Source organism: Pedobacter yulinensis, from assembly GCF_003029735.1.
Classification (GTDB): Bacteria; Bacteroidota; Bacteroidia; order Sphingobacteriales; family Sphingobacteriaceae; genus Pedobacter; species Pedobacter yulinensis.
Genome location: NZ_KZ686269.1, coordinates 1379442 through 1436605, shown reverse-complemented (window position 1 = coordinate 1436605; position 57164 = coordinate 1379442). Strand labels below are relative to the sequence as shown.

Sequence of the window (57164 nt, the reverse complement as noted above, 5' to 3'; positions counted from 1 at the left end):
TATTGTACAGAAGTTTGTTTTTGTAACTAAAAGTTTGTTTTTTTAACTTAAAGTTGGTAACTTTCATAAAGTTACCAACTTTGCAGGACTCGAAGTGTGTGCCTTGCATGGCCCGTTTTTCGTTGCGCCGGGTTTAGGCTATAACCCGTTAGTCAGTCTACAAGTCCAGCCTGTATTCGCGGACGGTTAGCCAATATCAGTTTCATTTATTGCACATGATGCAGATGGCATTCTAACCAAAACCGGCAATTATAAATGTTGATCTGGCTAGCTGTCCCCCCCGGAGAGGTGGGCGTCTATGAGTTTTCCGAATTGCGCCACCTCGTTTTCGCGGTTGTCCTGAAGACTGGACCAGGTGCTTTCGCCACCAGCAAATGCTGACCGCACAATAAGTAATGGCTGGCGTTTATCAGGAAAATGAATTTTGTAAATCAATTCATTGTTAATCAAGTAGGTATCAATAACGTGGACCTTGCCTTCGTAAACGACCGAAAACTTTTCCTGTTTTGCCATCAATCGATTTTTGTTTAACTTTTTGCAAAGATAGAATAAACAGATATATGTTGCGCGTTTTGCCTTATTTTTTGTGTCAAACGCTTATTCTTTTTCAGAATAAAATACGAAAAAAATATGAGTTCAGATTACCCCTCCGGTTCTTTCGCCGCTTTAGATTTTCCGCCATCGCCGGGAAGAGCCGGGCACCCGTCTGCCGGTGAAAAATCTCCGGGTTATTTACCGGAAAAAATCCACAGTTGACCGGATGAAAGCTGCAGCTCGGGATGACTTTATTTCCTGGCAGAGTTGATCAGCTACATTTGAATAAAAAAACGAATATGGACACGTCAATTAAATATACGAACACCGGTAAAGCAGTTGCCGGAGTCATCCTGGTCGGAATCGGCCTGGCCTTTCTGATGCGGGATATGAACTTTATGCCACACTGGGTGTACAGCTGGTCCAGCCTCGTCTTTGTGGTCGGGCTTTTTGCCGGGTACAAATCAGGTTTCCGTTACGGTGGCTGGATCGTCCCCGTTGGCATCGGACTCATCTTTACGGCCAGCAATGCATTGGATCACGATTACGACCTGTCTAAAAATCTGGTTCCCCTTATCCTGATCTTCCTGGGCCTTTACAGCATCTTTAAACCGGCAAATTATCGCCCCTATGGCAAAAAGGCGGCATCGCGCCGGTACAGAAAGGCATACGAAGAAGCGCCACAGCATGCAGCCGGATATGAGGGCCTGGTCGACGCCAGCTATATATTTACCAGCACCCACCAGCATGTTTACGATAAGCACCTTAAAGGTGGAAGCGTGGCGGCTATATTTGGCGGCGGCAAATTGGACCTGAGCAATGCCGACCTGGACTCAGTAGCCACCCTGAATCTGACAGCTATTTTCGGCGGAATCAAAATATACGTTCCGGCACACTGGCAAATAAAGACCGAGGTGAGTTGCCTGCTCGGCGGGGTAGACGACAAACGTAAAGCCGCACCCGAGCAGGCTGATCCTGCTAAGGTTCTGATCATTAGCGGCATTGCGTTCTGCGGGGGAATTGAGATCCTGTCGCCGAAAACGATGGTTTAGTGTTCCCTAAACTGCAGTACGCATCCTGAACAAACGAAAATGCCCGGATATTGCCGGGCATTCTAATTTAAGCGGGAGGTAAAATAAAAGCTGAATGGTCAAACCGCTAAACTACAGCCGCACCTGCAAACCTGCAGTGTAACCAATGTAAAGAGCCTGCAGGTTGCCAGGTTCACTGCCATTCCAGGTATGCTGCCTGTGCCTGAAGAGATCCCGGCCTTCGGCCGTATTGGTGTTGAGGTAGTTAAATGTCGGCCCGGCGAAAACAACCATGGGGCCGAAAGACCAGGATGGAAGGACCTTCAGCGAAGACTTCATGTAATCGCCGCTGCGGAAATCTTCTAGCGTTTGCGCCGTTGCCTCCAGGTCCAGCCTGAAGCTTTTTGCGTTCAGAACATGCGCACCAAAGCCGCCTTCAAAAGCATAGACCTCTTCTCGGTTTTTCAGGTTGTAGCCCAGCGCAACAATCCCGTAAAGAACCCTTCCGCCCGATTTAAAGTTGAGCATCAGGGAAGCTGTTTCGTCAATCGAAACGCCGAGTGATTTCTCACCGTTGCGCACCAGATTGATCAGGCCGACCGGGTAGTCGCTTTGTTCGGCAATGTTCATAAAGGCAGAGAACTGAATCCCTTTTACTTTTCGCGCCACATTGAGGAAACCGCTGATCTGCGTTCCCTCCACATCGCCGGCCGCTACGTTGGTGAGACCGGCAAGTTGCAGGCCCTTTACGCTGCCTGCAATGTTGCTGAGTCCGGCCAGCTGTGTACCCGTTGTTTCTCTTGCTTTGTTGAGTACGCCGGCAAACTGAAAGCCATCCAGCCGGCCGGAAAAATTTGCCAGACTGGCAACAGATAATCCCTTCAGATCTTTAGAGGTATTGAGTAAGCCGGCAAACTGGATGCCCGAGGCGTTGCCACCAGTGTGGTTGGATAAACCAGCCACACGAACGCCACTGGCCTCTTTCAATACAACCTGGCTCAGGCCGGCAAAGCTCGGGCCGCGTTCAACACCAGAAACACCCACGAGGGCATGAAGTGAAAAAATGTTGGTGTCGCGCGCCGAGCCACTTCCGCCCGTGCTGACCGGGTAAACAAAACCAACATTTACTTTACCCTTTGACTGTGGCCGGGCTACCAGAGCGCTGCAGAGCAACGCAACCAGACAGACAGTAAAAGCTCCTGATACCCGATTTAATTTTCTTTTCATTTCGTGCTGTTTGTAAATGATACACGATGAAAGAAAGGTACCCTTAGTGTTAATGAAAGTTTTTATTTATCTACATGATAATCAATTGGATAATCTAAGTATCCCGATGCTTTATCAAAAATACCTGTTGCAATGAACAGTCTGCAGGCCAAAAAAAAATCCCTGCAATAAATTTTTGCAGGGATTGTCTGAATAGAAGTTTTCTGATACTAGTCCGCATACAGCGTGTACTGCTTGCGCATTTTTTTGTAATTGCTAAGACCTGGTTCCCATGTTTTCCTGATTGCCTCTTCGCTCATTCCCTGTGCGAGCTGGTTAACGAAAACATCATTTCCGATTAGTTTTTCGATCTTTCCCATGGCTTTACTTTGCGAAGAATCGAAAAATTTACTTTTATCGGGATAAGCGTTATATAACTCAATCATCCATTGCAGGTTAATCTTTTTACTGGCGTGCAGCTTTTTAGGATCCACTTTCCGCAGGTCGAGACCATAACAGACCGCATCTTTGTGCAGCGGGCTTTCAGACATGCCGGTTATACTGACCGGCGTGAAGTTAAAATCATACTTACCCTTCAGGGCAGGTGCGCCAAGAACGGTAAAAGGCATATAGGTACCGCGGCCCTGGCTAATGATCGTTCCTTCGAACAGGCAGAGCGAAGGGTAAAGAATCACAGAAGCCTGCGTGTTCAGATTGGGTGAAGGTTTTACGGGCATTTCATAGTACATGCTGTGATCGTAGTTCTTTACTTTGATTACCCTGATCTTACATTTCAGTTTGTTCGGCAGCCAGCCTTCACCATTTACCATCTGCGCAAATTCTCCTATGGTCATTCCGTGTGTGGCAGGAATCGGGAACTTGCCAATGCCAGACTTAAAGCGCATGTCGAGGATCGGACCGTCTACGTAAGCATTCGGATTGGGGCGGTCAAGAATAATTAATTCCTTGTTGTTCTCTGCACAGGCCTCCATCACGTCTGCCAGCGTGTTGATGTTTGTATAGAAGCGGCAGCCCACATCGGCGATGTCGAAAACCATAACGTCCAGGCCGGCCATGTCTGCTTTTGATGGTTTCCGTTTTGCGCCATAAAGTGAAATGATCGGAATGCCTGTTTCCTTGTCGATCTCGTCTTTTACCACGGCCCCGTTGCTGGCATTAGCCCGAAAGCCGTGCTCGGGTCCGAAGATGGCTTTTATATCAACCCCGAGGCTCCGCAGGCTGTCTACGCTTAGTTTTTTACCAATAATGGATGTTTGATTTACCAGCATGCCCACACGTTTCCCTTTCAACAAGGGGAGGTAGGATGACACCTGGTCGGCGCCGGTAACAATTCCCGAAGCAGCGGCCGGCGCTTGCGCCTTCGTAATTTGCGTCTGATTTGCAGCAGGCTTTGAATCGGCACAGGCAAGTCTCGACAACAAAAATGCGCCCAGTACAACAGATGAACGGATAAAAATCGTCATGGTTTTTCTAAATTTTAATTTGAATAAGCAGGTTTTTCAATGCTTATGGCCTGTTAAAATAAGAAAAAACCATGACTTGCAAATAAAAAACTCATAATCACTCAAAAAAACGCACAAACCCGCATAGCATGGGTGCGCCAAGCTAGCAGACAGCAATGTTCGGCTATGCCAGGGCGATGATGTCAATTATTCGTTTCAGGACGCCAGCATGGTTCAATATTTTATGGTGCCCGCAACCGCTTACCATATGGGCCTCGATATGCGGACTAACCTGCAAAAGTTCCTGTTGGTAGCGCCCTGGTGCAATAGGGTCTTCCGGATCGTAAAACAGGTGGTGCTGAACGTTAGCCGGGAGCCGGTCGTTCTCCGGCAGGTCAAAAGCCGTAGCCGGGAGGCCGAAACGGGCTTCAAATTCCTTGAGAAACAATTGCTGCACAGGTGGGGGAATACCCGCACTCTCCAGCGTGGCAACAAAGTTAGCTTTGAGCCTGACCATCGGCGCCAGGCTGACCAGGGCCCGGGGTAGGGCCGGAAGCTCCGGCACAGCCAAAACAGCGGCCATAGCGCCGAGTGAATGGCCGATCACAGCATGCAGGGACCTCGGAGCGCCTTTTTGCTGCAGGGCTACTTCTCGGAACGACTGTTTGAAGAGCAGGAGGTTGGATAGTTCGCCCTCTGCCAATCCATTTCCCGGCGCATCAAATGCGAGGATACGCACCTCCGGCAGGGTTCGCAACAGGCCGATCAGTTCGCTGAAATCGCTGGCCTTTGAGCCCCAGCCATGCGACAGCAAAATGGTTTTCGGGCCCGAGCCCCATTGATATACCGGGAAACGAAGATCGCGCCTGGCAAAATGCGGATCGGGTACCGATAGCCAGGTTGTTAAGGCTTCTTCAAGCAGTTGCTGCTGCGCCGGCCTCACCGGCATTTTAGGCGGGTAACAAATCAGCTGCCAGACCAGCGGCAGCAACTCTTTGGGCCTGCGGGTGGTGCTCATCCCGATCTCTGTCATCAGCGCTTTGAGTCTTTTCATGTGGGCAAAATACAAAATTGCATGGCAATGGCCTTGTACGCCCTGGCCGGGCGCAGGTTATCGATGGGGCAAAACCGCATTGAGGCTCAACGAGCCAGTACACAGGGCTGCTGACGTTGAAGTCGCGGCCCGGTTACAACAGTTTTTCCAAGGCATTGGCCCTTGGTGTCCGTTCGGGCCGGTAGCCGATCAGCGCCAGGTTAATTTCATCCTGTTTGTTCGGATTGATCAGGTGCGATCGGTAGCCGCTCCCATCTGCCAGGCAAAAACCAATCACAACACGTTCATTTGGCAGGTGAATGTCTGGAAGTGCGCCGAGTATATGAAACAGGCTGCGGTGCAGTTCGTCTATATCTTCATTGCGGGGAACGATGAAAATAATCTCCTCACGGCCCTGTTCGAAATCAGAGGTGATGCGCCATGGTTTTTCGGCAAAATAGGTTCTCAGATTCAGAAGAAGCTGCTGTTTGTACGGATGCATCATGAATGGTTTGTTGGCACTGCGAAGATATTATACCGCCGAGACTTTTAAAACGCCATTTAAAAATATATCTGCCGGCTGCCGGCAAAAAAAAATCCTCGCTATTTTTCAATAACGAGGACAATCATCCCTATTGTTACTGAGGCCTCATCCAGGCCGTCAGTACCGAGCAGATTGCAATTAAGTTGCCAAACTTTGGGTGTTGCCAAACTGCACGTTATCTTGTTGTGTGTCAGTATAATAAGAATGCACAAAAAAAATAAACATCAGTTGGGGAAAAAATGGGGGAATGGATTTATTTCCCCATAGTTGGGGAAATACGCGGAAAATGATGCCCGTTCGATCGATTTTCAGAGGTCGCCTGAAAGACCAGGTACTTGGTAATTTTGCATCAAAGGGCTACTGTTGCCATTGCTTGCGTGTAATTTGATAGATGAAGTTCAGTTTCGGAGCCTCGCCATAATAAGCTACGTGTTTCTCGCCGATCTTTCGTGCGCCGACGCGGCCAATTGCGATCTGGGACCGCAGGTTCTCCGCACCGATGTGAAAATGCACTTCAGCAACCGTGTCGAAAATGTGGTCGAGTAAAAGCCGCTTTGCCGCGGGGTTATGCCCCTGGCCCCAGAATTTCCGGGCAATAAAAGTATACCCGATACAGATGCTGTTGTTTTCGGGGTCAAAATCGTAAAGCCTGGTACTCCCGGCAATTTCACCGCTCAGCTGATCCATGATCAGGTACGCGCCGCCCGATTCCAGTGCGCCCTGAAAAAAAATTTGAAACACTTCTTTTTTGTACCGGTCGCGGTTGGGATGTTGTTCCCAGATTAGCGGGTCGGCGGCCACCTGGTAAAGCGGTTCAAAATCTTCCTGACTTAGCGGTTGAAGGCGTACCAATTTGTCGTAAAGAGGTACCCGGAGTTTTGCAGGAAGTGGAGATGCAGGCATGGGGTTTTGCGAATCAGATCACAGTTGTCAAATTTAAGCATTCAAACCGGCCTGGCGTATGTGATTGAAAAAATGCTGAGCGGGCAGGCGTTATGGCAGTCCGTCCCGCTCAGCGGTACCTGTCAGAGACTTTCGATAACGGCAGACAAATCGGCCGCATGGTATCCTTTTTCAAGGCTTTTCTGAAGCAGGCGCTCCATCGGAAGCAGCAGGATGGGGTCAATATTCAATTCGCGGGCAGTGGCGACCAAGTTCTCATATCCCGCTGCCTGCATGGCCAGATTAGATGTTACGCCAGATTGATAATCTGCCGAATCGATCTGTGTAGCCAGCAGGTCCAGTGATGGCGTCATGGCCGCTATCCACGCCTTCGCCAGCGGCAAAAAAGCAGTGGCCTGGATGGCGCTTCTGCGCAGCAAGGCGGCCGCGTGAATGAAGCCGCCCATCATGCCATACATGGTGCTCAGCAATGAAATATCGTACAGGGCGGCATTTCCCGCATCGGCACCCATAAAGCGGGCTTTGCCGAAATGCATCAGGAATGGCTCGGAAGCTTTGAATGCGGCTTCATCGCCGCTATATAAGACGAAGGCATGTTCGGTGCCGATCATGGGTGGAATGGCCATGATACCACCGTCCAGATACTGGCTGTTTTGTTGCTGTACCCACCCGGCAAGTTGCCGCGCCTGCCCGGGCGTGCCGTTCGTCAGATTTATGACCATTTTATGCTGCAGCAATGCCCTATGTGGTTTAAGTATGCTGTGAACCGCCTCATTGTTCACCAGGCAGAGCAACACCACATCTGCAGCGTCAAGCGTCTCGGCGAGCGAGGGTAAGGCTGTCGCACCGGCATTGCGCAGCTCATCTGCTTTTGCTGCGGTCCGGTTCCAGACCATCAGCTGCTCACCCGTTTTTAACAAGGTCAGTGCCAGCGCGGTTCCCATGGCTCCAAGCCCAAGAACCGCAATTCTCTGTTGTCTCATCGGTTTAGAAGTGTTTAAATTGATGGCAAGTTCGGTACTCTTTGTCGCAGCGTCAATTAGGGAAAACCGATTCAATAGGGAATAAATCTTCCCTACACGATGGCTTGACCGGCTGCGGCTGCAGCGTATCTTCGTAAAAAAGAAATGTATGTACGAAAGAAAAACGCCCGATCATCTGGAGTGCGGAATCAAGGTGACGGCAAAAGTCATCGGCAGCAAGTGGAAACCCTGTATCATTGACGCCATTACGCGTGGGGTACACCGGCCCGGCGCCTTACAGCGCGAGGTTGGCCTCACCAGCCGGCGGGTTATTCAACTACAGCTCAAAGAATTGGAAATGCACGGAATTGTAGAAAAGCAGGTCTTTCCGGTGCTGCCGCAAAAGGTGGAATACCACCTTACACCGCTTGGCCAGAGCATCCTTGATGTGCTCAATGCCATGAACACCTGGGGCGAAGCCAACCGCGAAAGGTACAGCGGGGAACTGGAGCCTGCCAGTTAACAGGCCGCATTCCGATTGCAACGTTTCGCTTGCAATTGCCGGCTTTACAGATATTCGGTTATCTTAGCAGCTACCTAAATTCTATAACCAGCATGAACAAAACAAAAATGCTGCTAACGGCGGCAGCGCTACTGTTCCTAGCCGTACCCGGTTTTTCACAACGCAAATGGGCAGTTGTAAAAGACAGGATCCTGACTCCCTGGGCCGAACAGGTTGATCCCAAGGCTCCGCTGCCTGAGTATCCCCGGCCGCAAATGGAACGTCTCAAGAACTGGAAAAATCTGAACGGCTTGTGGTCTTATGCCATTACGCCCAAAGATCAGCCGGAGCCTGCACGGTACGAAGGCGATATCCTCGTTCCCTTTGCCGTTGAATCAGCCCTGTCTGGCGTTGCCCGCACGGTTGGAAAAGACAGCGTTTTGTGGTATAAAAATACGGTCAGCGTGCCCCCTGCCATGCGCGGCAAAGAGGTGTTGCTGCATTTCGGCGCCGTAGACTGGCGCGCCGAAGTCTTTGTGAATGGCAAACCGGCCGGCATTCATGAAGGCGGCTTTGATCCTTTCAGCTTTAACATTACCTCTCTTTTGCAGAAGGGCGCAGCCCAGGAAATCAAAGTGAAGGTCTGGGACCCCACCGACGACGGTCCGCAACCGCGCGGCAAACAGGTCAAAAAACCTGAGGGTATCTGGTATACACCCGTAACCGGTATCTGGCAAACGGTCTGGCTTGAAGCTGTGCCCAAAACCCACATTGTTTCCACCAGGCAGACACCTGATATTGATGCGCAGCAACTGGAGCTTAAGGCAGATATTGCAGCAGCGGCCGCTGGCGATATGCTTAAGATTACCGTATTCGATAACGGGCGGCAGGTTGCTCAACAGCAGCTCCCGGCCGCCGAAACGGCAGTGATCAAACTGAAAGACCAGAAGTTGTGGTCGCCCGAATCGCCTTTTCTGTATGACCTGCACATCAGCCTGCTACGCAACAACAAGGTGATCGACCAAGTGAAAAGTTATTTCGCCATGCGTAAAATATCTATGGTGAAAGACAGCAAAGGCATTCAGCGCATGCACCTGAATAATAAGTTCCTGTTTCAGTATGGCCCGCTAGACCAGGGCTGGTGGCCAGATGGGCTGTATACGCCGCCTACAGAAGCAGCCATGATCTACGATATCGATAAACTTCATGATATGGGCTGCAACATGATTCGCAAACACATCAAAGTGGAACCGGCCCGCTATTACGCATACTGCGACCGCAAGGGAATGCTGTTATGGCAGGACATGCCAAGCGGAGACCTGGGGAACGGCTGGGAGCAGCGGCCGGGTGTGCTCGATAAAGGCAGTGACCGGCCCCGTACGCCCGAGTCTGAAGGGTATTACCGCAAAGAATGGGAAAGGATTATGGCCGTGCTGCACAATTATCCAAGTATCGTGGTGTGGACGCCGTTTAATGAGGCCTGGGGACAGTTTAAAACCGCAGAAATTACCGAGTGGACATTAAAAATGGACCCTTCCCGCCTGGTGAATAGTGCAAGCGGCGGCAATTTCGAGCCTACGGGCCACATGGTAGACCTGCACAACTATCCGCATCCGGCCATGCCAAGACCAGACCTGTTTGGGACAGAACGGATCCTGGTCCTGGGCGAATTTGGCGGCCTCGGCTGGCCGGTACAGGGCCACCTCTGGGATGCCGGCAAACGCAACTGGGGTTACCAGAATTTCAAAAACGCAGACGAACTGTTTGCGCGTTATGAAAAGTTTGCCGCCCGCATGCTGGAACTGATTCCGCTGGGCTTATCTGCAGCCGTATATACCCAAACAACCGACGTGGAAGGGGAGGTGAACGGTTATATGACCTATGACAGGAAACTGATGAAAATGCCCGTCGAAAAGTTACGAGTACTGCATAAGCGCTTCTACGACCAGGCACTCGTTAAATAAACCCCGGTACCAGGCCGGAAGACAAGCCGCGTTTTGAACCAGCCCTGCCGGGCGCTAACCGGCAGGGTTTGTTATGAACGCGCCGGTAACCGGGGCGTTGCAGCTCCGGCTGCAGGTAAAGGGCATGTTATAAAAAGGAAATCATGAAAGACAGGTACGATGCTGTGGTTGTAGGGGCAGGACCAAACGGCCTGGCTGCCGCCATCAGGCTGCAGCAGCAGGGCTTGTCTGTGCTGCTGCTGGAAGGCCGGGACACAACTGGCGGTGGCATGCGTTCTGCGGCGTTAACGTTGCCCGGTTATGTTCACGACATCTGTTCAGCCGTTCATCCGCTTGCCCTGGCCTCGCCTTTTTTGAGCAGCCTGCCGCTTGCAGATCATGGTCTGCGCTTCGTGTTTCCTGAAGTAGCGGCGGCGCACCCGCTCGATGATGGTTCTGCAGCATTGCTGTTGCGCCGACCGGATGATACGGCAGCAGCTTTAGGTATTGATAAAAACAGTTACCTTAACCTGGTCAGTTCAACCATGCGCGATTGGTCTAAGATCAGCGATGCCATCCTTGGTCCGCTTCGTATGCCAGAATATCCCGCGGCACTGATGCGCTTCGGAATCAAGGCATTCCCATCGGCCCTGTGTACCGGAAAGCGGTTTAAAACCCCACAGGCCAGGGCTTTGTGGGCTGGAATGGCTGCGCATGCCATACAGCCACTGGGCAACCTGGCTACTTCGGCCATTGGGCTGGTGCTGCTTGCCCTTGGCCACCTGCATGGATGGCCGGTTCCGGTAGGTGGCTCGCAGGCCATTGCCGATGCCCTGACTTCTTATTTTATCTCAATTGGCGGTGTGGTGCAATGTGATACCTTCATATCGAGCCTGGAAGAACTCCCTGAAACCAGAATTATCGTTCTCGATGTAGCACCGCGGCAGCTGGTGCGCATAGCGGGCGGGCGCCTGGCTGACCTTGATAAAATCCGTCTTGGACGTTACCGGTATGGTATGGGTGTTTTTAAGATAGACTGGGCGCTAACGGAACCCATTCCCTTTAGCCACGCAGCTGTCCGGCGTGCCGGAACGGTCCACCTTGGCGGCACCCTGGAAGAAATTGCCCGTTCTGAAAAGAAAAGTGCAGCCGGTCATATCGTTGATAAACCGTTCGTGCTGCTGGCGCAGCAAAGCATTGCCGACCCCTCTAGGGCGCCCGAGGGTAAACATACCGCCTGGGCATACTGCCACGTGCCCAACGGCTCACACGCCGATCAGACAAGCGCGATCGAGGCGCAGGTAGAGCGGTTTGCGCCGGGTTTCAAAGACCTGATCCTGGCCAGGCATACGTTTACTGCAGCGGCAATGGAAGCATACAATCCGAATTATGTAGGCGGCGACATCAATTGCGGGGTGCAGGACCTTGGCCAACTCTTTACCAGGCCCATCATTCGCCTTAACCCATACCGTACAAGTGCCAAAGGTGTTTATCTTTGCTCTTCGGCCACGCCGCCCGGCGGCGGGGTACACGGCATGTGCGGCTTTCACGCCGCCGAAACAGCAATTAAAGATTTTTTCTAACCAGATCGTATACAGCCATGCAAGACAAAAAAGACAAGGGTTCCAAATTACATGAAGATTGGGTGGTCGTTATTCTCGGGGCGCTCATCATTGCGCTTTCGCTTGGCGGACTCATCCTCGCGGTTCCCTCTTTCGGCTGGAAAACCGGCGCAGAACTAGCTGAAAAGGTTTTGTCCCCGGCTAACCTGGCCATAATCGGCCTGCAGTTCCTCTATGTATTGCCCATTGCGCTTGCCGGGAGCTGGCTCTGTGGCAAAGGCATTGCAGGTACCTTGCGCACCTTTCCATTGGTTTACCTGCTTACCGCTGTTGCGCTGGTGCTGAGCGGTAACCAGGCCGTCAAGGCGCTTAATCTGGAGGCGGTGATCTTTAGCCTGGTGATCGGTTTGCTTATTGGTAACCTGTTTCGCCTGCCTGGCTGGTTCAAGGCAGCATTATCTACTGAACTTTATGTGAAAATCGGCCTGGTGCTGCTTGGAACGACAGTGATTTTCTCTGACATCCTGAAAGCCGGGTCGCTGGGCCTGCTGCAGGCGCTGGTGGTTGTCCTGTCTGTCTGGTATTTTGCATTCTGGCTTTGCAAAAAGCTGAAAGTGGATGAGGAAATGAGCATGATGATCTCCAGCGCGGTATCAATCTGCGGGGTGTCGGCTGCAATCGCCACATCGGGCGCCATTAAAGGCGATTCAAAAAAACTCAGTTACGTGATCAGCATGGTGCTTATTACCGCAATCCCCATGATGATCTTCATGCCCTACATTGCTGCCTGGTTCAATTTTCCCCAAGCCGTTACAGGCGCCTGGCTTGGCGGCAGCATTGATACGACGGGAGCAGTCGTAGCCTCCGGAACGCTGGTAGGCGAGGAGGCGCTGAAGATCAGTACGATCGTAAAATTTTCGCAGAACGTGCTGCTTGGGCTTGCCGCCTTCGCCATTTCCGTTTACTGGACCTACAATACAAAAGCTCCGGGTGCTGACCGGACCGAAAAACCCACCCTTGGCGTGATCTGGGAACGTTTCCCGAAATTCGTGCTGGGGTTTATGGCCGCTTCGCTTTTGTTTTCTTTTGCCGTCGATGCACAAACCAACGCCCTTGTTAAAGGCAGCCTCAAGAACCTGCAGGGCCTATGGTTTGCGCTGGCTTTTACCAGCATTGGCCTGGAAACAAACTTCAGGGAATTGTTTGCACAGAACAGCCGCAAACCGCTGTACGCCTTCCTGATTGCACAGACCTTCAATATTGTAATTACCCTTGCGGTCGCTTTCGTATTGTTCAGCTGATGTGACGATTGATGAAATCGATTTCATTTAAGTTCTAATTATACGCATATGATTTCCCGCAATACTATCGGGTGTTTGAGAAATCGATTTCAATCTCTATCTTGTGTACGCCCGCCTATGGGTTTTCAATATGAAACGATCCGGAAACGCCTTCCTTGTCATTTTTTTTGCCCTGTTTGTTGCGGGGTGTTCGGCCCGCCTGCTGCCTGAGCAGCACAACAGGCTTCAATCAGTCTTTAAAGAAGCTGCCGTCCAGTACCGTACACTGGCTTCGGCTACGCCGGATGGACGATTTCCAAAGGCCATTACCCCCGGGGGAAGACTTGAAACGAGCGGATCAGGCTGGTGGTGCAGCGGTTTTTATCCGGGCACGCTACTCTATCTTTATGAGCAAACAAAAGATAAATGGTTAGAAGCCGAAGCACTCAGGCGATTGAAGACGCTTGAAAAGGAACAATATAATACTTCGACCCACGACCTCGGGTTTATGATGTACTGCAGTTTCGGCAACGCTTACCGGTTGGATCCAAAACCTGAGTACCGTGCCATACTGCTGAACAGCGCACGTTCGCTGGCTACACGTTTCAATGCGCAGGTAGGCTGTATTAAGTCCTGGGATTCCCGTAACCCTTCAGATTTTCTCGTCATCATCGACAACATGATGAACCTGGAGCTGTTGTTTTGGGCTACGCGAGTAAGCGGCGACTCCAGCTTTCATAAAATTGCCATTACCCACGCCAATACGACCATGAAACACCATTTCCGGTCTGATAACAGCTCTTACCATGTTGTCAATTATGATATCAACACCGGGAAACCGCGCCGCAAACATACTGCGCAGGGTGCCGCCGATCATTCGGCCTGGAGCCGCGGACAAGCCTGGGGGCTATACGGTTTTACAGTGATGTACCGGGAAACCGGCGACAAAAAATATCTGGACCAGGCAGCCGCAATAGCTGGCTTTATGCTGAACCACAAAAATTTACCTGCAGATAAGGTTCCGTACTGGGACTTTAACGCACCTGGCATTCCGAACGCCCTGCGCGATGCATCTGCAGGAGCCATCACGGCTTCTGCACTCCTGGAACTTGCAGACTACCTCCCTGATGCGCGCAACAGCTACCGGCAAACTGCCGCCCAGATCCTGAAGACGTTATCCGGTCCGGAGTACCGGGCCACAGCGGGCAGCAACGCCGGTTTTTTACTGAAACACAGCGTTGGAAGCCTGCCCGGTAAATCTGAGGTTGACGTGCCGCTCAGTTATGCAGATTATTATTTTATAGAAGCCTGTAAGCGTCAAAAGAAAAGGTGAACAAAAAAATAGCTGTGCTGTTTAGTAGGGTAATTAAACTGATGTTATGAATGCCGAAGAAATATCTGAAGGACGTGCCCGGGCCGTCGTACTGGCGCTGATCCAGGCTATTAACAGTGAAGAATTTGAGCGCGGCCGCAGTTATGCCGATGACAACATGACATTCGAGGGGCCCATGGCCCGCAGGTCGGGCGCCGATGCGTACTTCAAGGATATGGAACAGATGAAGTTAAAGTACGATATCCGGAAAGTATTTGCCGAGGGCGATGACGTATGCCTGTTTTACGACCTCGAAATGGACGGGAAAACAATTTTCGGGACAGGCTGGTACCGGGTAGAAGGCGGCAAGGTAACTTCGCTCCGGGTTGTTTTTGATCCGCGGCCGTTCCTGGGCTAGTCTTTTTTCCAGCCTTTTTTCATTTTCCTGTAATCAGACTTCTTAACGGTCTTTTTCCGTTTTGACCGGCTGATGCCCTTTTTCTTGCGGGCGTTGATGTTATTGACGAGCGAGTTTTTTACACCAAGCCTGTTTTTCCGGCTCTTTTTCTTTTTCTTTGCCATACCGGTAAAAGACAATCTGCATTGTCTGAATGTTTCAGTTAGCACAGTCGGGAATGCATTTGTTGCCGGGTATTGATATGTCTGCCCAGGAATTGCTTTCATTTGTGGAAACGGATAACGAATCGCTCAGGCCGGTCCTGATCCGGTATGCATATGCCATTTGCGGTACAGTTGCAGATGCCGAAGACCTGGTGCAGGACCTTTTTCTGAACTTGCTGAATAAAGACCTTTCGGGCGTAGCTGACCGGCGCGCCTATCTGATCCGGAGCATCGTGAACCGGGCCATTGACCGCAAAAAATTGATCAGAAGTCAGCTGGACATGTATCCCGGCGACTGGCTGCCGGAGCCGCAGGCTACAGACACTGCTGACCACCGCATTATACAGAAAGAAACCCTTTCTTATGCGCTGATGGTGCTGCTTGAGCACCTTGACCCGAGGCAGCGCGCGGTTTTTATTCTCAAAGAAGCTTTTGCCTATAGTCATGAGGAAATCGCCTCCATTCTTGGTATTCGTGCACCGTTTTCCAGACAACTGTTAAGCCGCGGCAAAAAATTGCTCGCAAGCGTTCAGCGCAAAGGTGAGCAAATGGCGTCGCGCCGGTTCCTTGAAAGGTATCTCCAGGTCATGAGCTCGGGCGATACGAAGTCGCTGGAAGCCCTGTTGCTGGAAGATATCGTGGTTTTCTCTGACGGCGGGGGCAAGGCAAGGGCTGCCTTGAACGCAATTGAAGGGCACCGGCGCGTGATGGGCCTGCTGTTTGGCTTGTACCGGAAATTCAATCCTCAATGCACTTTACAGTATGGAACGCTTAACGGTGCGCCCGCATTGATCTACCTGATTAACAACGTTCCTGTAAAATGCCAGCTGGTTACCGAAAAAGATGGCCGCATCTGCCGCATCTTCATGATTCGTAATCCCGACAAACTACGAAACCTGAAATTTTAATTTTTTTTCGCATTTCGTGTCACACGCCAGGCCGTTTTTCAGTCCTGACGGTAAATAAAAATACATCATGGAAAGAATCAGAACAGAAGAGTTGCCTGCCGGTATGATGCAGGCCATGTATGGCGTACAAGCCTATTTGAACAACAGCGGGCTGGAAAAAAGCCTGGTACATCTGATCAATATGCGTGTGTCGCAGCTGAACGCCTGCGGTTTTTGCCTTGACATGCATTCGAAGGAAGCTGTTAACGACGGCGAAAGCATGCAGCGGCTGGTTGCGCTTCCGGCCTGGCGCGAGGCACCATTTTACACGCCGGTCGAGCGCGCAGTTCTGGCCCTGGCCGAATTCCTGACCGGATTGAAGGCCGAAGCCGACATTGCACCGGTGTACGCCGAAATGGAGAAACATTTCAGCCGCGACCAGGTGGCGCTTGTCGGGCTGGCCATTATCCAGATCAATGCCTGGAACCGCCTGGTCAGGCTTACCGGCCGCGAAGCCGGAAGTTATGAACTCGGCACGCATGGCTAAAACAAAAAAACGGCAGCCACAGGCTGCCGTTTTTGCTAAATGGCCTTATTTAGCGCATCTCTGTTTTGTAATCATCTTTGAATGCACGGGCCTTTTCCATCCATTCAGGTGCTTTCTCCCTCAGCTCGTCGAGTTTGCTTCGGCCAAATTCATCTTTCTTTGTTACATATTTTACGGCGGCGTAAACTGCGGCGCCAATCAATGCTGTTTTTACAAGTCCCATAATGTTCTTTTTTTAAATGAACAACCTGTAAACGAAAGGGTTTTAGGTTTTTTTATTTCGCGTTAATCGCGCATTTCGGGCAACAGCGGGTTGCCAAGCCGGGGCGCATGCAGCAGCCTGTTGCCTCAGGCAGGCAGCTGGGGATTATCCCGAAAAAGCGCTAATTTGACTCGAAAAATGCAGATTTTATCCTCCCGATTTCGCCTTGTATCCATCCTCGCTGCAGGCAGTATGTTTATTCTTTCATGTACGGGCCAGGCCGATACCTCTGGCTGGAACTGGTTTACCAAAACGATTTAATTGGCCGTAGGCTTTATGGCGGTAAAAAAGAACTGGTTCAGGCGATTAAGCGTGGCAGCCCGGTGCGGTGGCCTGGGCCGAACTGCTTAAAGATGGCAGCAGCTGTGTTGAGTTCGCCGAACCGGAATTTACCACCCTGGTTAATGACAGTGACCTGGTTGTTCAGTTTCCGGTCAGTATGATCCAGACAGAATACTTTGCGGCCGCGAAATCCTACCTGAAGACCGATCCGCCCATTCAATGGCGCGCGCTCATGTGTACAGACGGGCACTACCACCAGTTTCACAGCGACCTGGCCTCAGGAAAAGTAATACGGACCATGCACCTGAAAGCGGCGATGGCCTGGTATGCCGAGGTGCCTGTGCATGATGAAAGGCCGGTCGCTGCGCTCGCTGTGCCGGATGGAATCAAACTGGACAGCCTGAAGACCCTTAACTCTGAACGCTCTGACTGGTTCATGAGGCAGGTTACAACAGGATTCAAAAGCCCTGAGCGTATCAACGCCGGCTTGATCCTTCCTTGCTGCCGGCCAATTAGGATCGGGCTCCGGTGGCGCTTTGCCTGAAGCACAGAGGGCTGGGTTCAGGCACCGGACAGTGCATGATGATTTGTTGTTTGAAAAATTGCACTTTGCAGGTTTCCCAACCATAACTAACGCGATGAGCCTACGTTTCTTTACCGCTGTCATTATTTTCTTTATGCTGGTCCCCGCCGTCCAGGCGGCCCGGCCCGTTCACCTTCGCTGCGAGCACATGGTACGGCCGCTTGGCATTGATTCGCCCCGGCCACGCCTGTCCTGGCAAATGGAAGATGCCACGCAGGCTGCCATTCAAACCGCTTACCAAATCCGCATCGGCACCGATTCGTTGGCAGTAGCATCAGGTAAAGCCGGCATATGGGACAGCGGCCGCTCAAATGGCGATGCCAACCTCGTTTCGTATGGCGGCCCCGCGCTAAAAGCATTTACACGGTATTTCTGGCAGGTAACCATCTGGGACCGGAAAGGTGAACCTTCGCGTTCAGCCGTTCAGGCGTTTGAGACCGGCATGATGGGTGCCGGTAACTGGCGCGGAAACTGGATCAGCGATGGGCACGACATCAACTTTTTACCTGCCGGTTATTTTCGGAAAGGCTTTCAGGCTCCAAAAAAGGTGCGCTCGGCAAGGGCCTATATCGCTGTTGCCGGTTTATATGAACTTTACCTGAACGGGAAAAAAGTAAGCAGTCACCGCCTGGATCCGATGTATACCCGCTTTGATCGCAGGACGCTGTATGTGACGCATGATGTTACTGGCAACCTTCAGCAGGGCAGGAATGCCGTTGGTGTATTGCTGGGTAATGGCTGGTACAACCACCAGAGCATCGGGGTCTGGAACTTCGAGCGCGCCCCATGGCGTGCGCGTCCCGCATTTTGCATGGACCTGCGAATCACTTACGAAGACGGCACTACCGAGGTGGTCAGTTCTGGCACCGATTGGAAAACCGATACCGGGGCACTGACCTTCAACAGCATTTACACCGCAGAACACTATGATTTCCGTAAGGAGCAGAGTGGATGGAATACCGCAGCTTTTGACGACAGCAAATGGAGCCGTGCCCGTTTTCGCACTGCGCCTTCCTTGCAGGTTGTCTCGCAAGTCATGCAGCCCATTCGCAATGTGGAAAAGATCGCCGTGCAGTCGCTGAAAAAGTTCGGCGACACCTGTTATGTGTTCGACCTGGGGCGCAACATCGCCGGGGTGAGCCAGATTCGCGTAAGCGGACCTGAGGGTACGGTTCTTCGCCTGCGCCATGCTGAAAGGCTTTACCCCAACGGCCGTACCGATCTGTCAAACATCGATGTTTACCACCGCCCAAAAGATCAGAGCGACCCCTTCCAGACCGATATCGTTACCCTTTCGGGAAAAGGGACCGAGAGCTTTATGCCGCGTTTCAATTATAAAGGTTTCCAGTATGTGGAGGTGACAAGCAGCAGGCCGGTGCAGCTGAACAAAGAGAGCCTGACCGGATACTTTATGCACAGCGACGTGGCGCCCGTTGGTACCATCCGCTCGTCAAACCCCCTGATTGACCGGCTGTGGTGGGCAACGAACAACTCCTACCTTTCAAACTTGTTCGGCTATCCGACAGATTGTCCGCAGCGCGAAAAAAACGGGTGGACGGGCGACGGGCATTTCGCAATAGAAACCGGGCTTTATAACTTCGATGCGGTTACGATTTATGAAAAGTGGCTGGCTGACCACCGCGATGAGCAGCAGCCCAACGGTGTGCTGCCCGATATCATTCCTACCGGCGGCTGGGGCTACGGTACGGCGAACGGCACCGACTGGACCAGCACAATTGCTATTATCCCATGGAACATCTACCAGTTTTATGGCGACAGCAAGCTGCTCAGAGACAGCTACGAGTCCATCAAACGGTATGTGGCCTATGTGGAAAACGGCAGCACAGGTTACCTGACCACGTTTGGCCGAGGCGACTGGGTGCCTGTAAAAAGCACCTCCTCACTGGAGTACACCTCATCTGTCTATTTTTATACAGATGCCCTGATCCTGGCTAAAGCCGCCAAGCTTTTTGGCAACAAAGCCGACCAGAACCGGTATGAGGCCCTGGCAAAGAACATCCGTACGGCGATCAACAACAAATATTTTAAGGCCGCCGACAACAGCTATGCCTCCGGCACGCAAACCGAACTGAGCATGGCGCTGCAGTGGGGCATCGTACCCGAGGCAAGCCGGCTTGCGGTTGCCCGGCGCCTCGCTGAACGCGTGGCCGCAGACGGCATGCACCTGGACGTCGGCGTTCTTGGCGCAAAGGCGATTCTGAATGCGCTGAGCGAGAACGGACAGGCCGAAACGGCTTACCGCCTGGCCGCGCAGGATACCTATCCATCATGGGGCTGGTGGATCGTTAACGGCGCCACAACCTTATATGAAAATTGGAACATCCAGGCAGAACGTGACATTTCGCTCAACCACATGATGTTTGGAGAGATTGGCGGCTGGTTTTTCAAAGGCCTGGCGGGCATCAGGACCGACGAGCACCGGCCAGGCTTCAAGCATATTTTGTTCAAACCGAATTTCGTTGAGGGCCTCTCGCATTTTGAAGGCAGTCATGACGGACCGCAGGGCCGGATCGTTTCTGCCTGGAAACGACAGGGAAAAACAGTCCGTTATTCAGTCGTGGTCCCTGCAAATTCAACAGCTACCGTATTCTTTCCATTAAAAGAAAACCAGAGCGCCTGGCAAGGTGCAAAACGTATGCCTGCGTCCTTACAGCTTACTGCGGGCAAATACAGTTTCGAGATCAGTGAAAATACACCAGGCCAGCGATAGACAACGTCTTGTTTTTGAAATAAAATTTCATTTGTAGTACATAATCAAAAAAAATCCCATTTTTGACGGCACTATGGCTACCTCAGATTTAAGTAAAGACCTGGCGCCGATCGTATCCAATACGATGGCCGATATGGTGGAAATCCGGCTTCGGGAATACCTTAAGCGCAAGTCTTTCCGGCCCGGCGATGCGCTGCCGAAAGAACTCGAACTGGCAGAAGCCCTTGGTGTAAGCCGCAATGTGCTGCGCGAAGCCCTCAGCAGGCTGCGTATGCTGGGCATGATCGAAACAAAAAAGAAACGGGGAATGGTGCTGGCCAGGCCAGACATACTCGGCACCTTTGAGCGCGTACTCGATCCGCTCATCATAGATACGGGCACCCTTCAGGACATCTTTGAGTTAAGGCTCGTGCTGGAAATGGGCCTGGCCGACTTGCTCTACATCCGGAAAACTGACAAAGACATCCAGGAGCTGGAAGCGATTGCGAAAAAAGAAGTCAACGTTGACAACACCTTCCGAATCAAAACTGAGATTGCCTTTCACGGCAAACTGTATGAAATGTCAGGGAACGATACACTAAAACGCTTCCAGATCATGCTCCTGCCTATTTTTGATTATATGGTTGCCGTCGAGCAGCAGCCCACCCGGGGCGATGTAACACACATGGACCTCGTTCAGATTCTCAAAAACGGGAGCAAGGAAGATTTTAAAAGAGGGATGGAGAGTCACCTGAAACCTCATTTCGACCGCCTGAAGTAAATATCAGGTTACGAATAGCTTATAAAAGGGCCCGTTCGGGCCTTTTTTCGTTCCAACACGGGCCAATTAAAAAATTAACATACTGGTATTGCGAAAATCAAAAATACTTCACACATTTGATATGTAGTACATAAGGACTAAAACCAAATATAAATTCTTGATTATGAACAAAATTTCTACAAGCTGGCTGATTGCCTTGTTCTGCCTTTTTGCTTTCCAGAGTTTTGCACAGAACGGTGTCCTGGTAACGGGTACGGTTCGCTCGGCGGGCAACCGCGAAACCATGCCGGGAGTGGGCGTGCGGGTAAAGAACGCCCAGGTAAACACGCTGACAGACGCCATGGGGAAATTCAGCATCCGGGTGCCCGACCTGCAGGCTACGCTGGTATTTACCTATGTCGGTGTTAAAACACAGGAAGTTCCCCTCGCAGGAAGAGCTACCGCAGAAGTGCTGCTGGAAGACGAGGTCAACGAACTGAATGAAGTGGTCGTTGTCGGCTACGGCGAACAGTCGCGGTCTACAGTAACCAATTCCATTAGCCGTGTCGATGCCAGGGAATTCCAGAATGCACCGGCAGCAAATCCGCTGAACCAGTTACAGGGTAAGGTGGCCGGGCTTTCGCTCCAGGTATCGAGCGGTCAGCCGGGTGCCAATCCGCAGATATTCATTCGGGGAGGTGCATCGACATCACCCGAAGGGGATGCACCGCTTTTTATCGTTGACGGCATTGTCGGTGCCATGCGGAACATCAGCGATATCAACCCTGATGATATCGAGTCGATGCAGGTGCTTAAAGATGCCGCTTCCACGGCTATTTATGGTGCGAGGGCAGCAAACGGTGTTATCATCATCAAAACCAAGTCAGGCAAGGCAGGAGCCAAGCCTTCGATCAATTTCAAATACACCAGCGGCCTGGACCGGCAGGGTAAAAGTTACGATTTTACCAGTGCACAGGATTATGTGTTCATCAGCCGCCTGAATACCCAAAAATTCAATACTTCCAATCCGTCACTTTTCCTGAGCGGCGGTACCTACGGCATGTCGACCGGAAATGCCCGGAATACCAAAAACACGCTGGAATTCCTGGATACCTATATCGCGGCTTACGGCAAGGACTATGTGAGCGACCTGATAGACAACCAGGGCTGGACCACGATGACCGATCCGGTTACCGGTAAAAAAATGATCTTCAAAGAGACCAATTACCAGGATGTAACGTTCCAGGACGCTATGCGGAATGAATATGATTTCAACATTAGCGGCGGTACTGAAAAAGCAACTTATTATGCAAGCCTCGGGCACCTGGACCAAAGCGGTATCGTTGCGGGTACAGACTATAAAAATTACAATTTCCTGCTCAATGCAACGTATAAACTCAGCGACAGCTGGGATTTAAACGCCAATGTGAGTTACCTGCTCAGGCAAAGCAAGGGCATTGGCAATGTGCAGAATGTGCTCTCGCGTTCGGTTACGATGCCTTTTACCTACCGGGAAACGTATGAAAATGGCCTTCCGGCGCCGGGAGAGGGTGTTACTTCGTTCAGGAACCGCAACCATGAGATCTATTACCGCGACCAATACAGCGACAATAAGGTTTACCGCACCAACCTGAGTATGGGTGCGACCTGGAATATCATTCCGGGGCTGACCTTCAAGCCGGCTGTATACTGGTTTACAACAGAAGGCATCAACAACGCCTTTGAGGCTTATAATGAAGTAAACATCAATCGGAATGCTTCTTCCGAACATTCTTTTGTTCGCGCGGCGCAGGTGGATGGCGTATTCAATTATGTTAAAAATTTCGGTGATAAACACCATACCAGCACAGTGCTGGGAAGCAGTTACATCAACAATTACAACTACGTCATCAATGCTTCGGGGTATGGCGCGCCAACCGATAACATCAAGACCGTTAACGCAACATCAATCCTTACCCAGCGCAGCAGTACCGAAATTACCGAAGATGCGTTGATGAGCTTCTTTGGTCGTGTCAACTACGATTATGACAGCAAATACTTGTTCAGCGCAAGCCTGAGGCATGATGGATCCTCGAAGTTTGCCGAACGCAACAAGTTTGGCTGGTTCCCGGGTGTCTCAGCCGGCTGGAACGTACACCGTGAGAAATTTTTTGAACCCATTAGCCGGTACGTTTCCACGCTGAAGGTAAGAAGCAGTTATGGTGAGGCCGGCCAGAACGACCTGTCTCTTTTCGATACCCGCGGACAATACAGCATTGGTAATACCTATCTGGGCGAAGTGGGCATCTTAAATACCCGCCTGGCTAATGCCGATCTGGTCTGGGAGACGACAAGTTCGCTTGATGCGGGCGCTGACATCGGCCTGTTTAAAAACCGCCTGACCATTTTGGTTGATTGGTATGACAAGAAGACCCGCGACCGGATTTTCAGCAAACCGCTGGATGCGACAACCGGTTTCAGCTCCATTACGAGCAATTTCGGGCAGATCCGTACTCGGGGCTTTGAGATCGAAGTTTCGGCCACGCCTGTCAGGAACAAAAACTTTTCATGGGATGTAAGCGCGAATTTTTCCTGGAACAGATCGATTGCGCTCCGATTGCCTGATAACGGGGAGATCAAAAATCGCATTGGTGGCAATATCGTCTATAATAAAGACCTGAACGCATACGTCAAAGTTGGTGGTACTGCCGAAGGCGAACGCTATGGCGGGCGCTGGGCCTACAACATGATCGGCGTCTACGCTACCGATGCGGATGCGGCAAACGCGCCAAAAGATGTGGAAGCAAACAACCGCGTTAAAAAAGGCGGCGACGCGATCTGGGAAGATGTGGACGGAAACGGCATCATAGACAGCCGCGATATGGTGTTTATGGGCTTTATCCGCCCTGACCGCATGGGCGGCCTGGTCAACACGATCAATTACCGCGGACTTTCGATGCGCATCGTTACCGACTTTGCGCTTGGGCACGTGATTGACAATTCGTTCCGCGGCCGGGCCATGGCCAGCGCCAGAAACAACAACATGACCTTGCAGGAGGTTATGGGCGACAAGATCTGGAACAATCCCGGAGATCAAGCCAGCATTCCGAAATACACGGTTCAAAGTGATGCCGATTACAACTACCGGAATCACCTGCGTAACGGCAACGGACTGGTTTCAAGTTCCGGTTATACCACGGCTAATTCGCTCTACCATTCAAAAGGAGACTTCCTGGCCTTTCGCGAAGTTTCCTTCTCTTATGCACTGCGCGGTACTTTCCTTAAAAAAGCGCACATAGCCGGCGTGAACCTGTTTGCCGGTGTATTTAACCTGGGCTATCTGACCAAATACGACGGCCTGATGCCCGAAATTTATACAGGAAATGATCAGGGCTCTTATCCAAGGCCCCGTCAATATAACTTTGGCGCTACTGTAACCTTTTAATATCGAAGAAAATGACACATAGACAGCATATTTTAAGTGGCCTGCTTGCCGTTGTACTCCTGGGCAGCGGATGCAAAAAAATACTTGATGCGCCGCCCGTTTCGAGCATTACCAATGAATCGTACTGGACCGCCGAGGGGGATGTGATCGGTTACATGACCGGTATCAATGCAGATTTCCGCAACCTGATGAACCAGACCCTGTACTTTGAAGACCGGAGCGATGTATTTGTAGCTGGCCTGGAAGGCGCCGTGAGCAATGCCTGGGCACAGAACCTGACGCCCCTGAATGCACCAAACTGGATCGACTTTTACAACCAGGTTCATCATTGTAACCTGTTGCTGAAGAATGCGCCGCAGGTTGTCAGCAGCGCCAATGTGAAAAGGGCAATGGCCCAGGCTCATTTTATCCGTGCCTATGTATACTTTTCGCTGATACGCATCTGGGGCGACGTACCCTTGTTGCTGGAGCCGACCGAACCGGTAGACCGCGAGTTGCCGGCGCGTGCTCCGGCGGCGCAGGTAATGGCGCAAATCCTCAGCGATGTGGACCAGGCGATCGCGCTGTTCCCCGAGGCCGGTTTCCCGAACAAGAACAGGGCCACCAGGCCTGCCGCTTACGCACTTAAAGCAGACGCGCTGCTGTGGAAAGCCAAAGTGCTGAAGGGCAATGCCCAGGATCTCGAAGCGGCGATTGCCGCGGCCGATCAGGCCCTGGCTTCGGGCGTTACCCTGCTGAGCGATTTCAGCAAAATTCATGCAACCGACCAGCGCAAAAACAGCGAGATCATCTTTTCGCTGTATTTTCTCCGCGACGAGAAATCTGACCAGTATGGCAGCCGCCTCAAACCCCGCGATATCTTCGTATCGTCTGCCACCAATGTAAGCAGCCTGCCTTTTGCCCGTAACGGTGCAAGAAGCGTATATGCACCAAGTACAAAGATTATGAACTTGTTTGCTGCCAATGATGTACGCAAGGCCAGCTCATTTATTACTGCAACTGACGCTGCCGGAAATGTGATGGGGGTTTTTGATAATAAGTTCAGGGGAACGGTTTATCCCGACGACCGGTATTTCGAAAATGAAACGGTCATTTACCGTGCTGCAGAAATGATCTTGTTTAAGGCAGAGGCGCTGGCCGCCCTGAACAGGGTTCCTGAAGCCAAGAATGAACTTGATAAGGTGCGCATACGGGCGGGCATCGGCCAATACACCGGCTCACTGGAGCAAAATGCCTTCGAAAGGGAACTGCTTAACGAGCGCGCCCGGGAATTCTGGCTGGAACTGAAACGCTGGCCGGACATTGTGCGTTTTCACGCCGGCGGAACCATCAATGCCTACCAGGAAGTACCTAACCTGGCCGGGAAAAATGTTCCCTTGTTCTCACCGATTCCAAATACACAGATTTACCTGAATCCGAACTTAAAACAAACCGAAGGTTATGGCAATTAACAACATCCCCATAAAACACTACCTGGCAGTCGCATTAACAGGCCTTATCCTGCTTGCAGGCTGCGGAAAAGAAAGCGCGCCCGTACCTGAACCGGTTCAGCCTGAAAAACCGGGTACTGGTGAGCTACCTTTTAATCATATCTTTAAATCAGGCGAGGGGGGATATTCCTGCTTCAGGATCCCGGCCGTGATCAAAACCAATGCAGGCACGCTGCTGGCCTTTGCAGAAGCACGCCGCGTAAGCTGCGGTGACGAGGGCGACATTGACCTTGTCGTAAAACGTTCGTCTGACAAGGGCAAAACCTGGTCTGCGTTCAGCATTATCTGGAGCGATGGCGAAAATACCTGCGGAAACCCGGCACCGGTTGTCGACGCCAAAACCGGTAAGATTCATTTGCTCATGACCTGGAACCTGGGAACAGACGACATTGGCATGATCGGCAATGGAACAAGCAAAGACACCAGGCGGGTGTACAAGACCAGCTCAACAGACGATGGTAAATCATGGGCAGCTGCGCAGGAAATCACTTCGACCGTTAAACAACCGGGTTGGGGCTGGTATGCTACAGGGCCCTGCCATGGTATCCAGATTACCAAAGGAGCGTATGCGGGGAGACTGGTGATTCCATGCGATTATATTCAGGTTGGCGGTCAGAAAAAGGGCTTTTCCCATGTCATTTATTCTGATGACAATGGTGATAGCTGGAAGCTCGGTGGTGTAACACCGGTCATTACCCTGAACCCGAACGAAAGCACCGTGGCCGAACTGGCCGACGGCCGGCTGATGCTGAACATGCGCGTCAGCAACAACAACAACCTGCGCATGCGGAGCGTCAGCAATGATGGCGGACTGACCTGGTCTGTTCCTGAAACCGCGCTGACCTTACTCGACCCGGTTTGCCAGGGCAGTTTACTCTCTGCTATGGTGGGCACACAACACACCTTGTTCTTCTCGAACGCAGCAAGCGTGAACCGGGCCAACATGACCGTGAAGATGAGCACGAACCAGGGAGATACCTGGTCAAGGTCGGTTGTGGTGTATACCGGGCCTTCGGCTTATTCTGACCTGGTCATGGTAGGGGACAATGAACTTGGACTGCTGTACGAGGCTGGTACAACCCGCCCTTATGACGGGATTGCGTGGAGAAATATTGCATTGGCAGAGTTTAAATAATTTGTATAGATGCTTATGAATCAGAAAATCAAACTTTACCGGCTGCTATTTTTGTTCACTCTGAATGTGATCGTGTTCCCGTTGTTGGGCCTTGCTCAGGGGCTTAACGTGAAGCCGGTTCAACTCCCGCTGCTGCTCGACAGGCCGGCCAATCCCGTGGCGCGGCTTGCTGTATCGCTGCCGGCCAAAGCCGGGTTAAGTGACCTTGAAATTGAGGTAAGCGGGGGCGCTGAAAAGTACCTGAAGGGCTTCAGCCTGCTGCTTGCCGAAGGCGATTCAGCCGTCGTTAGTGAAGCAAAAATGAAAAAATATGCCGTGTTAGGCAGGACTGGCGCAACGGGAAAACAAAGAAAACTTTCCTTCAAATCCGAGCTGCCTGCCGGTACAAGTTATCTCTGGCTAACAGCAGAACTGGATCCGTCAACGCCGCTATCAGCCAAAATAGGCTTCCGAATCAAAAGCCTGAAAATCGGCGGTCGCAGCGTAAGACCAGCAAGCCCGGCCAGCGCATTCGTTTACCGTCCGGCTGTAGCCGTGAGGCGGCACCAGCAGGAAAATGTCCATACTCACCGCATTCCCGGCCTGGCTACCGCGACCGACGGAACCTTGCTGTCTATCTACGACGCGAGGTATACGAAAGCCGGCGACCTGCAGGGCCATATCGACATCGGCGTATCGAGAAGTTTCGACAAGGGCAGAACCTGGCAGCCCATGCAGGTGGCCCTTGATATGGGTACCTGGGGCGGCCTTCCCGAGAAGTTTAACGGGGTGTCTGACGCCTGCATCCTGGTAGATAAAACAACCGGGACCATCTTCATAGCCGGGCTCTGGATGCACGGAGTGATCAACAGCGATGGAAAATGGCTCGATGGCCTGAATGAAAACAGCACCGACTGGAATCACCAATGGCGCGATAAGGGTTCGCAGCCGGGTTTCGGCGTCAGGCAAACTTCCCAGTTCCTGATCACCAAAAGCACTGATCACGGTAAAACCTGGTCAAAGCCCGTTAACTTGACGCAGATGTGTAAAAAAGAAGCATGGTGGTTATGGGCGCCCGCCCCGGGTCAGGGCATCACCCTGAAAGACGGAACCCTTGTTTTCCCAACGCAGGGTCGTGACCATACCGGAAAAGCATTCTCCAACATTACGTACAGCAAAGACGGTGGTAAAACCTGGGAAACCAGCGAGCCTGCGGTCAGGGAGTCCACTACAGAAAACATGGCGGTCGAACTCAGCGACGGAAGCATCATGCTGAACATGCGGTCAAACGCGAACCGCGGCGATACCTCCGCGAACAATGGACGGGCAGTTGCAGTAACCCGTGACCTGGGAACCACATGGACTGAGCACGAAAGTTCGCACCGGGCGCTTATTGAACCAACCTGCATGGCCAGTATCATCAGGCATGACTACGTTGATAAAGGCATTAAAAAATCCATCCTTGTTTTCTGTAATCCGGACTCCAAAACGGCTAGGAATAACATCAGCATCAAGGTCAGTTACGACGATGGAAAAACCTGGCCGCGTAAAATTCTGCTTGATCAGGAAAAAAGCCGGGGCTACAGTTGCCTGACCAGCGTGTCGCCGGGCGTGGTGGGCGTGCTGTACGAAAGCAGCCAGGCGGACCTGGCCTACCAGCAGCTGGAGCTGAAGGAATTGCTGAAATAAATTGATTGAAAAAACTGAACATGAACAAAATAACAGGACTAATCGCTGCAACTTTTGCAGCTTACCATACAGACGGCTCTTTGAATAATACGCTTATTCCGGCGCTCGTCGAAAAAATGATCGACGACGGAGTGGCCGGTGTTTTTATCTGCGGAACAAATGGCGAAGGGCCAAACCTGACAGTAGCGGAACGAATGGAAGTGGCCGAGGCTTATGTAGCCGCCGCTGCCGGCCGTATCCTGGTACTGGTGCATGTGGGCCACAGTTCTATTGCAGAAAGCCGCAAACTGGCTGCGCACGCAGAACGTATCGGTGCAGACGCGATATCTGCTGTTTCGGCCTTCTACTTCAAGCCGTCTGATGTGGGAAACATGGTGGACTGTATGGCCGAAATTGCTTCGGCGGCACCAAATACACCCTTTTACTACTACCACATTCCGGCACTCACCGGCGTGGCCATTGATATGGTCACATTCCTTGAACTTGCCGGGCCGCGCATTCCAAATCTGGCCGGGATCAAGTACACAGCTGCGACCCTTCATGAATACCAGGCTTGTGTAAGTTATCAGAACGGGCGCTTCGATGTGTTGTTCGGGTACGACGAGCTGTTGCTTCCGGCCCTGGCTGTAGGGGCGCGGGGCGCCATTGGCAGTACCTACAATTTTGCCGCACCGCTGTACCTGCAGGTCATGAAACTGTTTGCTGCGGGGCTCCGGGATGAAGCGGCTGCGATGCAGTTGCATGCGGTAAACATGGTGCGCAATCTGGTTAAATTTCCTCCGATACCTGCGCAAAGGGCCATTATGAGCCACCTGGGTTTTGACCTTGGTCCCTGCCGCCTGCCGCTTACACCTTTAAAAACCAGCCAGGCAGACGACCTGATCGCTGCCTTGGGCAGCGACGGCTTTTTTGATGCTGTAGATCAAAATTATCAACTCATTCATTCTGAACATGAAAACTAAGCGCTCCATTTTTATAATCGCGCTGCTGCTGGTTGCCGCGGCGTGCAAAAAAGAAGAAACACAACCGCTGGAACCAGATTTCAGCGTAACAAAACAGGAGATCCTGGCCGGCGAAACCCTGACGTTCACAGATATTTCTGCGGGGCAGCCTTCGTCGTGGAACTGGGAATTTGAGGGCGGCACACCGGCCCGTTCAGATCTTTCAGGACCAGTGGTGACCTACAACCAGCCGGGAACCTATGCGGTGAGCCTGGAAATCCGGAACGCAGCGGGCAACGCAGTGGAGAAAAAGACTGGATACATTAAAGTGGGTTACCGGGATGTGGTAGCAGATTTCAGTACAAGTGCCACCACAGTCAAGCAGGAAGAAAGCATTACGTTTACCGACAAGAGTTCAGGTATGCCTACCGCCTGGGCCTGGGAATTCAGCTCGGGATCCACAGTGATCAGGTCCGAGCAGCAGAACCCCGTTGTGAAGTTCAGCACGCCGGGCGTGTACACCGTAAAACTGACTGCAACTAATCCCAAAGGCAACCACACGGTGGTACGCGAAAAATTGCTGACCGTGGTCGACATTACCTCTGTAGAGGCCGCCTTTGACAGCGACCAAACGGCCACCTACGCTGGCGGCAGCATTCAGTTTACCGATAAATCTGTTGGTACGGCAACCTCCTGGAACTGGACTTTCGAAGGTGCTGCTGTGACTTCGTCCAGCAGCCAGAACCCGAGGGTCACCTATCCGGCACCAGGGCGCTATAAGGTAAAGCTCGTTACCTCAAATGCAGCACGCTCATCGACAATTGAAAAAGAAAACTACGTGCTGGTGGTTCCGGCTGCAGGCCTTACCGCGTTCTATCCTTTTAACGGCAGCATTGATGATGCAGGCCCGTCAAAACTGGTCTCGACAGCAGTTGGCACTGTTACCTTTGCCGGTGCCGACCGCATTGCTGCGGCAGGCAGGGCGGCAACCTTTGGCACCAGCGGTGGTTTCACGGTTGCAGACAATGACGCCATGAATTTTGGTACAGGCGATTATTCGGTATCGTGTTGGGTCAGAACCACCACCACCACGAGCGGCATGATCTGGCAGGAGAGCGGTGGCAAAGGATCGGGCGACAACCAGACCTGGCTGCGGCTGCTGGGTACGGCCACCAACCTGACCTCTTTCGCTACTGAAGATGCGGCAGGCGGATCGACCATCAACCTGACCACGGCGGCAAACGGAGATGCCGCGAAAACCAATGATGGCGCCTGGCACCACATTGTCTGCACCCGTGCGGGCACCCTTACTGCAATTTATATAGACGGTGTCAAGATCCGCGAGATCAGCTCAGGTACCGGGGTTAAAAACACTTCGAATGCCGGCAATTTCAAAGTAGGCATGCAGGAAGGTACAGGTGGTTTCAGCCGGCAGTATGTTGGGCAAATCGATGACATCATTATTTATAAAAAGGCGCTTAGCCAGGCCGAGATCAATACGCTGAAAAACTTATAACATGAACAAATGCTGTTCGTATATCTTAATAATTATGCTGTTTACGCTGAATGAGGCGCCCGCGCAGAACCTGCACCAGGAAAAGCTGAGCTGGAAAACGCTGCCTTCCATACCTGATGACAAAGGTTTCGCCGGATCTTTTGCCGGTACGTCTGGCGCTGCACTGCTGGTGGCAGGCGGAGCAAATTTCCCTGACGGCCTTGCCCCCTGGAGCGGTGGCGTAAAGACCTGGACCGATCAGGTATTCGCACTGGAACCGAATGCCACGGCCTTTAAAATGGCGGGTAAATTGCCCCGGCCGCTCGGTTACGGCGCCTCGGTGCAGTGGGGCGACCGGCTGCTGCTGATTGGCGGCAGCAATGCAGGCGGGCACTACAGTGACGTACTTGTACTCGCTTATGCAGGCGGAAAATTCTCCGTTGAAAAATTCCCTGATCTGCCGAAGCCCCTGGCCAATCTCTGCGCTGCGCGCTGCGGAAACCTGGTTTATGTTGCCGGCGGACTCCTACAGCCTGATTCAAAAGCCGCTCTTAAACAGTTCCTGGTGCTGGACCTCCAGGCACCCGGCAAAGGCTGGAAAGAGCTTCCGGCCTGGCCCGGACCGGCAAGAATGCTGGCCGTTGCGGGGGCGGTGCGGAACACATTTTACCTGTTCAGTGGTGTGGAACTTGCAGACGGCAACCGCCGTTACCTGAAAGATGCCTATGCCTACGATGCGCATACAGGCTGGAAGAAGCTTGCCGATCTGCCATCTCCTGTGGCAGCGGCAGCTTCGCCAGCCTTCACAGACAAGAGCGGGGCCCTGCTCATATTTGGGGGGGACGATGGTTCTCTGGCACCGAAATCGGCTGAGCTGAAAGAACGGCACCCCGGTTTTTCTGATGCCATCCTGCAGTATGATCCCGCGAAAAACTGTTGGAAGCTGGCAGGCCACATTCCGACGCAGAAATTAGCTGATGCGGACAGGAAGCCAAATAAAAGTACCTGGGCACCGGTAACCACCACGCTTGCCGAATGGCAGGGTGCCATCGTGCTGCCGGGAGGAGAAGTGCGGCCGGCGGTGCGTACACCTCAAGTGCGGATGGCTGTGCCAGTTAAAACCAGCATCAAATGAAAAATACCCAGACTTCGGCAACACAGCTAAGTCCCTATGCGTGGCTTATTGTAGGCCTGCTTTGGATTGTAGCTTTCCTCAATTACCTGGACAGGATTCTGATCACTTCCATGCGGGACCCGATAGTAGCCGATTTCGGTCTTAGTGATGCCCAGTTCGGACTCCTTACTTCGGTGTTCCTGTGGTCGTACGGCGTATTGAGTCCTTTTGGCGGCTATTTTGCCGACAGGTATTCGCGGAAAATGGTTATCGTTTTCAGCGTGTTTATCTGGTCAGCAGTAACGCTCTGGACCGGTTATGCCAGTTCTTTTTCGGAAATGCTTGCAGCACGGCTCCTCATGGGCATTAGCGAAGCCTGTTACATACCAGCAGCACTTGCGCTGATTACTGATTATCACCGGGGGCGCACCCGCTCGCTGGCTACCGGCCTGCACATGACCGGTTTGTATGCCGGCCTGGCCCTGGGCGGCCTGGGCGGTTACATTGCCGAAGCCTATGGCTGGCGGGCGGGGTTCCATATTTTTGGCGCAATCGGTATCGTGTACGCGCTCATTCTCGCTTATTTCCTGAAAGACAATAAGACAGCAGGGGAGGAACAGCCGGAAGAAGGCGCTGACAGCGTCAGCATCGGCGGAGCCCTTAGCAATTTGTTTTCAGCAAGATCTTTTTACCTGCTGCTCTTCTATTTTGCCGTGCTGGGCATGGTTAACTGGCTTGTGTATGGCTGGCTGCCGACTTTTTTGAAAGAACATTTTTCACTAGACCTGGGCGAAGCGGGGATCTCTGCCACCGGCTACATCCAACTCGGCTCTTTTGCCGGCGTGCTGCTGGGTGGTTTTCTGGCCGACCGCTGGACCGCCCGCAACCCCCGCGGAAGATTGTATATGGTCATTATCGGCTTCACCATCGGGGCGCCATTTTTATACCTGATGGCTTCGACAGGCGTTTTCGCTGTTGCCATTGTGGCCATGCTGTTTTTTGGATTGGCCCGTGGTTTCAACGATGCGAACCTGATGCCCATCCTCAGACAGGTGGCAGATGGCCGGTATGTGGCAACCGGATACGGATTTCTTAATTTTTTGAGTACCATTGTGGGCGGCCTGATGGTCTACGCCGGCGGTGCGCTTAAAGACGCCAAGGTCGACCTCTCTGTGGTTTACCAGCTATCGGCATTGGCCATGCTGCTGGCAACCTGGGTGCTGTTTGCCGTGAAAATTAAACGCGATTAACGAATGAGAACCTTTTTTTTAGCATTGATTTTTTTATGCGCGGGTTTTTGCCCGGCCAGGGCCAGTGTTACGCTGCCCGCTGTTTTCAGTGACCACATGGTGCTTCAGCAGCAGGCAAACGTGCTGATCTGGGGGAAAACCCGGGCTAACGCGACTGTGCGTATCCAGACCGGTTGGAATGGACGGCGATACAAAACACGCGCAGCGGATGACGGTAGTTTCAGGCTTAGGGTCAGTACACCGGCAGCAGGCGGGCCATTCCGTATGGTGTTCGATGACGGCGAACGCGTGGTGCTCGACGATATCCTCATCGGCGAGGTCTGGCTATGCTCCGGACAGTCCAACATGGAAATGCCTGTGAAAGGATTTGCCAATCAGCCAGTTGTCGGTTCGAACGACTTGCTGACAGCAGCCGCAGAGCCCGGTGTCAGGCTTTTCAGAGTAGAAAAGAACATGTCCAAAACGCCGCTTACGCAGCTGAACACGTCCTGGCAGCTGCCTGCTGCTGCATCGGTTAAAGAGTTCAGTGCAATTGGTTATCAGTTTGCACGCATGCTACAGCGCACGCTGGGCGTACCGGTCGGTATCATCAGCAGCGCTTACGGAGGGACCGATATCGAAGCCTGGATGGACCAGGCTGCGCTGGCGCCGTTTAAAGATTTTCCGGTACCAGCCGATTCAGCAAAAATTAATAAAAACCACACCGGTGTTTTATACAATGCAATGATCAACCCTATTGCAGGTTTCCATATCAGGGGTGTTCTCTGGTACCAGGGCGAGAATAACCGGGTAAATCCCGCTACTTACGACCGTAAAATGGCTGCCATGGTTTCACTGTGGCGCCGAATCTGGGACTGTGGTGAATGGCCGTTTTATTATGTTCAGATCGCTCCGAATAAATACAAAAACCACAAGGAGCAGATCCCGCTGCTTTATGAGGCCCAGCAACGGGCCATGTCGCTCATACCCAATGCCGGCATGGCAGTCAGTGTCGATGCCGGCAGCATGACCACCATCCATCCGCCAGACAAGACCATCATCAGCAAGCGGCTGCTCTACTGGGCACTCGCACGAACTTATGGCAGGGAAGGTATCGCATACCAGGGTCCGGTATACCGGGACATGAAGGTAAACGGGGCCCAGGCTGTACTTGCTTTTGACAACATTCCATTGGGCCTGACCGCATACGATCAGAAGTTATTGTCTTTCGAGGTGGCCGGACACGACCGCGTTTTTTACCCGGCAGAAGCCAGGATCAGCGGAAAGACCATCGTTGTACAGTCTGAGCAGGTCAAGCTGCCGCAGGCCGTACGTTATGCGTTCAAAGATACATCAGCCGGCAATTTATACAATACGGAGGGATTGCCCGCAGCACCTTTCCGTACCGATAACTGGTAAAAGGATTTCCATCGGCAGGTGGGTTATAATTGGATGATCCCGGCACACTGTGCCGGGATTTTTTTTTAAAAAAATAATTAAAAAAAAACGCAGCTGCTAAGGGTAGGCCAGGTATTCCGTGTAACAGGAATAAAGAAAGTAAAAATGACCCTTTGTAAGCCCCAGCTACACGCAATCAAATTGACCCTTTTCCCGCTTTTCCTTGTGATCCTGTTGCTCGCAGGCACGGGAGCAATGGCCCAGTTCGGCCAGCCGAATACACTTCAGGCCGATGTAATTTATATCCCGAAATCCTACCACATACGCCCCGAAGATACCACCCGCACCACGGCTACAACTGCGCAGCAGCGGCTCGCTCTCGGTTATAATTTTATGCTCTCTGCCAGGATTGACTCGGCGAGCGGCAAGGTCAGAACCTGGATGGGTACGGTAAACGCCAATTACACCAGGCTCAACAATAAGAATTATCCGGCGCAGCTTTTACCAGACCGGCTGCTGTACAGTGAACTTGGCCTGATCCATTACCACAGCCTGAAACGCAAATGGGGCATGCTCAATTTATTCTCGGTAGGTGTGAACAGCGACCTGGTAAAGGTCAACACAAACGACCTCTTCATTAATGGTGGTTTTATCTTTATGAAACATTTCAATCCCAACCTGACGCTTGGTTTCGGTGCCTTTGCCTATAACGTACTCAGTACGCCCATGGTCATGCCCGGCCTGCTTTTCCAGTGGCAGACCACCGGAAAATTCAGGGTACTTGTCAACGTGCCTACAGAGGTTAGTGTGGCCTACAGCGTTGTGCCGGCATTCGAGCTTAAGGCGGCTTTTCGTCCTAAGAACATCAATTACGACGCAGAGAACAGGCAGGATCCTGCGCGTTCTTCCCTCCGGTACTGGGAACTGCCCATCGGGCTTGAAGGCCGGTTCAAAGGTAAACGGCTGGAATTCATGTTGTCTGGCGGTATCATGCCGGTAAGGAGTTACACCTATGGCGCCCGTGGCCTGCGCAACATGTTCCGGTCGTATTCCCCGCACCAGTTCTCTTCAAATTTTTACATGAGCGCCGGCCTCAGTTACCGGCTTAAAAAGTAACAGATTTAAAACTTAATAATCACAAAAATGAAAACAATTAAATTTTACATCGCTGCAGCCCTGTTGTTTGCAGCAGTCAAATCGACAAACGCACAAAGCACTGATCCTGAATTTGGCGTCAAAGCCGGAGTCAGTTTCCCTACGCTGCGGGGCGGTGTAAGCGGCATCAGCAATCAATCGAATAAGATGGGCCTGAATGCTGGCGTTTTTGCAAGGGTAGGAGGCGATTTTTATTTTCAGCCAGAGGTTAACTTTGTCTCGTTCAAAAGCACGTATACTTTTCAGGGTGCAGCCTACGAAGCTAAATTCAGGCAGCTGAATGTGCCGCTGATGGTTGGCTATAAACTGCTCAATGCTGAAGACCTCAGCCTGCGTGTATCGGCAGGACCTGACCTGAGCTATAATTTGAACAAACCCGCTGCTCCGGCTGGCACCGCGTATAAAAAGTTCACGGCAGGCGGCGTGGTCAACGCAGGTGTAGATATTGGCGGTGTATCATTCGATGCACGTTACAGCCTCGGCCTGACATCAGCAAACAAAGAACTTGACCAGAAGACAGGACTTTTCAGCGTAGCTGTAGGCTTTAAATTTTAAAGTTTCATGCGGGCGGTTCGTAAAACGGATCACCCGCATTCAAGAGATAAAAAGTAATTTGCACCCGGAATGCAGTTAACCGAACAAACCTTGCCGGCAACCGGTCACGCAACTCGCTTTGAAGCGCTTTTTAAGCAGCACTTCGGCGAATTGCACGAGTATGCTTATTCCATTCTCCGCGACTGGGACCTGGCCGAAGATGTGGTCGCCAGCATGTTTCTCAGGCTTTGGGAAAAATACAACTGGGAGGAAGAGAAAGGCGCCATCAGGGCGTATCTCTACCGCTCTGTATATCATGACAGCCTGAATTACATCCGCGACCAGAAGGTAAAGACAAGGTACCAGACACGCACTGCACATGCCATGAAAGACGAAACCGACAATGCCGCGGGGAAGATCGAACTAAGCCAGTTGGAAAAGCGGCTTGCTGCGGCCCTGAATACCTTACCCGAAAAGTGCCGTACCGTTTTCCAGCTGAGCCGCTACGAAAACCTGAAATACCAGGAAATCTCGGCAAAACTGGGCATATCATTGAAGACCGTCGAGGCTCACATGGGAAAGGCCCTGAAGACCCTGCGTTTTGAATTGCAGGAATACCTGCCCCTTTTTGTTATTTTATTTTTAAAACTCGGATGGTTATGAAAGAGGATCTGCTGATCAAACATTTCCTGAGCGAAGCAACAGCGGCAGAATCGGCTGCGATCGAGATCTGGCTGAAGGAAAGCGAAAGTAACCGCCTGCACTATGAACAACTTGTTTCGGTCTGGGAGTATGCAGGCAGGCTGAAGGGCAAAAGCCCGCTTGCTGCAGACGAAGCCTGGTCGAGGTTCCTTGCAAAGAAAGCTGAATCGGGCCCGCAAAACCAGCGCATGGCTGTAAGAAGCCTCAGGATTAATCTGTGGCTGCGTGTAGCCGCAGTGCTGTTTCTGCTGGCAGGGGCCTCCTGGACTGCCTGGCGCCTGACGGTAAACCGGTCGCCAGAGTTGATCCTGGTTCAAGCCGGTGCTGCAGTTAAACACGTTTCCCTGCCCGATGGCTCAACGGTGCAACTGAACGCTGGGTCGGCGATACGCTATCCGGAACAGTTTGATGAAAACAGGCAGGTCAGCCTCACCGGCGAAGCTTATTTCGATGTACAGCACGGTCTGGGTACGTTCAGTGTTACTTCAGGTAAAACCAAGGTAACTGTTCTGGGAACGGCCTTTAACGTAAAGCGGACCAGATCGAAGGTTGAGGTCATTGTAGCCCGTGGCCTGGTCAGGGTAAGTCGCGGCAAGGCCGCCGTAAAGCTTTCGCGGCAGCAACGCGTAACGGTCGACGACTTCGGGCAAGCCCTGAAAGCAGAGCTTAACCACGACGTTATGTACCGTTTTTATGCCGGTCGCACGATCGTGGCTGATAATACGCCGATGGAAGAACTGGTCTCAGCATTAAACAAAGCTTTTAAGGCAGATATCAGGATCATCAGTCCGGCAACGAAAAAAATTCCCATTACCGTAACCTTCAAAGACGAAGACCTAGAAGGCGCGTTGCGAGTTCTTAAATTGACAGAACCAACCCTCAGCATTCAACGTCGGGGCAGCAGCATTTACCTGCGTTGATCCTGTAAATTCTTAACCCATTTCTTCATATGGCCTTGTTCCTTTTTACGGCAGGTATTGTGCTGGGCTTGCTGTGCCTTGTCCTGGCGGCCCGCCTCATTGTCAATTGTATTCACAACGGCGCAGAGGATTAACCGCGAGCCGGTGTTTCACGTGTCTTCATCATATTAACTCATGAACCGATTCCTGGAAGCGACTGTGTTTCGCTTGGTTTACTTGTCCTTATATGTATGCAGCCTGGTTCCCCCCGTGTTGCTGCGGCGGCTTTCTGATATCCTGTTCGTGCTGTTACACAGTCTGCTGCGTTATCGTTCTAAAGTAACTCTTCAAAACCTGGCCCGCGCATTTCCCGACAAAACCTATGCTGATATTGCCAGTACTGCCGGGCTATTCTACCAGCACCTGGCCCGGTTGCTGACCGATGTGCTGCGCTTATTTTCCATCTCTGAGCCGGCAATCCGGCGTATGGTTCGCCTTCGCAATCCCGGGCTGTTGCAGGCCTGCCATGCATCCAAACGTGACGTGATCGCAGTGACCGGACATTATGGGAATTGGGAGTACCTGAACATTTTGCCGCGGCTGACCGATTATGAGGTATTTGCCGTTTACAAGCCCCTAAAATCAAAACTCGCCGGAAGGATCGTAGCCAGGATTCGAAGCCGGTTCGGTATGCAGCTCATTCCGGCCGGGCAGGCGGCACGGCAGCTGATGCGCAGTTCGCCGCACCCCAGGTTATCTGTGCTGATTGCCGATCAGTATCCCGGTCCGTCGTCGCCTGCTGATTTCTGTTTCCTGAACCAGTCTACGGCGGCTTTTACGGGCGCAGAAAAACTGGCCAGGGCCACCGGCGCCATGGTTCTTTACCTGGAAATGGAACCTACCGCTGCGGGTGGTTGGGAAGTGGGATTTTCGCTCATCACCGATACACCGCAAACCTGTTCAGAAGGAGAGATCACCGCAAAGTTTCTGGACAAATTACAGGGAACAATTTCGAAACGGCCAGAGCTCTGGCTGTGGTCGCACCGGCGTTGGAAAACAGGAAATTGCCTACCAGGCCATTTGCAGGCCAACGCTCCAGCCGGCCACTAAGCCGCGCCGGTTTTCCTCGCTGCTGCTCTCGCGAATGATCCAGCCAGGCAGGCGGCTGGTATCTTTTAAATCAAAAGAGGCGAGCGACAGGGAAGGCCCTGCAAAGAGCCGCAGGTTCCTGGTGATGTGAATGGCTGGCAGCGCCCTGACCGACAATAACGAAGCGTTGTGCTGGTCAAAGTCTGTAAAAGTGCGGTTACTGATCTCCGCATCGAGGGCGAAGTGTTTCCGCTTTAAAAGATGTCCGCCAAAACCGACTTCGAGGCCGTATCTTGATGGTTTCTCCGGGCGGTAGCCAACGGCAAGCAGGCCGTAGAGCACCCGGCCACCAGACCGGAATGCCATGCTGAAAAATGAAGCTTCGTCCAGACCGACAGAGATGCTTTTCGAACCATTCTTTATGAAATTGACAAAGCCGACAGGATAGTCGCTGCTGTCTGCCACGTTTATCAGGCCGGCAAACTGGAACCCTTTTACTTTTTTAGCAATGTTCATAAAGGCTGAAGCCTGCCAGCCGGATGTACCGCGGGCGATATTGACCAGGCCGCCAAGCTGCCCGCCTGCACCGGAACCAGCCCTATTGCCAAAACCGGAAAGCTGCAGCCCGGCTTCCCGGGCCGCATAGTTGCCGAAGGCAGCAACCTGCAGGCCCTTTGACTCGCCGGTAATATTGGCGAACCCTGCTATCTGGGCGCCAGTACCCAGGCTGCCTGACCGGTTAAGCAGGCCGGTGGCCTGCGTGCCGTTGATCTTGCCGGCAACAGCATTGAACGCCCCGCCAATCTGGGCACCATTGAGGTTCCGGCCCGAAATATTGAACAGTCCTGCAGCCTGAAAGCCGTCTACATCGGCCCGGTTAATATTGAAAGCACCGGCGAGTTCGGCCCCGCTTACGCCTGCTGTGTACCCGCCTATAATGTTCAACGATACCCGGTTGATCACCTGGCTGTTGTACATACCATGTGTGCTTAGGCCGGGAACGAAAGAAAGCTGGTAGGGGCTGTAAGCAAACAGCTTACCCAGGTTCAGGTTCTGAACCCGCTGCCGCGAAGAGGTGAAAAACCTGCCGAGCCGGCTGCTTTGAAGGTCTTCTTCATCTGCCGGATAATAACGATACCGGCGTTTACGCTCGGTAGACGATACCACGACGGGCAGCAACAGGTGCAGGCTGGTATCACGGTACCGGTCTCGGCTGGCACTCAACAGCACAGTTTCCCCCGGCCGTTTTAGCCGCAGTTCAAAGTTGCCCTGTGCATCGGTGAGCGCCGAGGTCAGGAGGTTTTTTTCATAAACGCTGACCAGTTCGAGCGGCCTGCCGGTGGCCGCGTCGCGTATCTGGCCCCGTACAAGTGCCGTGCGGGACGAATTGCTTTCAATGTCTGCCTGCAGGTCGAGTTTGCCGGGAGCATGCCGCAAAATGATGTATCCGGGTACTTCTTTAAACTCATATTCATTGCCTAGGATGGTACTCAGCAAGGTGTTCACCGTGCCCTGGTAGCGCGCCAGGCTCACGGCGCTGTCGGCAGGAATGCTGTGGTTGTTGTAAGCAAAGGAAAAATCGGTTTGTGCAGCGATTTTGTCGAGCAACTGCCCGATCTGCTGCTGCCTGATGTCAGAAAGGGTAACCTGCCGCTGCAGATTGCCCTGCGCCCGCGCCTGAAGTGAAAGAAACAGTCCGCACCACGCGGCGAAAAGAAACAGAAGTTTGTCGTAACGTTTCAAAATAGTTCGTTTTTAGATTTTACCAGTTCTGACGTTTTTACAGACCGGTTTCCCGCTGTTGTTACACCAAAAAGGCCGGCCACCCTTACTCCCGCATCAATTTTTTTCCAGTTTGCAGACAAAATTAAGCTTTATATGGATAGCACAAGCCGGCACGAGGGTTAATTTATGGCAGCGTATCGGGGCGTTTCCTCCTGTCAACAGGTTCAGACGAGGGTATGGCCGCCTTGTTTTATAGCGCGGCATGCCGTAATTTCGAAAAAAAAACTCCGATGAATTTTACATCCCGCATCCTCATTATTCCCGGACTTGGAAATTCCGGCCCTGAACACTGGCAGTCTTTATGGGAAGATCAGTTCGGTTTTCTCCGTGTTGAACAGCGCGACTGGGACACACCGATATGTGACGACTGGGTCGTCACTATTGACCACGCGGTCATGGCCGGTCCGCCGGAAGAGGTGATCCTTGTTGGGCACAGCCTGGCCTGTACGGCAATTGCATATTGGGCTGCTCAGTACGGTCGCAACATCAAGGGCGCCTTGCTGGTTGCTCCCAGCGATACCGAATCGCCTCACTATCCGCCCGGAACCACCGGATTTACACCGGTTCCGCTCAGCAAACTTCCTTTTCCTTCGATTGTAGTCAGCAGCCGCGATGATTATTATGTGACTGCGGAACGTGCTGAGCAATTTGCACAACACTGGGGCAGCAAGCTGGTTTTTCTTGAAGCGGCCGGGCACATTAACGCCGCAGCCGGCTTTGGGGCCTGGCCCGGGGGCCTGGCGCTGCTTGAACAGCTGGACCAATAATTCCCGGCGCAGCCGGGCATGGCTGTTTCAAACTGCGGCAGTCTGCTGACAGCTTGCGCTGCCAGGGCAAGCTGTCAGAGCTTATTTATTTTTTAAAATAAGGTGATGTTTGGCCGTTTTCAGGAACTTGTAGATAGAAATACACATAGAATGGATGCTCAGCACACAGATCAACAACGAGCCGGTCTTTTTGTCGGCCTGTACAAAAAGGCATTTCCGGCAACGGCGCGATACATCAGCCGGCACGGCGGCAGCCTCGACGACGCCCGCGACATCTTTCAGGATGCCCTGCTGCTGTACTATGAAAAGTATATAGCCGGCACCAAAACACCGCCGGAAGACGAAAGCGCGTACCTGCTCGGGATCTGCCGCAACCTCTGGTTAAAGCGTTTCCAGGCAGGGCTGCGGCTGAATAACCTCGAGGCTGCCGCCGATGACTTAGCCGAAGAGCAGCCTGAACGGACCTCAGAAGTCCGTCTGCGAAACCTGTTGCGCCGCGCCGGCAGTAAATGTCTTGATCTGCTCAGCGCATTTTATTATCATGGCCGGACCATGACTGAAATTGCTGCAGTCTTTGGTTTCTCCAGCCCCCATTCGGCCGCCGCCCAGAAACACAAGTGCCTGGAAAAGGTCAAGCAAACCGTAAAGCAAAAATCGCTGCAGTATGAAGACATCCTTGAATGAAACCCGGCACATTGACCGGTGTCTGCGCGGTACTCCCGACAACAGCGAACAGTTTCTGTTCCAGGCCCGGCGGCTCCTCGATCCGGCCTTCGATGCGTCTGTAAAATTACAGCAACGCTGTTACAGGCTGGTTCGCGACCATGCGCGTGCGCAGGTCAGGGCAGAAATTGCGGCGGCAGACCAGCAAGTTTTTAGCTTTCCTGAACATCGGGGGTTGCGCGACCGCCTGTATCGCCTGTTTAAATAAGCACTTTATTCATCAACCCTTTTTGATGCCCTGAAAAGGGTAAGGGGAAACTTTTGCCAAATTTTTATATCCATGAACATAGACAAGGAATTCCGGCTGTATGCCGTGAAACAACACCGCATGAGCAGTGTTTTGCTCGACGATTATCTGTCATCGGCCAGTGGCTGGCAGCTTCCGGTGGCCATGACGCCCTACATTACCGAAGAAAGGCAGCTGAACGTTGCGCAGATGGATGTCTTCTCCCGGCTTATGATGGACCGGATCATTTTTCTCGGCGAGCCCGTCGATGACCGGGTAGCCAATATCATCCAGGCACAGCTGCTGTTTTTGCAGTCTGCCGATGCGAAAAAGGATATTCAATTGTATATCAATTCTCCGGGCGGGTCGGTGTATGCCGGTCTGGGTATTTATGATACCATGCAGTACCTTGGCCCCGACGTTTGTACCACCTGTACAGGCACGGCACTTTCCATGTCTGCCGTATTGCTGTGTTCGGGTGCATCAGGCAAACGCTCAGCGCTTCCGCATGCACGGATCATGCTGCACCAGCCCTCGGGCGGCATGAGGGGCACAGCTGCCGATATGGAGATCAGCACCCGGGAAATTTTGAAGCTGCAAAAAGAACTGTACGCAATCCTGGCCAATCATACCGGACAGCCCTATGAGGCCGTGCACCGGGCATCTGACCGGGACTTCTGGATGACCGCTGCTGAAGCGCGTGACTTCGGCGCCATTGATGAGGTACTTGGGGAACCGGTGTTCTGATCAGCGTTTTACGGTACGCACACAGATAAAGTGTTTGTTTTTACTTAGGTAAGCGTAAGCTTCCGGGTCGGTTTGTTCGGCTTCTGCAAGCGGCTTTGGTTCCAGTACCTGTTCGATGTGCAAGCCGTTCGCCAGGCAGGCCTGCTCGATTTCTCTCCAGGGGCGTTGGTAAACCTGCATGCGGACGGAAAAACTGGCCCACTCTACCTCACTGAAGTGTTTGCGCTCAGGCTCCCGGCCTGAAAGCAGTGGATTTTCAGGGTGATCGGTAGAAAAAACAAGCACGCCCTGAGGCCTGAGCACGCGCGCAAACTCGCTGAAGAGCAGGTGCAGGTCGTCGACATAGTGAATAACCAATGCACAATAAATGGCATCGAAACTTGCGTCGTCAAGCACCAGCGGTTCGTTGAGGTCCTGAAGCAGGCAGGTTACGGCGTTGCCCGTTGCAGCAAGCGTAGCCTCGAGCATGGGCGCGCTGTAATCGGCAGCAGTTACCCGCGCACCTGCCTGAACCAGTAATTGGCTTACTGCACCCGGACCGCACCCGGCGTCGAGCACGTCCAGATCTTTCAGGGGCGGTAATAGCGACAACGATGCCGGGCGTTCATAGAATGCATTCCAGGCATTGTCCCGGATCGACGCTGCGTATTTTTGCACGAAGCCGGGATCAGCATAATTGGAATAAGAAAGACTCCTTGAAGAATCCATGGTCGACATGTAGTTATCTTTTGCCAGCTGATGAAAACGCCGGACGGTTAGCTGACCGGCCGGCGTTCTTGTCAAACCGGTATGTTAAACAGGTTTGTATAATTTAGACGTCTAAGGGACCTTCGACCGAGTCATCCATCGTTTTGCCAATCACTGTCGATACGGCCATTTTCAGAAACGCGACCACGTTCCCGTGCCGGTTGTCCCAGTAATAGCCTTCAGTAGGGGTAACCCTGATCAGGCTGATGTGCGGATCGTCTTTGCCGCCCTGAAACCAGGTTTTCATTAGCGGTTTCCAGAGCTCCTCTATCTTCTGCCGGTCATCTACCACTTCAGATATGCCATAGATATTAAGGAACCCGCTGTGCGCGCTGCTTTGCATAAGCAAATGCGTAAAGGGATCGCGTTGAATTTCATCATTTTTATGACTGTCGTCAAGACTCAGGAACCAGATGTTGCCCTCGTCGTCCACCTCCTGGATGGCCATGGGCCGCACAGAAAAAGGAATACCAGTCTTAATATTCGTGCAAAAGAAGCAGGTTTCAGCCTTGTTGGCAATTTCTCTGATCTTTTCTATAGCGATTTTTCCGCTTAGCGATTCTACATGTTCTTCCTGGCTGTTGTTGGTGCTGCCTTCCTGTTGATTATTGTGTTCCATGATTTTTGGTTTGATGTTATAGAAGTACAATCAAAGCGCTTATTGGTTTTGGAAAACTGAACCATGCCAGCGCCACGGCCTTAAAAAAGGGGAACTCAGTGGGCGGGAAACAGGCTGAGGTCTTTTCTGAAAACGAGCAGTTCGGCCTTTACAGCCTGGAAGATGGCAGGGTCGGCAAAAAACTCGACCACATCTGCCGTTTGCTGCAATTCGGCAAAACGTTCGAAGCCGATCAGGATTGTCAATTCATTCAGGTCACCTCCGTCTGCCACTTGCAGGGTTTGAAAAGTCCGGACACTTGGGCTGTACCTTTGCATGGCTTTCCTGATCGCTGGGGTTGCTTTTTGCAAACCTGTGGTTTTCAGGGTGAGCATGCGCAGGTATTTGCTGTTCAGCCCGGACTTACCTGGCGTGCTGAGTTCAGGCAGCACAACGAACTTCCACGCAGTTTCGAATACAGCGGCAGGGCCCACGTTCCTTGCATTGTCACGGGCGTCGCCGGCCGGGTGAACCGCCGCGTCAAAATCGGCCCATTGGTGCCCAAACGTTGCGTCAATAAACCGGCCGCTCCGCCCACCGGAAATAAAATACCAGCCGTACCAATCCCAGATGTCGCCATTGCGCTGGTGCCAGAGCAGGTGCCGCTTGTAGCCCGCTTCAAACCTCGCTTTTTTGTTCTGTAATGGATTCCAAATGGCGAATTGTCCCACCCGACCGCTTTGTGCTGCTGTTTGCTGCCAAAAACAAAAAACAAGCAGGCTGATCAAAAGTATCTTCATCCGCCAAAATTAAAAACGGCCGCTTTAGATAAATTGTAAAAAAATGACCCTAGGCCAGAAAAAGAGTATTAATGGTCTGCTGTGCAGAAAAATAGGCTTTCGGAGATTGCCCGGTCAACTGTAAAAAGGTTTTGTTCAGGTGTGACTGGTCAAAGAAACCAGCCTCGTAGGTACAATGCGTCAGGCTGCACGACGGATTGGCGAGTTTCAGATTGATGAAATGCTGCAGCCTGACCATGTTAACAAAGGTTTTTGGCGATACACCGGCATAACGCATAAACAGCGCGTTGAAATGCCTTCCCGAAATGCCGGTTTGCTTGACGAGGTCCTCAACCCTGACCTGTCCATGCAGGTTGCACACGGTTTGCACCGAATGATCTACCCTCAGGAAAGAAGGATTGGCCCGAAGGGAGTGCCGCAGCCTGCGCAGCATGTAATCTTCAAACTTGCCAAATACCTGCATGAAAGTTCCCTGCAACAGCTCGTTCAGTCTGTTTCCGCCGGGAAGGTCCTGAAGCGGGAGTTCCCGGTCTGTCAGCAAACTCGCATCAACATCAAAAAACAATGGCAGGGTATGAGGCTGAAAACGGATGCCGTAAAGCCGTGAACCCGGCATTAAACGCAGGCGATAGGGCTGCAGGTGCTGACCCGTTACGAAGGCCTGGGGTTCGGGTGCCCAGGTGGTTTCTGAGATTTGACGCCTAGCTTGCGGCCCTTCTGCAAAAAGAATGATTTCCTGGTGCCCGTCGGGAATGATCGTTTCTTCATGCGCCGGCCCCGGGGCCGGCACCTCAAGACACCAGAACGAACGGATCAGGTTTTTTAATGAATCTGGACTGTAAAATTGCAGACGAATCATGTTTTTTCAGGACTGCCTTCCTGCTGGCTGCAGATCAGGCTCCTTCAAACAAAGTTAACGGGAAGCCGCCGGTAAAACTTGTAAAAAAATGACCAGGCAGGTTTATTCTTCGTCGTTGGGTAAATAGCTGGCAACCGTATTGATCAGGTGTTCAAGCTGAAAGGGTTTTTCAATAAAGTCATTCGCTTTGTGCGGGCGGTCACGCAATTCATCAATATCAAACGAGCCGGTTAAAATGATAATCGGTGTAAACATCGTTGCTTCCTTTTCACGAAGCTGGTTCGTAATCTGGAGGCCGTCATTGCTGCCAAGCATAAAATCAAGAATGATAAGATCAGGCTGGAATTCATCTATGGCCTGCGTCAACGCAGCCAGTTGTGTCACGCCACAGCATTGGTAATTAGCAGATTCCAACACCAGGGTCGTCGCATCTACTATATCCTGGTCATCATCGGCAATCAGAATCTTTTTCATAGGTAAGGTGTTCAACAATTCTAAGGGCGTTGTTATACAAAATTACAAAAAATGTTGAAAATCAGGGCATTTTTTTATATAAACGGCTCTTGTAACTCAACAATAACCGCACAAACAGTAGGCGATTGTTTGTGAAATGTTTATTTTAACGCCCAAAATCGCCATATGTTCAAGAGATTCTTTACCGCGCTGTTAGCTGTATTTATCACTGCTTTTTCTGCTTTGCAGGTCCGCGCGCAAGCGGTTCCTCCTGCTATTGACAGCATCATGAAAAAATTTGATGCAGTGGGCCTTTCTGTCGCCGTCGTCAAGAAGGGCAAACTGGTTTACACCGGTTCGTTCGGGTGGAAAAACAGGGAGCAGCAGCTGCCGCTTAAGGATCAGGATATTTTCAGAATAGCTTCGATCTCAAAATCTTTTTCTGCTACTTCGATTATGCAGCTGGCAGATGCCGGTAAAGTATCACTCGATGATGATTTCAGCAAACTGATCGGTTTCAAGGTACGCAACCCTAAATTTCCCGAAACGGTCATTACCCTGCGGATGGTGCTCTCGCACACCTCATCGCTAAACGACAGCCAGGGCTATTTTACGCTCGATGTTATTGACCCGGCAAAAAATCCGAATGCGGCCAAGTGTTACAATGATTATGAGCCGGGCAAAGGTTACCAATATTGTAACCTCAATTTCAATATGGTTGGTACGGTCATTGAAAAAGTTTCAGGCGAACGGTTTGACCAGTACGTGAAGCGGCATATTCTCGATCCGCTTAAGCTATATGGCGGTTATTGCGTGGATTCGCTCGATAAAAATCGTTTTGTAACGCTGTATGAGTGGGATGGTAAGACAAAAACGTTCACACCCGCACCCGGGGCTTACAACCCGCGCAGCGGGGAAATCAGAAATTATGTAATGGGTTACAGCACACCCGTTTTTTCGCCTACCGGCGGAATGAAGATCTCGGCGGGCGACCTGGCGCGCTACATGATCATGCACATGAATTACGGTAAAACCGGTGCGGGGCGCATCCTTTCCAAAAAGAGTGCAGTCGCCATGCAGACGCCGGTGTCAGACGGTGAGGGTGGCTACGGGCTGGCCCTCCGGTCGGCAAACGACCTGGTTCCGGGTAAAAAGATGACGGGCCACACCGGCTCGGCGTACGGACTCTATAGCTCCATGTTTTTTGACCCGAAAGAAAAATTCGGATTTGTGACCATTACGAACGGTTGTAATCCGGTTTACAATGAAGATATGCCCCAGCTCACGCGCGACCTGATCGCGGCGCTTTACCGGGAATTCATCGCTGGCCGGTAATAAGTTAAGACGAACGCAACGCAGAGCGGTATTTGCCCGGGCTTTTACCCGTTAGCCGCCGCACATACTTATTAAAATGACTGAGGTCTGTAAAGCCCAATTCTGTGCTGATGACCTTGATGGGCAGTGTACTGTAGCTTAACCGGTTTCTGATCAATTCTATTTTATAAGCCTGTATATAGTTGCGGAGTGTCTGGCCGGTTTCACGTTTGAAAAACGCACCCAGGTAGTTGACTGAGAAGCCAAACCTTTCGGCCAGCGCTGCAGACTGGATTTTTTCGTGCTCGTAAATGTGTTCATGAATGAAGTGAACCAGTTCAGAAAACCGGGATGATCGGGTTCTATCATACTTAGCCGCCCCGTCCGGGCGGTTTCTGTTCAGGATCAGAAACAGCGACTGCATGAGTGAATAGATCAGTTGATTTGTGCTGTTTTGTGTTTCTTTCCACTCCAGGTTAATCAGACCAATAAGTTGTGCCGCCTTCGGGGCATCTGTCTGCCCGAGCCTGATCACGGTTCTCGTGCTGCCGGCATGGAAAAGCAATTGGTCAATGTCGCGGTACAGCCGGTTTCCAGGTTGTATATTTCCGACATCACGCGGATAAACGTTGGTGAATTTCAGAAAGGTAAAAGTTGTTTCGGCCTCAATGCTGAAGTGGTGATAGTCGCAGGGGGCCAGCAGGAAAATGTCGCCCGCCTGGTAAGGAAATGCCTGATCAGATACATGATGAATGCCGTTGCCGGCGTGAATATAGATGATTTCAAAATGGTTGTGGTTGTGCACGGGGTGTTCCAGGCACCCGCACAAAAGTGTGAGATCTTCAGGTAATCCTGTTGTATATACTTCTTCATCCTTATAAAAGTACCAATTAATAGCAGAAATATACCAGTATGGTTTTTCACGTCCCCGGAACTTTGTCTCCGGTCTGCGTGTTGCGGTGCGCTGGCCTATAAACAAAGGAAACATGAAAAATCTACTTTTTAGCGAACACCGGCTTGGCAGCATCAGGCTGAAGAATCGCATTGTGATGCCGCCCATGACCAGGTCGCGGGCGGGAGCGGGTAACGTGCCGACACCTCTTATGGCTGCTTATTACGGGCAGCGCGCGGGCGCCGGCCTGCAGATTACTGAGGGAACACAGATCAGCCAGCAGGGACAGGGCTATGCCTGGACGCCGGGCATCTATTCTGAGGCTCAGGTCGCAGGCTGGAAGCAGGTTACGGCCGCCGTTCATGCGGCAGGAGGTGTCATTTTTGCGCAGCTCTGGCATGTCGGCCGCCTGTCGCACCACAGCCTGCAGCCCAATGGCGGGCCGCCGGTATCATCATCAGCGTTACTTGCACGGGGTGTTCGTGTCTTTATTGATCCCGAAAACGGGGGCGCAGAAGCCGCAAACGGTGAACAGGTGCAGCATGATATGCCCAGGGCGCTAGAGACCGCCGAAATTCCGCTTGTTGTGGAAGACTTTGCCAGGGCGGCGGCAAATGCGCTCAAGGCCGGTTTTGACGGTGTGGAACTGCATGGCGCCAACGGTTACCTGATCAATCAGTTCCTTGATTCAGGCGCCAACAACCGCACCGATGCTTATGGGGGCAGCCTCGAAAACCGGCTCCGTTTCCTGGAAGAGGTAACACAAGCCGTTATCGCTGTGGCCGGGGCAGACCGGGTCGGCGTCAGGATCTCGCCGCTCACAACGCTGAACGGCACAGTCGATGCGCATCCTGAAGAAACGTACCTGGCGGTTGCCTCCATGCTCGACCGGCTCGGTGTTGGTTATCTGCATGTGGCCGAAGCGGACTGGGACGATGCACCGCCAATGCCAGACGCGTTCAGGGAAAGCCTTCGCCAATGCTTTAGCCGCACGATCATCTGCTCAGGTCATTATAACAGCGCTAAGGCGGCGCATGCCCTACAGGCGGGTTGGGCTGACATGATCGGCTTTGGCCGGCCCTTTATTGCCAATCCGGACCTTCCCGCCCGACTTGAAGCAGGGGTTCAGCTGGCAGAACCTGATCCTGCCACTTTTTTTGGCGGTGGGGCCGGGGGGTACACAGACTATCCGGTTTACAGCGCCGCATCGGCAGGTAAACGCAAGCCGAAAACGGCATTGGTGGTGGGCGCTGCGGGCGTGATCGGGCAAAACCTCGTGCAACACCTGCTTACGCTGCCAGACTGGAACGTGACAGGTGTGGCGCGCCGGCCAATGCCCGGATGCGGAAATGTCAGGTATATACAGGCTGACCTGCTTGATGCGACAGATACACGTCAGAAACTGGAAATATGCAGCGAGGTAACGCACGTTTTTTATGCCGCTTACCAGGACCGGCCGGGCTGGGCAGAACTCGTTGCTCCCAATATGACGATGCTGCAAAACGTTGTGACAGCCATTCAGGAAATTGCACCCGGACTCCGGCACATCAGCCTGATGCAGGGGTACAAAGTGTATGGCGCACACCTCGGCGCTTTTCCGACCCCCGCCAGGGAGACCGATGCCGCGCCCATGCCACCTGAATTTAACTATGCGCAGCAACAATGGCTTGCCGGACAGCAGGAAGGCAGGGCCTGGAACTGGTCGGCGATCAGGCCCTCGGTTGTAGGCGGGAGTGCATTGCACAACCCAATGAACCTGGCGCTGCTCATTGCCGTTTATGCCAGTATGTTAAAAGAACTTGGCCTGCCTTTGCGGTTTCCCGGCAAGCCCGGTGCCTACCAGGCCTTATTTGAAATGACCGATGCGCGTTTGCTGGCCAAAGGTACCGTATGGGCTGCCGAACGCGAGAATGCGGGCAACCAGGCGTACAACATCAGCAATGGTGACTTGTTTCGCTGGAGCCGGCTCTGGCCGCGCATTGCTGATTGGTTTAGCATGCAGGCAGGGAACCCGCTTCACATGTCGCTTGAGGTTATGATGGCCGATAAAAAGCAGCTGTGGTCGGCCATGCAGAAAAAGTATGGCTTGGTAAAACACGATTATGACAGCTTGTTTTCCTGGGCCTTTGGCGACTTTGTTTTTTCGTGGGATTATGATTTCCTGGCCGATGGCAGCAAAGCCAGAAGGGCAGGATTTCACGAATATGTGGACACAGAACAGATGTTTTTCGAGCCTTTTGAAGGCTTCAGGAGCGATAAAATCATTCCCTAACAAAGAATGAAATTACCCAGAAATGGTGAATTCAGTTGATTTGCTAAAAAAATTAGTATATATTTGTTTGTCTCCGGGCATCGCACGGTCCGGGGCAACATATATTATGACAATTACTGTACTGCCGATATTTGATACCGATTTCAGGCCGGAAGCGGGCCTGGCAAAGATTATGAACGACCGGTTAAGCCGCGCTGCAGCAGAGTTACGTGACCGCCATCTTAAAGATTTGGAACAGGTAGGCCGCCGTGACGACGACCTGGTCGTCTACCTGAGTTACAACAGCAAATTTACGGTGCGCTGGCGGGTCGTGAATGACGTACCCCCAGAGGTCGAAGCGCATGTGGCAGAGGTATGCGGGGCTCTGGGTTATATTGCCTGGAAAATCGCCGGCCTGAATGTCTTTAAAGGGAATGGAATGTAAAATGGGTCAGCAATTGAGTTTTTTTTGTGACTCGGGTCAAAGCTCCGCCTTGCCGGATGAATTGCTCGAGTACCGGCCGGGTTTCCTGACAGGGCCAGTGGCCGATGACCTGTTTACTTTGCTTCATGAAACTGCTCCATGGCAGCAAAGACTGGTAAGAATGTATGAAAAAGATGTTCAAACACCCCGTTTAACCGCTTGGTTTGGTGATGAGGAGGCGCTTGAAGTAGTGGAGAAAACGATCAGGCCATTGGCCAGGTGGACACCCGAACTCGAGGCGCTTCGCAGGCAGTTGGCCGTCCTAGCCGGTGTTGCTTTCAATAGCGTTTTGCTGAATTTATACCGCGATGGCCAGGATTCTGTGGCCTGGCACAGCGATAAGGAGACCATTATGGGTTCTCATCCGGTCATTGCCTCGGTTTCGCTTGGGCAGGTTCGTACATTCGACATCCGCCGCAAGGCAGACCATGCAGATAAATACGCGGTCAGGCTTGAGCATGGCTCGCTGTTGCTGATGAAAGGGAAGCTGCAGCAGGACTGGGAACATCGGGTGGCTAAGTCCACACAGCAAATGGGCCCGCGCATTAATCTTACTTTCAGAAAGGTCGTTAAACCCCGACACAACTGATATGACGGATCTCATGTTAAGCTGCCTGGACGTTTCATACAGTCGTTTAAACAGCAGCCGTGTCATCGTCTTTCATTATTGCTGCGGTTACAGCTTAAGCCAGTGCAAAGTAGCATTGTAATTGGTAAAGATTGACGTGAGTGAGGGCTAAACAGTAGTGTTGCAACGACAACCTCAGCATTGCTGTGGGCCGGCACAAAGGGAAGAGTTTGGTTCCAAATAGCGGCTGCGCTTGTACGGTCCCAACGCTTTTTTGTTCACGTGCGTAAAAAGAGCACTAATAATCAGCGTCATAACAAAAAAGACTGCCGAAGCTCCTAAAATAAATTTCAGGTTTGCGTAAAATACGATATTTTAGCTAAATCGTTTTTTTATTATCTGGCGAAGGACGGAACAAACTATCATTAACAATTACCGCACAGCATGGAACACATCGTTATGGGAGTGGATATCGGAGGCTCTCATATTACAGCAGAACTGATTGATTTACAGAAGAAACAGGAAATAGAAGAGACGTTGGTCCGAACGAAACTTGACTCGCATGCTGCTGCAGAAGACATTATTGAAAACTGGGCAAAAACCATTGAGCAGTCGATGGAAGGCTATCCGATCAAGCCAAAAAAGATCAGCATTGCCATGCCCGGGCCTATGGACTACAAGAATGGCATTTGTAAGATTAAAGACCAGGACAAATACCCGGCTTTATACAACAAGAACATCAAGGAAATGCTGGCGCGCAGGCTGAATTATGATGTTTCTGCAGTTAATTTTATGAATGATGCAGCTTGTTTTCTAAAAGGCGAGCTGTTTATCGGCAGCCTGAGCGGCTTTGACGAGGCGATCGGTCTGACCCTTGGCACTGGCCTCGGCACTGCACATACCACGAATGGCGCCGCTTTTGATTCTGACCTGTGGAAAATGCCTTTCCAGAAAGGAATCGCTGAAGATTATATTTCAACCCGATGGTTCGTTAAACGTTATTTTGAATTGAGTGGCATTCAGATTGCCGACATTAAAGACCTGGTAGACCACCACCAGGATTCACCTCATTTCAAGACTGTTTTTGCAGAGTTCAGCGAGAACCTGGCAAAGTTCATTCATAAATTTATCCGCAAGAAAATGCCGCTTGCTGCGGTAATAGGCGGAAATATTGTGAAAGCCGAAGCGTTTTTCCTGGAAGATACCCGGCGCCACCTGGCTAAGCTGATGGGCTACAGTTTCCCGCTGAAACGCTCGGAACTTGGGGAAAAAGCCGCACTGCTCGGAGCCGGCACCAGTTTTTAACTTTAAATTAATTTTAGTTGGAAAATTTGACTTAAAGTTGGTAACTTTACGCAAGTTACCAACTTTGGCGGGCTCGTGCTCTGTTCTGCATAGCCTGATACCCAATTACATCAGGCAGCTGGCCGTACCAGACCAAACCATATGTATCGTCGCTCCGAAAGCTGCCGCTACGAAATCTTTGGCAGGCTGTACCCATTGTGGTAGGGAGCCATCAGGTACCTCGAATTGATTTTTCTGTCTGTGAAAAGACCTTTTTCCGCATTCCAGCTCAGTTTTTCGCCACTCCGGTATGCAATATTTCCCATCTGAGCTATCGTAGCTACGTGTGCAGCATCCTTAATGGAACAATTCAGTGCATCCTGCCTGCGGGAGCGAACGGCTGCAAAGAAATTGACCATGTGTTTATCCAGTCCGTTGTCTTTTGATTTGGTGAAGGGAACAGCTGCTTTTTGTTTGCTTTCTTTTTCTTCCAGCACTTCCCAGCCCTGGCGGCCCAGTACAAGCGTGCCATTGTTGCCGATATAGGCAATGCCATGGTCACGGTTGTAGGAGCCGTTGCCAATCCCCATGGCCGAATCCCAAACCATATTAAACTTATTAAATTCATAAAGGGTAGTCAGGGTGTCGGGCGTTTCCTCGTACAGGTCAGGGTAAGCAAAACGGCCCCCAAGTGCTGAAATCGTTTTCGGCAACGGCATGCCCATACCGATCAGCGCATAGTCGATCACATGGACGCCCCAGTCGGTCATCAGCCCCCCTGCGTAATCCCAGAACCAGCGGAAATTGAAATGATAGCGGCTCGGATTAAATGGCCGTGTTTTGGCCGGGCCAAGCCACATCTGGTAATCGACGCCCGGCGGCACCGCCGTGTCCGGTACGACAGGGCCTGGTTTCATCCAGCCCTGGTAACACCAAACCTTTACTGTGCGGATTTTGCCTAATTGCCCGCTCTGAACAAAATTGACTGCATCTTTAAAATGCTGCTGGCTGCGTTGCCACTGTCCGGCCTGGACAATTTTGTTGTAGCGCTCCTGTGCTGCTACCATTTGCCGGCACTCAACAATCGAATTGCCTGCGGGTTTTTCAACATACACGTCTTTACCTGCCTGTACCGCATGAATCATCATCAGCGCGTGCCAATGGTCGGGTGTGCCGATGATCACAGCGTCAATATCTTTATTATCGAGCAGTGCCCGGTAATCGCCATAAGTTTTCACCGCCGATTTATCGATCTTCATGCCCGCAAGCTGGGCAACGCGCTCACCAAGCACATTTTTGTCAGAATCGCACAGTGCAGCAAGCTGCACACCAGGTACTTTTAGTGCTGCCTGCAAATCAGACCAGCCCATACCCTTGAGGCCGATCACGCCGATATTGATCCGATCGTTTGCACCGATAATGCGGCGCCCGATGGCAAAAGCTGGTTGATCCAGGGCAGCCATCACTGCTGTTCCGCCAGCTGCAAGTGCAGTATTGCGGATGAAATTGCGTCGGTTTAACATATTGGTATGTTTTAGGTAAGCGGAGGTCACACGGACCTGACACTTTAAGTTAGAAAAAAATCCAGTGCCGCGGGTAATCAGATCTTAGAATGGTAAAAAAATTGCGCCGGGTTATGGCGAAACAGCTCAACAGGAAACTGAATTACATGGCTACTTTGCCTTACAGCGCTCGCGTTTTAGAGGCGTCGCCCGATCCAGCTTTCCCGTTAAGTGCAGTTTATGTCAGAATGGTCCTGTCTGAGGGTTTGTTAAAAGAGATGTATTTAGCAGGATAGCGATATAAACAGGGACGTTATGCGCTGTGCAGGCTGCAGGCCTGGTGTTCATCGAGCAGGCGTCGGAAAGATTCAGGATCTTCAGGCTCGTAGTTCACGATCTCGCCCGAGTCAAGCAACAAAGTAAAAAGGCCAGCGTTGACAATGTATTTGGTCACTTTTTGCGGAGGATAGGCAAAAGCAGATTTGGTTTCCATAGGATGATGATTTAGCTCAAAAACACGGTGGTTTTCATGCCTCCAAATTACAGATAATTGTCATATGCCGAAAGCAACGCAACTGCAGGCAAGTGCCTGAACCTTTGTTCAAACGAGTGTATTTTATTCACAATTGCCCGTAAATATTTGTTTATCAATTATTTATAAAATGAACTAAATGAACAAAATGCATATTAGCTCCATTAGGAGTGAGATTTTTGCAAGACTTTTTTTTCAATAGCTGCGCCGACACGTTTGGCTGCAAAGGTAATCCCCAGGCGCTGCAGAAAACCCTGCCTGGGAAAGAGTTTCAAGGCCAGCCCGGAGAGCAGTTTGCCTACCGGGTTTTTAATGGTCAACACTGGTGCAACCGCAGTCATCGGCGCGAGCGACTGCTCAAGCACCTGTGCAGGAACATGCTCGAGTAGGTGGTAGCCGTCGAGCTTCAGTGCTTTTTCCTGCCGGCGAAGCTCAAACATTAAGCGGGTTTTCTGGATCTCGAGCGTATTCAGGTCTTGAATGGGTAGTCTTTTTTGCATGATTTACAGGATCAGGAAACAACAGTTCACTGAAAATGCAACAGGAAAGACCGGGATGGGTTTTTGTTTTTTTCTATCTGTTTACAACAGAAAGAAGTAGAGACTGATCACCGCTTTAGTCGTTTTTAAACAGGTAGTGGCTGCAGATTTCTTTCAACTCATTCAGGTACAAGGGCTTCTTGATCAAGCGGCTCACATAAGGGTTTGCCTCTGCCCGCTTTATGTCGCCATAATCAAGCGTAGATGATAAAATAGCCAATATACATTTGTTGATGAACCGTTCATCGAGCAGTTTGTAGTGCTCCAGGAACTCGAACCCATCCATTTCCGGCATTTGGATATCCAGGAGAATAAAATCTGGCAATAAGCCAGGTTCATTCAGGTTGCGCTGCAAATATTTAATGGCCTCCTCACCCGAGCGGCACATGGTGATATGCTGAAACAGTCCTGACAGCGTGATGATCTTTGAATTGATCTTCAGGTCGATGTCATTGTCATCGATCAGCATCACCCGTTTTTGGCTGCTAGCTCTGTTTTCCATTTGGAATAGTGATTTTGAAAGTTGTACCGCTTCCCATATCAGACATCACTGAGATTCGTCCGTTGATCTTATTCAGGGCTTCTTTAACGATAAATAATCCCAGACCGCTGCCATGGTGGTATTTGCTTTTAAAAAACTGACTGAAAATCTTTTCAAGGTGTTCATTCAGAATACCTACGCCGTTATCAGTAATGGCAATGTCAGCCGCTTCCTGGGTTACGTCAATGGCAATACTAACCGACTTGTCAACCGCGCCAACTTTTTGATATTTTATCGCGTTAGAGATCAGGTTGCCTAGGATAACTTCGATCCGGAAGGCATCGCCATAATATTTTACGTCCTGTTTGATGTCAATCGAAAAGTGCGTCTCTTTGTCAGAAAAGGAGTGGAG

57 protein-coding genes (2 of these 57 cut by a window edge) are annotated in these 57164 nt (G+C 51.7%); 36 read left to right on the top strand and 21 right to left on the bottom strand.

The features are described from left to right. A protein-coding gene (locus C7T94_RS13725; RefSeq protein ID WP_107215853.1) for a GNAT family N-acetyltransferase crosses the window boundary here: on the top strand, positions 1–26 show its 3' portion. 529 nt of this gene lie to the left of the window's left edge; 26 of the gene's 555 nt are visible here — the last part of the coding sequence; its start codon lies beyond the left edge, outside the window; its stop codon occupies positions 24–26. A gap of 241 nt (positions 27–267) precedes the next feature. Here the strand turns inward: C7T94_RS13725 and C7T94_RS13720 are convergent, their stop codons facing one another. Next, positions 268–513, bottom strand: coding sequence for a hypothetical protein (locus C7T94_RS13720; protein WP_107215852.1), 246 nt, complete (start codon positions 511–513; stop codon positions 268–270). Between the two features lie 320 nt (positions 514–833). Between C7T94_RS13720 and C7T94_RS13715 the strand changes: the two genes are divergently transcribed. Further along, the gene (locus tag C7T94_RS13715; RefSeq protein ID WP_162618690.1) at positions 834–1586 is read left to right on the top strand and encodes a LiaF transmembrane domain-containing protein; all 753 of its coding nucleotides are present in this window, start codon (positions 834–836) and stop codon (positions 1584–1586) included. 111 nt (positions 1587–1697) lie between these two features. Here the strand turns inward: C7T94_RS13715 and C7T94_RS13710 are convergent, their stop codons facing one another. The 6 genes from C7T94_RS13710 to C7T94_RS13685 all read right to left on the bottom strand — a co-directional run bounded on the left by C7T94_RS13710 (position 1698) and on the right by C7T94_RS13685 (position 7772). Further along, the gene (locus tag C7T94_RS13710; RefSeq protein WP_107215850.1) at positions 1698–2792 is read right to left on the bottom strand and encodes a hypothetical protein; all 1095 of its coding nucleotides are present in this window, start codon (positions 2790–2792) and stop codon (positions 1698–1700) included. A 209-nt stretch (positions 2793–3001) separates the two neighbouring features. After that, positions 3002–4255 (bottom strand): exo-beta-N-acetylmuramidase NamZ family protein, encoded by a 1254-nt coding sequence (locus tag C7T94_RS13705; RefSeq protein WP_107215849.1) that lies wholly within the window; start codon positions 4253–4255, stop codon positions 3002–3004. A 163-nt stretch (positions 4256–4418) separates the two neighbouring features. Next, positions 4419–5288 (bottom strand): alpha/beta hydrolase, encoded by an 870-nt coding sequence (locus C7T94_RS13700; protein ID WP_107215848.1) that lies wholly within the window; start codon positions 5286–5288, stop codon positions 4419–4421. Positions 5289–5421: 133 nt separating this feature from the next. After that, positions 5422–5772 carry a hypothetical protein gene (locus tag C7T94_RS13695; RefSeq protein WP_107215847.1) on the bottom strand — a complete coding sequence of 117 codons (351 nt, stop codon included), beginning with the start codon at positions 5770–5772 and terminating at the stop codon, positions 5422–5424. A gap of 396 nt (positions 5773–6168) precedes the next feature. Continuing rightward, the gene (locus tag C7T94_RS13690; RefSeq protein ID WP_107215846.1) at positions 6169–6714 is read right to left on the bottom strand and encodes a GNAT family N-acetyltransferase; all 546 of its coding nucleotides are present in this window, start codon (positions 6712–6714) and stop codon (positions 6169–6171) included. A gap of 122 nt (positions 6715–6836) precedes the next feature. After that, positions 6837–7772 (bottom strand): NAD(P)-dependent oxidoreductase, encoded by a 936-nt coding sequence (locus C7T94_RS13685; protein ID WP_239495017.1) that lies wholly within the window; start codon positions 7770–7772, stop codon positions 6837–6839. A 73-nt stretch (positions 7773–7845) separates the two neighbouring features. Between C7T94_RS13685 and C7T94_RS13680 the strand changes: the two genes are divergently transcribed. From C7T94_RS13680 to C7T94_RS13655, 6 genes are all read left to right on the top strand, one after another. Next, positions 7846–8199 carry a winged helix-turn-helix transcriptional regulator gene (locus C7T94_RS13680; RefSeq protein WP_107215844.1) on the top strand — a complete coding sequence of 118 codons (354 nt, stop codon included), beginning with the start codon at positions 7846–7848 and terminating at the stop codon, positions 8197–8199. A 92-nt stretch (positions 8200–8291) separates the two neighbouring features. Continuing rightward, positions 8292–10142, top strand: coding sequence for a glycoside hydrolase family 2 protein (locus tag C7T94_RS13675; protein ID WP_107216130.1), 1851 nt, complete (start codon positions 8292–8294; stop codon positions 10140–10142). A gap of 143 nt (positions 10143–10285) precedes the next feature. After that, positions 10286–11704, top strand: a complete 1419-nt coding sequence (locus C7T94_RS13670; RefSeq protein WP_107215843.1) for a phytoene desaturase family protein — start codon at positions 10286–10288, stop codon at positions 11702–11704. Between the two features lie 17 nt (positions 11705–11721). Beyond that, positions 11722–12984 carry a YeiH family protein gene (locus C7T94_RS13665; RefSeq protein ID WP_107215842.1) on the top strand — a complete coding sequence of 421 codons (1263 nt, stop codon included), beginning with the start codon at positions 11722–11724 and terminating at the stop codon, positions 12982–12984. A 130-nt stretch (positions 12985–13114) separates the two neighbouring features. Continuing rightward, positions 13115–14296: a glycoside hydrolase family 88 protein gene (locus tag C7T94_RS13660; RefSeq protein ID WP_107215841.1), complete on the top strand. Its 1182-nt coding sequence runs from the start codon at positions 13115–13117 to the stop codon at positions 14294–14296. A gap of 46 nt (positions 14297–14342) precedes the next feature. Further along, a complete protein-coding gene (locus tag C7T94_RS13655; RefSeq protein ID WP_107215840.1) occupies positions 14343–14693 on the top strand; it encodes a nuclear transport factor 2 family protein in 351 nt (116 codons plus the stop codon). Here C7T94_RS13655 and C7T94_RS19535 read toward each other — a convergent pair. Continuing rightward, entirely contained in the window at positions 14690–14857 is a 168-nt protein-coding gene (locus tag C7T94_RS19535; RefSeq protein WP_204353280.1) for a hypothetical protein, read from the bottom strand. The two genes, C7T94_RS13655 and C7T94_RS19535, sit on opposite strands and share 4 nt — an antisense overlap. Positions 14858–14886: 29 nt before the next feature. Between C7T94_RS19535 and C7T94_RS13650 the strand changes: the two genes are divergently transcribed. Then, complete coding sequence (locus C7T94_RS13650) at positions 14887–15804, top strand: sigma-70 family RNA polymerase sigma factor (protein WP_239495016.1); 918 nt, start codon at positions 14887–14889, stop codon at positions 15802–15804. 67 nt (positions 15805–15871) lie between these two features. Further along, positions 15872–16330: a carboxymuconolactone decarboxylase family protein gene (locus tag C7T94_RS13645; protein WP_107215838.1), complete on the top strand. Its 459-nt coding sequence runs from the start codon at positions 15872–15874 to the stop codon at positions 16328–16330. Between the two features lie 49 nt (positions 16331–16379). Here C7T94_RS13645 and C7T94_RS19255 read toward each other — a convergent pair whose 3' ends face one another. Next, positions 16380–16553: a YtxH domain-containing protein gene (locus tag C7T94_RS19255; RefSeq protein WP_112156443.1), complete on the bottom strand. Its 174-nt coding sequence runs from the start codon at positions 16551–16553 to the stop codon at positions 16380–16382. Positions 16554–16920: 367 nt separating this feature from the next. On the opposite strand from C7T94_RS19255, the gene C7T94_RS13640 reads away from it, so the two are divergent. The 17 genes from C7T94_RS13640 (at position 16921) to C7T94_RS13560 (ending at position 39221) form a co-directional block, all read left to right on the top strand. Next, complete coding sequence (locus tag C7T94_RS13640; RefSeq protein WP_107215837.1) at positions 16921–17418, top strand: hypothetical protein; 498 nt, start codon at positions 16921–16923, stop codon at positions 17416–17418. A 94-nt stretch (positions 17419–17512) separates the two neighbouring features. After that, positions 17513–20188 carry an alpha-L-rhamnosidase gene (locus C7T94_RS13635; protein WP_107215836.1) on the top strand — a complete coding sequence of 892 codons (2676 nt, stop codon included), beginning with the start codon at positions 17513–17515 and terminating at the stop codon, positions 20186–20188. Between the two features lie 73 nt (positions 20189–20261). Next, positions 20262–20948: a FadR/GntR family transcriptional regulator gene (locus C7T94_RS13630; RefSeq protein WP_107215835.1), complete on the top strand. Its 687-nt coding sequence runs from the start codon at positions 20262–20264 to the stop codon at positions 20946–20948. A gap of 163 nt (positions 20949–21111) precedes the next feature. Beyond that, positions 21112–24351 (top strand): SusC/RagA family TonB-linked outer membrane protein, encoded by a 3240-nt coding sequence (locus tag C7T94_RS13625; RefSeq protein ID WP_107215834.1) that lies wholly within the window; start codon positions 21112–21114, stop codon positions 24349–24351. A gap of 11 nt (positions 24352–24362) precedes the next feature. After that, positions 24363–25802: a RagB/SusD family nutrient uptake outer membrane protein gene (locus tag C7T94_RS13620; RefSeq protein WP_107215833.1), complete on the top strand. Its 1440-nt coding sequence runs from the start codon at positions 24363–24365 to the stop codon at positions 25800–25802. After that, positions 25792–26976 (top strand): sialidase family protein, encoded by a 1185-nt coding sequence (locus C7T94_RS13615; protein ID WP_107215832.1) that lies wholly within the window; start codon positions 25792–25794, stop codon positions 26974–26976. The genes C7T94_RS13620 and C7T94_RS13615 overlap by 11 nt, the downstream gene beginning before the upstream one ends. A gap of 15 nt (positions 26977–26991) precedes the next feature. Then, entirely contained in the window at positions 26992–28644 is a 1653-nt protein-coding gene (locus C7T94_RS13610; RefSeq protein ID WP_107216129.1) for a sialidase family protein, read from the top strand. 20 nt (positions 28645–28664) lie between these two features. Then, positions 28665–29606: a dihydrodipicolinate synthase family protein gene (locus C7T94_RS13605; RefSeq protein ID WP_107216128.1), complete on the top strand. Its 942-nt coding sequence runs from the start codon at positions 28665–28667 to the stop codon at positions 29604–29606. After that, a complete protein-coding gene (locus C7T94_RS13600; protein WP_107215831.1) occupies positions 29596–31101 on the top strand; it encodes a PKD domain-containing protein in 1506 nt (501 codons plus the stop codon). Before C7T94_RS13605 ends, C7T94_RS13600 begins: the two co-directional genes overlap by 11 nt. 1 nt (position 31102) lies before the next feature. Further along, entirely contained in the window at positions 31103–32215 is a 1113-nt protein-coding gene (locus C7T94_RS13595) for a galactose oxidase (RefSeq protein WP_107215830.1), read from the top strand. Next, positions 32212–33444 carry an MFS transporter gene (locus C7T94_RS13590; RefSeq protein ID WP_107215829.1) on the top strand — a complete coding sequence of 411 codons (1233 nt, stop codon included), beginning with the start codon at positions 32212–32214 and terminating at the stop codon, positions 33442–33444. The genes C7T94_RS13595 and C7T94_RS13590 overlap by 4 nt, the downstream gene beginning before the upstream one ends. Positions 33445–33447: 3 nt before the next feature. Further along, positions 33448–34842: a sialate O-acetylesterase gene (locus tag C7T94_RS19395; RefSeq protein ID WP_162618688.1), complete on the top strand. Its 1395-nt coding sequence runs from the start codon at positions 33448–33450 to the stop codon at positions 34840–34842. Between the two features lie 144 nt (positions 34843–34986). After that, positions 34987–35937 (top strand): DUF6268 family outer membrane beta-barrel protein, encoded by a 951-nt coding sequence (locus tag C7T94_RS13580; protein ID WP_162618687.1) that lies wholly within the window; start codon positions 34987–34989, stop codon positions 35935–35937. Positions 35938–35964: 27 nt separating this feature from the next. After that, a complete protein-coding gene (locus C7T94_RS13575; protein WP_107215827.1) occupies positions 35965–36531 on the top strand; it encodes a porin family protein in 567 nt (188 codons plus the stop codon). Between the two features lie 69 nt (positions 36532–36600). After that, positions 36601–37173, top strand: coding sequence for an RNA polymerase sigma-70 factor (locus C7T94_RS13570; protein ID WP_107215826.1), 573 nt, complete (start codon positions 36601–36603; stop codon positions 37171–37173). After that, entirely contained in the window at positions 37170–38132 is a 963-nt protein-coding gene (locus tag C7T94_RS13565; RefSeq protein WP_162618686.1) for a FecR family protein, read from the top strand. Before C7T94_RS13570 ends, C7T94_RS13565 begins: the two co-directional genes overlap by 4 nt. A 174-nt stretch (positions 38133–38306) precedes the next feature. Then, entirely contained in the window at positions 38307–39221 is a 915-nt protein-coding gene (locus tag C7T94_RS13560) for a lysophospholipid acyltransferase family protein (RefSeq protein WP_107215824.1), read from the top strand. Here the strand turns inward: C7T94_RS13560 and C7T94_RS13555 are convergent. After that, positions 39180–40943, bottom strand: a complete 1764-nt coding sequence (locus tag C7T94_RS13555) for a peptidase associated/transthyretin-like domain-containing protein (RefSeq protein ID WP_107215823.1) — start codon at positions 40941–40943, stop codon at positions 39180–39182. The genes C7T94_RS13560 and C7T94_RS13555 overlap by 42 nt on opposite strands. A 272-nt stretch (positions 40944–41215) precedes the next feature. Here C7T94_RS13555 and C7T94_RS13550 point away from each other — a divergent pair, with 272 nt between their 5' ends. The 4 genes from C7T94_RS13550 (at position 41216) to C7T94_RS13535 (ending at position 43448) form a co-directional block, all read left to right on the top strand. Further along, positions 41216–41752, top strand: a complete 537-nt coding sequence (locus C7T94_RS13550) for an RBBP9/YdeN family alpha/beta hydrolase (protein ID WP_107216126.1) — start codon at positions 41216–41218, stop codon at positions 41750–41752. 150 nt (positions 41753–41902) lie between these two features. Further along, the gene (locus C7T94_RS13545; protein ID WP_107215822.1) at positions 41903–42436 is read left to right on the top strand and encodes an RNA polymerase sigma factor; all 534 of its coding nucleotides are present in this window, start codon (positions 41903–41905) and stop codon (positions 42434–42436) included. Then, positions 42417–42683, top strand: a complete 267-nt coding sequence (locus tag C7T94_RS13540) for a hypothetical protein (protein WP_162618685.1) — start codon at positions 42417–42419, stop codon at positions 42681–42683. The genes C7T94_RS13545 and C7T94_RS13540 overlap by 20 nt, the downstream gene beginning before the upstream one ends. Before the next feature lie 72 nt (positions 42684–42755). Further along, positions 42756–43448 (top strand): ATP-dependent Clp protease proteolytic subunit, encoded by a 693-nt coding sequence (locus C7T94_RS13535; protein WP_107215820.1) that lies wholly within the window; start codon positions 42756–42758, stop codon positions 43446–43448. Here C7T94_RS13535 and C7T94_RS13530 read toward each other — a convergent pair whose 3' ends face one another. The 5 genes from C7T94_RS13530 to C7T94_RS13510 form a co-directional block, all read right to left on the bottom strand. Beyond that, a complete protein-coding gene (locus C7T94_RS13530; RefSeq protein ID WP_162618684.1) occupies positions 43449–44231 on the bottom strand; it encodes a class I SAM-dependent methyltransferase in 783 nt (260 codons plus the stop codon). A 28-nt stretch (positions 44232–44259) separates the two neighbouring features. Beyond that, complete coding sequence (locus C7T94_RS13525) at positions 44260–44814, bottom strand: pyridoxamine 5'-phosphate oxidase family protein (protein ID WP_107216125.1); 555 nt, start codon at positions 44812–44814, stop codon at positions 44260–44262. Between the two features lie 95 nt (positions 44815–44909). Beyond that, positions 44910–45593 carry a hypothetical protein gene (locus tag C7T94_RS13520; RefSeq protein WP_107215818.1) on the bottom strand — a complete coding sequence of 228 codons (684 nt, stop codon included), beginning with the start codon at positions 45591–45593 and terminating at the stop codon, positions 44910–44912. A gap of 49 nt (positions 45594–45642) precedes the next feature. Continuing rightward, positions 45643–46452, bottom strand: a complete 810-nt coding sequence (locus C7T94_RS13515) for an AraC family transcriptional regulator (protein WP_107215817.1) — start codon at positions 46450–46452, stop codon at positions 45643–45645. 102 nt (positions 46453–46554) lie between these two features. Then, entirely contained in the window at positions 46555–46926 is a 372-nt protein-coding gene (locus C7T94_RS13510) for a response regulator (RefSeq protein WP_107215816.1), read from the bottom strand. A 165-nt stretch (positions 46927–47091) separates the two neighbouring features. Here C7T94_RS13510 and C7T94_RS13505 point away from each other — a divergent pair, with 165 nt between their 5' ends. Then, positions 47092–48240: a serine hydrolase domain-containing protein gene (locus C7T94_RS13505; RefSeq protein WP_107215815.1), complete on the top strand. Its 1149-nt coding sequence runs from the start codon at positions 47092–47094 to the stop codon at positions 48238–48240. Between the two features lie 4 nt (positions 48241–48244). On the opposite strand, the gene C7T94_RS19390 is transcribed toward C7T94_RS13505, so the two are convergent. Continuing rightward, complete coding sequence (locus tag C7T94_RS19390; protein WP_162618683.1) at positions 48245–49207, bottom strand: helix-turn-helix domain-containing protein; 963 nt, start codon at positions 49205–49207, stop codon at positions 48245–48247. On the opposite strand from C7T94_RS19390, the gene nemA reads away from it, so the two are divergent. The 4 genes from nemA (at position 49206) to C7T94_RS13470 (ending at position 53719) form a co-directional block, all read left to right on the top strand. Further along, complete coding sequence (gene nemA, locus C7T94_RS19635; protein ID WP_239495015.1) at positions 49206–51383, top strand: N-ethylmaleimide reductase; 2178 nt, start codon at positions 49206–49208, stop codon at positions 51381–51383. The genes C7T94_RS19390 and nemA overlap by 2 nt on opposite strands. A gap of 106 nt (positions 51384–51489) precedes the next feature. Then, positions 51490–51807, top strand: a complete 318-nt coding sequence (locus tag C7T94_RS13480) for a hypothetical protein (RefSeq protein ID WP_107215814.1) — start codon at positions 51490–51492, stop codon at positions 51805–51807. Then, positions 51782–52435 (top strand): alpha-ketoglutarate-dependent dioxygenase AlkB family protein, encoded by a 654-nt coding sequence (locus C7T94_RS13475; protein ID WP_239495014.1) that lies wholly within the window; start codon positions 51782–51784, stop codon positions 52433–52435. Before C7T94_RS13480 ends, C7T94_RS13475 begins: the two co-directional genes overlap by 26 nt. A 423-nt stretch (positions 52436–52858) precedes the next feature. Further along, positions 52859–53719 carry an ROK family protein gene (locus C7T94_RS13470; protein WP_107215812.1) on the top strand — a complete coding sequence of 287 codons (861 nt, stop codon included), beginning with the start codon at positions 52859–52861 and terminating at the stop codon, positions 53717–53719. Between the two features lie 167 nt (positions 53720–53886). Here the strand turns inward: C7T94_RS13470 and C7T94_RS13465 are convergent, their stop codons facing one another. The 5 genes from C7T94_RS13465 to C7T94_RS13445 all read right to left on the bottom strand — a co-directional run. Beyond that, positions 53887–55221: a Gfo/Idh/MocA family protein gene (locus C7T94_RS13465; RefSeq protein WP_107216122.1), complete on the bottom strand. Its 1335-nt coding sequence runs from the start codon at positions 55219–55221 to the stop codon at positions 53887–53889. A 292-nt stretch (positions 55222–55513) separates the two neighbouring features. Continuing rightward, positions 55514–55693: a hypothetical protein gene (locus tag C7T94_RS13460; RefSeq protein ID WP_107215811.1), complete on the bottom strand. Its 180-nt coding sequence runs from the start codon at positions 55691–55693 to the stop codon at positions 55514–55516. A 203-nt stretch (positions 55694–55896) separates the two neighbouring features. Next, positions 55897–56232 carry a hypothetical protein gene (locus C7T94_RS13455; protein ID WP_107215810.1) on the bottom strand — a complete coding sequence of 112 codons (336 nt, stop codon included), beginning with the start codon at positions 56230–56232 and terminating at the stop codon, positions 55897–55899. 115 nt (positions 56233–56347) lie between these two features. Further along, complete coding sequence (locus tag C7T94_RS13450; protein ID WP_107215809.1) at positions 56348–56773, bottom strand: response regulator; 426 nt, start codon at positions 56771–56773, stop codon at positions 56348–56350. Further along, positions 56757–57164, bottom strand: partial view of a hybrid sensor histidine kinase/response regulator gene (locus C7T94_RS13445; RefSeq protein WP_107215808.1) — the 3' end only. It continues 678 nt past the right edge of the window; the window shows 408 of its 1086 coding nt (coding positions 679–1086); its start codon lies off the right edge, out of view — the gene reads right to left on this strand; it ends in the stop codon at positions 56757–56759. Before C7T94_RS13445 ends, C7T94_RS13450 begins: the two co-directional genes overlap by 17 nt.

Excerpts from the sequence above, each read along its gene's own strand:
- C7T94_RS13650 (WP_239495016.1), top strand. The coding sequence starts at position 14,887 with ATGTTTCAGTTAGCACAGTCGGGAATGCATTTGTTGCCGGGTATTGAT.
- C7T94_RS13465 (WP_107216122.1), bottom strand. The coding sequence starts at position 55,221 with ATGTTAAACCGACGCAATTTCATCCGCAATACTGCACTTGCAGCTGGC.
- C7T94_RS13540 (WP_162618685.1), top strand. The coding sequence starts at position 42,417 with ATGAAGACATCCTTGAATGAAACCCGGCACATTGACCGGTGTCTGCGC.
- C7T94_RS13655 (WP_107215840.1), top strand. The coding sequence starts at position 14,343 with ATGAATGCCGAAGAAATATCTGAAGGACGTGCCCGGGCCGTCGTACTG.
- C7T94_RS13565 (WP_162618686.1), top strand. The coding sequence starts at position 37,170 with ATGAAAGAGGATCTGCTGATCAAACATTTCCTGAGCGAAGCAACAGCG.
- C7T94_RS13720 (WP_107215852.1), bottom strand. The coding sequence starts at position 513 with ATGGCAAAACAGGAAAAGTTTTCGGTCGTTTACGAAGGCAAGGTCCAC.
- C7T94_RS13630 (WP_107215835.1), top strand. The coding sequence starts at position 20,262 with ATGGCTACCTCAGATTTAAGTAAAGACCTGGCGCCGATCGTATCCAAT.
- C7T94_RS13695 (WP_107215847.1), bottom strand. The coding sequence starts at position 5,772 with ATGATGCATCCGTACAAACAGCAGCTTCTTCTGAATCTGAGAACCTAT.
- C7T94_RS13645 (WP_107215838.1), top strand. The coding sequence starts at position 15,872 with ATGGAAAGAATCAGAACAGAAGAGTTGCCTGCCGGTATGATGCAGGCC.
- C7T94_RS19535 (WP_204353280.1), bottom strand. The coding sequence starts at position 14,857 with ATGGCAAAGAAAAAGAAAAAGAGCCGGAAAAACAGGCTTGGTGTAAAA.
- C7T94_RS13480 (WP_107215814.1), top strand. The coding sequence starts at position 51,490 with ATGACAATTACTGTACTGCCGATATTTGATACCGATTTCAGGCCGGAA.
- C7T94_RS13590 (WP_107215829.1), top strand. The coding sequence starts at position 32,212 with ATGAAAAATACCCAGACTTCGGCAACACAGCTAAGTCCCTATGCGTGG.
- C7T94_RS13710 (WP_107215850.1), bottom strand. The coding sequence starts at position 2,792 with ATGAAAAGAAAATTAAATCGGGTATCAGGAGCTTTTACTGTCTGTCTG.
- C7T94_RS19255 (WP_112156443.1), bottom strand. The coding sequence starts at position 16,553 with ATGGGACTTGTAAAAACAGCATTGATTGGCGCCGCAGTTTACGCCGCC.
- C7T94_RS13520 (WP_107215818.1), bottom strand. The coding sequence starts at position 45,593 with ATGAAGATACTTTTGATCAGCCTGCTTGTTTTTTGTTTTTGGCAGCAA.
- C7T94_RS13680 (WP_107215844.1), top strand. The coding sequence starts at position 7,846 with ATGTACGAAAGAAAAACGCCCGATCATCTGGAGTGCGGAATCAAGGTG.
- C7T94_RS13700 (WP_107215848.1), bottom strand. The coding sequence starts at position 5,288 with ATGAAAAGACTCAAAGCGCTGATGACAGAGATCGGGATGAGCACCACC.
- C7T94_RS13605 (WP_107216128.1), top strand. The coding sequence starts at position 28,665 with ATGAACAAAATAACAGGACTAATCGCTGCAACTTTTGCAGCTTACCAT.
- C7T94_RS13575 (WP_107215827.1), top strand. The coding sequence starts at position 35,965 with ATGAAAACAATTAAATTTTACATCGCTGCAGCCCTGTTGTTTGCAGCA.
- C7T94_RS19390 (WP_162618683.1), bottom strand. The coding sequence starts at position 49,207 with ATGTTTCCTTTGTTTATAGGCCAGCGCACCGCAACACGCAGACCGGAG.
- C7T94_RS19395 (WP_162618688.1), top strand. The coding sequence starts at position 33,448 with ATGAGAACCTTTTTTTTAGCATTGATTTTTTTATGCGCGGGTTTTTGC.
- C7T94_RS13455 (WP_107215810.1), bottom strand. The coding sequence starts at position 56,232 with ATGCAAAAAAGACTACCCATTCAAGACCTGAATACGCTCGAGATCCAG.
- C7T94_RS13535 (WP_107215820.1), top strand. The coding sequence starts at position 42,756 with ATGAACATAGACAAGGAATTCCGGCTGTATGCCGTGAAACAACACCGC.
- C7T94_RS13635 (WP_107215836.1), top strand. The coding sequence starts at position 17,513 with ATGAGCCTACGTTTCTTTACCGCTGTCATTATTTTCTTTATGCTGGTC.
- C7T94_RS13450 (WP_107215809.1), bottom strand. The coding sequence starts at position 56,773 with ATGGAAAACAGAGCTAGCAGCCAAAAACGGGTGATGCTGATCGATGAC.
- C7T94_RS13525 (WP_107216125.1), bottom strand. The coding sequence starts at position 44,814 with ATGGAACACAATAATCAACAGGAAGGCAGCACCAACAACAGCCAGGAA.
- C7T94_RS13515 (WP_107215817.1), bottom strand. The coding sequence starts at position 46,452 with ATGATTCGTCTGCAATTTTACAGTCCAGATTCATTAAAAAACCTGATC.
- C7T94_RS13625 (WP_107215834.1), top strand. The coding sequence starts at position 21,112 with ATGAACAAAATTTCTACAAGCTGGCTGATTGCCTTGTTCTGCCTTTTT.
- C7T94_RS13705 (WP_107215849.1), bottom strand. The coding sequence starts at position 4,255 with ATGACGATTTTTATCCGTTCATCTGTTGTACTGGGCGCATTTTTGTTG.
- C7T94_RS13545 (WP_107215822.1), top strand. The coding sequence starts at position 41,903 with ATGGATGCTCAGCACACAGATCAACAACGAGCCGGTCTTTTTGTCGGC.
- C7T94_RS13610 (WP_107216129.1), top strand. The coding sequence starts at position 26,992 with ATGAATCAGAAAATCAAACTTTACCGGCTGCTATTTTTGTTCACTCTG.
- C7T94_RS13615 (WP_107215832.1), top strand. The coding sequence starts at position 25,792 with ATGGCAATTAACAACATCCCCATAAAACACTACCTGGCAGTCGCATTA.
- C7T94_RS13670 (WP_107215843.1), top strand. The coding sequence starts at position 10,286 with ATGAAAGACAGGTACGATGCTGTGGTTGTAGGGGCAGGACCAAACGGC.
- C7T94_RS13460 (WP_107215811.1), bottom strand. The coding sequence starts at position 55,693 with ATGGAAACCAAATCTGCTTTTGCCTATCCTCCGCAAAAAGTGACCAAA.
- C7T94_RS13570 (WP_107215826.1), top strand. The coding sequence starts at position 36,601 with ATGCAGTTAACCGAACAAACCTTGCCGGCAACCGGTCACGCAACTCGC.
- C7T94_RS13550 (WP_107216126.1), top strand. The coding sequence starts at position 41,216 with ATGAATTTTACATCCCGCATCCTCATTATTCCCGGACTTGGAAATTCC.
- C7T94_RS13505 (WP_107215815.1), top strand. The coding sequence starts at position 47,092 with ATGTTCAAGAGATTCTTTACCGCGCTGTTAGCTGTATTTATCACTGCT.
- C7T94_RS13675 (WP_107216130.1), top strand. The coding sequence starts at position 8,292 with ATGAACAAAACAAAAATGCTGCTAACGGCGGCAGCGCTACTGTTCCTA.
- C7T94_RS13560 (WP_107215824.1), top strand. The coding sequence starts at position 38,307 with ATGAACCGATTCCTGGAAGCGACTGTGTTTCGCTTGGTTTACTTGTCC.
- C7T94_RS13470 (WP_107215812.1), top strand. The coding sequence starts at position 52,859 with ATGGAACACATCGTTATGGGAGTGGATATCGGAGGCTCTCATATTACA.
- C7T94_RS13595 (WP_107215830.1), top strand. The coding sequence starts at position 31,103 with ATGAACAAATGCTGTTCGTATATCTTAATAATTATGCTGTTTACGCTG.
- C7T94_RS13510 (WP_107215816.1), bottom strand. The coding sequence starts at position 46,926 with ATGAAAAAGATTCTGATTGCCGATGATGACCAGGATATAGTAGATGCG.
- C7T94_RS13600 (WP_107215831.1), top strand. The coding sequence starts at position 29,596 with ATGAAAACTAAGCGCTCCATTTTTATAATCGCGCTGCTGCTGGTTGCC.
- C7T94_RS13580 (WP_162618687.1), top strand. The coding sequence starts at position 34,987 with ATGACCCTTTGTAAGCCCCAGCTACACGCAATCAAATTGACCCTTTTC.
- C7T94_RS13715 (WP_162618690.1), top strand. The coding sequence starts at position 834 with ATGGACACGTCAATTAAATATACGAACACCGGTAAAGCAGTTGCCGGA.
- nemA (WP_239495015.1), top strand. The coding sequence starts at position 49,206 with ATGAAAAATCTACTTTTTAGCGAACACCGGCTTGGCAGCATCAGGCTG.
- C7T94_RS13620 (WP_107215833.1), top strand. The coding sequence starts at position 24,363 with ATGACACATAGACAGCATATTTTAAGTGGCCTGCTTGCCGTTGTACTC.
- C7T94_RS13475 (WP_239495014.1), top strand. The coding sequence starts at position 51,782 with ATGTCTTTAAAGGGAATGGAATGTAAAATGGGTCAGCAATTGAGTTTT.
- C7T94_RS13665 (WP_107215842.1), top strand. The coding sequence starts at position 11,722 with ATGCAAGACAAAAAAGACAAGGGTTCCAAATTACATGAAGATTGGGTG.
- C7T94_RS13660 (WP_107215841.1), top strand. The coding sequence starts at position 13,115 with ATGAAACGATCCGGAAACGCCTTCCTTGTCATTTTTTTTGCCCTGTTT.
- C7T94_RS13690 (WP_107215846.1), bottom strand. The coding sequence starts at position 6,714 with ATGCCTGCATCTCCACTTCCTGCAAAACTCCGGGTACCTCTTTACGAC.